The sequence below is a fragment of the Nonomuraea solani genome (genome assembly GCF_900108335.1).
Taxonomy (GTDB): Bacteria; Actinomycetota; Actinomycetes; order Streptosporangiales; family Streptosporangiaceae; genus Nonomuraea; species Nonomuraea solani.
Genome location: NZ_FNVT01000005.1, coordinates 451,716 through 508,088, shown reverse-complemented (window position 1 = coordinate 508,088; position 56,373 = coordinate 451,716). Strand labels below are relative to the sequence as shown.

Annotated in this window: 55 protein-coding genes (2 of these 55 running past the window's edge); 26 read left to right on the top strand and 29 right to left on the bottom strand. The window is 70.9% G+C overall.

Annotated elements, in window-relative coordinates; genetic code table 11:
* The 14 genes from C4V41_RS22045 to C4V41_RS21980 all read right to left on the bottom strand — a co-directional run.
* Window positions 1-231 carry the start of a class I SAM-dependent methyltransferase gene (locus tag C4V41_RS22045; RefSeq protein ID WP_103957773.1) on the bottom strand. The gene continues 534 nt to the left of window position 1, outside the view, so 231 of the gene's 765 nt are visible here — the first part of the coding sequence; its start codon is at window positions 229-231; its stop codon lies off the left edge, out of view.
* A complete protein-coding gene (locus tag C4V41_RS22040) occupies window positions 231-911 on the bottom strand; it encodes a DUF4191 domain-containing protein (RefSeq protein ID WP_103957772.1) in 681 nt (226 codons plus the stop codon). Before C4V41_RS22040 ends, C4V41_RS22045 begins: the two co-directional genes overlap by 1 nt.
* A gap of 66 nt (window positions 912-977) precedes the next feature.
* The gene (locus C4V41_RS22035; RefSeq protein ID WP_103957771.1) at window positions 978-3,296 is read right to left on the bottom strand and encodes a glycoside hydrolase family 3 protein; all 2,319 of its coding nucleotides are present in this window, start codon (window positions 3,294-3,296) and stop codon (window positions 978-980) included.
* Window positions 3,297-3,353: 57 nt separating this feature from the next.
* On the bottom strand, window positions 3,354-4,157 hold the full coding sequence (locus C4V41_RS22030; RefSeq protein ID WP_103957770.1) for an alpha/beta fold hydrolase: 804 nt from the start codon (window positions 4,155-4,157) through the stop codon (window positions 3,354-3,356).
* Window positions 4,133-4,519: a VOC family protein gene (locus tag C4V41_RS22025; protein ID WP_103957769.1), complete on the bottom strand. Its 387-nt coding sequence runs from the start codon at window positions 4,517-4,519 to the stop codon at window positions 4,133-4,135. The genes C4V41_RS22030 and C4V41_RS22025 overlap by 25 nt, the downstream gene beginning before the upstream one ends.
* Window positions 4,520-4,612: 93 nt before the next feature.
* The gene (locus tag C4V41_RS22020; RefSeq protein ID WP_103957768.1) at window positions 4,613-5,569 is read right to left on the bottom strand and encodes an AraC-like ligand-binding domain-containing protein; all 957 of its coding nucleotides are present in this window, start codon (window positions 5,567-5,569) and stop codon (window positions 4,613-4,615) included.
* A gap of 74 nt (window positions 5,570-5,643) precedes the next feature.
* Window positions 5,644-6,573, bottom strand: a complete 930-nt coding sequence (gene lipA, locus C4V41_RS22015; RefSeq protein WP_103957767.1) for a lipoyl synthase — start codon at window positions 6,571-6,573, stop codon at window positions 5,644-5,646.
* An 88-nt stretch (window positions 6,574-6,661) separates the two neighbouring features.
* Entirely contained in the window at window positions 6,662-7,642 is a 981-nt protein-coding gene (locus C4V41_RS22010) for a M48 family metalloprotease (RefSeq protein ID WP_103957766.1), read from the bottom strand.
* Between the two features lie 58 nt (window positions 7,643-7,700).
* On the bottom strand, window positions 7,701-8,393 hold the full coding sequence (lipB, locus tag C4V41_RS22005; protein ID WP_103957765.1) for a lipoyl(octanoyl) transferase LipB: 693 nt from the start codon (window positions 8,391-8,393) through the stop codon (window positions 7,701-7,703).
* A 37-nt stretch (window positions 8,394-8,430) separates the two neighbouring features.
* Entirely contained in the window at window positions 8,431-9,168 is a 738-nt protein-coding gene (locus C4V41_RS22000) for a Type 1 glutamine amidotransferase-like domain-containing protein (RefSeq protein ID WP_103957954.1), read from the bottom strand.
* 36 nt (window positions 9,169-9,204) lie between these two features.
* Window positions 9,205-10,098, bottom strand: coding sequence for a TIGR01777 family oxidoreductase (locus C4V41_RS21995; protein WP_103957764.1), 894 nt, complete (start codon window positions 10,096-10,098; stop codon window positions 9,205-9,207).
* A gap of 233 nt (window positions 10,099-10,331) precedes the next feature.
* Window positions 10,332-11,795, bottom strand: a complete 1,464-nt coding sequence (gene sucB, locus C4V41_RS21990; RefSeq protein ID WP_103957763.1) for a 2-oxoglutarate dehydrogenase, E2 component, dihydrolipoamide succinyltransferase — start codon at window positions 11,793-11,795, stop codon at window positions 10,332-10,334.
* A 38-nt stretch (window positions 11,796-11,833) separates the two neighbouring features.
* The gene (lpdA, locus tag C4V41_RS21985; RefSeq protein WP_103957762.1) at window positions 11,834-13,198 is read right to left on the bottom strand and encodes a dihydrolipoyl dehydrogenase; all 1,365 of its coding nucleotides are present in this window, start codon (window positions 13,196-13,198) and stop codon (window positions 11,834-11,836) included.
* Window positions 13,199-13,249: 51 nt separating this feature from the next.
* Entirely contained in the window at window positions 13,250-14,719 is a 1,470-nt protein-coding gene (locus C4V41_RS21980) for a leucyl aminopeptidase (protein ID WP_103957761.1), read from the bottom strand.
* 105 nt (window positions 14,720-14,824) lie between these two features.
* On the opposite strand from C4V41_RS21980, the gene C4V41_RS21975 reads away from it, so the two are divergent.
* Genes C4V41_RS21975 through C4V41_RS21965 form a run of 3 tightly spaced genes read left to right on the top strand, consistent with a single transcriptional unit; the run spans window position 14,825 to window position 17,288 of the window.
* Entirely contained in the window at window positions 14,825-15,172 is a 348-nt protein-coding gene (locus C4V41_RS21975; RefSeq protein ID WP_103957760.1) for a GntR family transcriptional regulator, read from the top strand.
* The gene (locus C4V41_RS21970; protein WP_103957759.1) at window positions 15,169-16,377 is read left to right on the top strand and encodes an SdpI family protein; all 1,209 of its coding nucleotides are present in this window, start codon (window positions 15,169-15,171) and stop codon (window positions 16,375-16,377) included. The genes C4V41_RS21975 and C4V41_RS21970 overlap by 4 nt, the downstream gene beginning before the upstream one ends.
* Window positions 16,374-17,288, top strand: coding sequence for a CPBP family intramembrane glutamic endopeptidase (locus tag C4V41_RS21965; RefSeq protein WP_103957758.1), 915 nt, complete (start codon window positions 16,374-16,376; stop codon window positions 17,286-17,288). Before C4V41_RS21970 ends, C4V41_RS21965 begins: the two co-directional genes overlap by 4 nt.
* A 211-nt stretch (window positions 17,289-17,499) precedes the next feature.
* On the opposite strand, the gene C4V41_RS65880 is transcribed toward C4V41_RS21965, so the two are convergent.
* Window positions 17,500-18,882, bottom strand: coding sequence for an adenosylcobinamide-GDP ribazoletransferase (locus C4V41_RS65880; RefSeq protein WP_160150355.1), 1,383 nt, complete (start codon window positions 18,880-18,882; stop codon window positions 17,500-17,502).
* A gap of 34 nt (window positions 18,883-18,916) precedes the next feature.
* Here C4V41_RS65880 and C4V41_RS21950 point away from each other — a divergent pair, with 34 nt between their 5' ends.
* Window positions 18,917-19,717 carry an ABC transporter ATP-binding protein gene (locus C4V41_RS21950; protein WP_103957757.1) on the top strand — a complete coding sequence of 267 codons (801 nt, stop codon included), beginning with the start codon at window positions 18,917-18,919 and terminating at the stop codon, window positions 19,715-19,717.
* A 427-nt stretch (window positions 19,718-20,144) separates the two neighbouring features.
* On the opposite strand, the gene C4V41_RS21945 is transcribed toward C4V41_RS21950, so the two are convergent.
* A complete protein-coding gene (locus C4V41_RS21945) occupies window positions 20,145-21,377 on the bottom strand; it encodes a bifunctional adenosylcobinamide kinase/adenosylcobinamide-phosphate guanylyltransferase (protein ID WP_103957756.1) in 1,233 nt (410 codons plus the stop codon).
* 147 nt (window positions 21,378-21,524) lie between these two features.
* Between C4V41_RS21945 and C4V41_RS21940 the strand changes: the two genes are divergently transcribed.
* Window positions 21,525-21,731 carry a hypothetical protein gene (locus tag C4V41_RS21940; protein WP_103957755.1) on the top strand — a complete coding sequence of 69 codons (207 nt, stop codon included), beginning with the start codon at window positions 21,525-21,527 and terminating at the stop codon, window positions 21,729-21,731.
* A 56-nt stretch (window positions 21,732-21,787) separates the two neighbouring features.
* Here the strand turns inward: C4V41_RS21940 and C4V41_RS21935 are convergent, their stop codons facing one another.
* Window positions 21,788-22,786, bottom strand: a complete 999-nt coding sequence (locus tag C4V41_RS21935; protein ID WP_103957754.1) for an aldo/keto reductase family protein — start codon at window positions 22,784-22,786, stop codon at window positions 21,788-21,790.
* A 57-nt stretch (window positions 22,787-22,843) separates the two neighbouring features.
* On the opposite strand from C4V41_RS21935, the gene C4V41_RS21930 reads away from it, so the two are divergent.
* Window positions 22,844-23,737 (top strand): SMI1/KNR4 family protein, encoded by an 894-nt coding sequence (locus C4V41_RS21930; protein WP_146103733.1) that lies wholly within the window; start codon window positions 22,844-22,846, stop codon window positions 23,735-23,737.
* 28 nt (window positions 23,738-23,765) lie between these two features.
* Here C4V41_RS21930 and C4V41_RS21925 read toward each other — a convergent pair whose 3' ends face one another.
* Window positions 23,766-24,350: a DUF3043 domain-containing protein gene (locus C4V41_RS21925; protein ID WP_268808640.1), complete on the bottom strand. Its 585-nt coding sequence runs from the start codon at window positions 24,348-24,350 to the stop codon at window positions 23,766-23,768.
* 151 nt (window positions 24,351-24,501) lie between these two features.
* Between C4V41_RS21925 and C4V41_RS21920 the strand changes: the two genes are divergently transcribed.
* The 7 genes from C4V41_RS21920 (at window position 24,502) to C4V41_RS21890 (ending at window position 31,493) form a co-directional block, all read left to right on the top strand.
* A complete protein-coding gene (locus C4V41_RS21920) occupies window positions 24,502-25,320 on the top strand; it encodes a PspA/IM30 family protein (RefSeq protein WP_103957751.1) in 819 nt (272 codons plus the stop codon).
* The gene (pspAA, locus tag C4V41_RS21915; protein WP_103957750.1) at window positions 25,317-25,595 is read left to right on the top strand and encodes a PspA-associated protein PspAA; all 279 of its coding nucleotides are present in this window, start codon (window positions 25,317-25,319) and stop codon (window positions 25,593-25,595) included. Before C4V41_RS21920 ends, pspAA begins: the two co-directional genes overlap by 4 nt.
* A 4-nt stretch (window positions 25,596-25,599) precedes the next feature.
* The gene (gene htpX, locus C4V41_RS21910) at window positions 25,600-26,502 is read left to right on the top strand and encodes a zinc metalloprotease HtpX (RefSeq protein ID WP_103957749.1); all 903 of its coding nucleotides are present in this window, start codon (window positions 25,600-25,602) and stop codon (window positions 26,500-26,502) included.
* A gap of 6 nt (window positions 26,503-26,508) precedes the next feature.
* Window positions 26,509-27,066 carry a PspA-associated protein PspAB gene (gene pspAB / locus C4V41_RS21905; RefSeq protein ID WP_103957748.1) on the top strand — a complete coding sequence of 186 codons (558 nt, stop codon included), beginning with the start codon at window positions 26,509-26,511 and terminating at the stop codon, window positions 27,064-27,066.
* Window positions 27,067-27,140: 74 nt separating this feature from the next.
* Window positions 27,141-28,556 carry an alpha/beta fold hydrolase gene (locus C4V41_RS21900; protein WP_103957747.1) on the top strand — a complete coding sequence of 472 codons (1,416 nt, stop codon included), beginning with the start codon at window positions 27,141-27,143 and terminating at the stop codon, window positions 28,554-28,556.
* 93 nt (window positions 28,557-28,649) lie between these two features.
* Window positions 28,650-30,809, top strand: coding sequence for a serine/threonine protein kinase (locus tag C4V41_RS21895; RefSeq protein WP_160150354.1), 2,160 nt, complete (start codon window positions 28,650-28,652; stop codon window positions 30,807-30,809).
* Between the two features lie 81 nt (window positions 30,810-30,890).
* On the top strand, window positions 30,891-31,493 hold the full coding sequence (locus C4V41_RS21890) for an SIMPL domain-containing protein (protein ID WP_103957745.1): 603 nt from the start codon (window positions 30,891-30,893) through the stop codon (window positions 31,491-31,493).
* 20 nt (window positions 31,494-31,513) lie between these two features.
* Here C4V41_RS21890 and nadA read toward each other — a convergent pair whose 3' ends face one another.
* A complete protein-coding gene (gene nadA / locus C4V41_RS21885) occupies window positions 31,514-32,665 on the bottom strand; it encodes a quinolinate synthase NadA (protein ID WP_103957744.1) in 1,152 nt (383 codons plus the stop codon).
* A gap of 163 nt (window positions 32,666-32,828) precedes the next feature.
* Between nadA and erpA the strand changes: the two genes are divergently transcribed.
* Window positions 32,829-33,182, top strand: coding sequence for an iron-sulfur cluster insertion protein ErpA (gene erpA / locus C4V41_RS21880; protein WP_103957743.1), 354 nt, complete (start codon window positions 32,829-32,831; stop codon window positions 33,180-33,182).
* 135 nt (window positions 33,183-33,317) lie between these two features.
* Entirely contained in the window at window positions 33,318-34,304 is a 987-nt protein-coding gene (locus tag C4V41_RS21875) for a carbohydrate kinase family protein (RefSeq protein WP_103957742.1), read from the top strand.
* A 49-nt stretch (window positions 34,305-34,353) separates the two neighbouring features.
* Here the strand turns inward: C4V41_RS21875 and C4V41_RS21870 are convergent, their stop codons facing one another.
* The 3 genes from C4V41_RS21870 to C4V41_RS21860 all read right to left on the bottom strand — a co-directional run bounded on the left by C4V41_RS21870 (window position 34,354) and on the right by C4V41_RS21860 (window position 36,264).
* Window positions 34,354-34,791, bottom strand: coding sequence for a CBS domain-containing protein (locus C4V41_RS21870; RefSeq protein WP_103957741.1), 438 nt, complete (start codon window positions 34,789-34,791; stop codon window positions 34,354-34,356).
* 88 nt (window positions 34,792-34,879) lie between these two features.
* Window positions 34,880-35,125, bottom strand: a complete 246-nt coding sequence (locus C4V41_RS21865; protein ID WP_103957740.1) for a sulfurtransferase TusA family protein — start codon at window positions 35,123-35,125, stop codon at window positions 34,880-34,882.
* Entirely contained in the window at window positions 35,122-36,264 is a 1,143-nt protein-coding gene (locus C4V41_RS21860) for a cysteine desulfurase family protein (RefSeq protein ID WP_235030297.1), read from the bottom strand. Before C4V41_RS21860 ends, C4V41_RS21865 begins: the two co-directional genes overlap by 4 nt.
* A 142-nt stretch (window positions 36,265-36,406) precedes the next feature.
* On the opposite strand from C4V41_RS21860, the gene ctaC reads away from it, so the two are divergent.
* The 4 genes from ctaC to C4V41_RS21840 all read left to right on the top strand — a co-directional run bounded on the left by ctaC (window position 36,407) and on the right by C4V41_RS21840 (window position 40,665).
* Window positions 36,407-37,234, top strand: coding sequence for an aa3-type cytochrome oxidase subunit II (gene ctaC / locus C4V41_RS21855; RefSeq protein ID WP_103957738.1), 828 nt, complete (start codon window positions 36,407-36,409; stop codon window positions 37,232-37,234).
* Complete coding sequence (ctaD, locus tag C4V41_RS21850; RefSeq protein ID WP_103957737.1) at window positions 37,231-38,895, top strand: aa3-type cytochrome oxidase subunit I; 1,665 nt, start codon at window positions 37,231-37,233, stop codon at window positions 38,893-38,895. Before ctaC ends, ctaD begins: the two co-directional genes overlap by 4 nt.
* Window positions 38,895-39,308, top strand: a complete 414-nt coding sequence (locus C4V41_RS21845; RefSeq protein WP_103957736.1) for a cytochrome c oxidase subunit 4 — start codon at window positions 38,895-38,897, stop codon at window positions 39,306-39,308. Before ctaD ends, C4V41_RS21845 begins: the two co-directional genes overlap by 1 nt.
* A 145-nt stretch (window positions 39,309-39,453) precedes the next feature.
* On the top strand, window positions 39,454-40,665 hold the full coding sequence (locus tag C4V41_RS21840) for a L,D-transpeptidase (RefSeq protein WP_103957735.1): 1,212 nt from the start codon (window positions 39,454-39,456) through the stop codon (window positions 40,663-40,665).
* Window positions 40,666-40,681: 16 nt separating this feature from the next.
* Here the strand turns inward: C4V41_RS21840 and trpD are convergent, their stop codons facing one another.
* Entirely contained in the window at window positions 40,682-41,728 is a 1,047-nt protein-coding gene (trpD, locus tag C4V41_RS21835; RefSeq protein WP_103957734.1) for an anthranilate phosphoribosyltransferase, read from the bottom strand.
* 6 nt (window positions 41,729-41,734) lie between these two features.
* The gene (locus C4V41_RS21830; protein WP_103957733.1) at window positions 41,735-42,160 is read right to left on the bottom strand and encodes a hypothetical protein; all 426 of its coding nucleotides are present in this window, start codon (window positions 42,158-42,160) and stop codon (window positions 41,735-41,737) included.
* 179 nt (window positions 42,161-42,339) lie between these two features.
* Between C4V41_RS21830 and ctaE the strand changes: the two genes are divergently transcribed.
* The 4 genes from ctaE to qcrB are packed head-to-tail and all read left to right on the top strand — an operon-like array spanning window position 42,340 to window position 46,584.
* Window positions 42,340-42,993, top strand: coding sequence for an aa3-type cytochrome oxidase subunit III (ctaE, locus tag C4V41_RS21825; RefSeq protein WP_103957732.1), 654 nt, complete (start codon window positions 42,340-42,342; stop codon window positions 42,991-42,993).
* A 14-nt stretch (window positions 42,994-43,007) separates the two neighbouring features.
* Window positions 43,008-43,817 (top strand): cytochrome bc1 complex diheme cytochrome c subunit, encoded by an 810-nt coding sequence (gene qcrC / locus C4V41_RS21820; protein ID WP_200824126.1) that lies wholly within the window; start codon window positions 43,008-43,010, stop codon window positions 43,815-43,817.
* Window positions 43,814-44,929, top strand: a complete 1,116-nt coding sequence (qcrA, locus tag C4V41_RS21815) for a cytochrome bc1 complex Rieske iron-sulfur subunit (RefSeq protein ID WP_103957731.1) — start codon at window positions 43,814-43,816, stop codon at window positions 44,927-44,929. Before qcrC ends, qcrA begins: the two co-directional genes overlap by 4 nt.
* Entirely contained in the window at window positions 44,926-46,584 is a 1,659-nt protein-coding gene (qcrB, locus tag C4V41_RS21810; protein ID WP_103957730.1) for a cytochrome bc1 complex cytochrome b subunit, read from the top strand. Before qcrA ends, qcrB begins: the two co-directional genes overlap by 4 nt.
* Window positions 46,585-46,804: 220 nt before the next feature.
* Here qcrB and C4V41_RS21805 read toward each other — a convergent pair whose 3' ends face one another.
* Together C4V41_RS21805 and C4V41_RS21800 are read right to left on the bottom strand one after the other, a co-directional pair.
* Complete coding sequence (locus tag C4V41_RS21805; RefSeq protein ID WP_103957729.1) at window positions 46,805-47,092, bottom strand: Lrp/AsnC family transcriptional regulator; 288 nt, start codon at window positions 47,090-47,092, stop codon at window positions 46,805-46,807.
* Between the two features lie 17 nt (window positions 47,093-47,109).
* Window positions 47,110-48,834, bottom strand: coding sequence for a DEDD exonuclease domain-containing protein (locus C4V41_RS21800; protein ID WP_103957728.1), 1,725 nt, complete (start codon window positions 48,832-48,834; stop codon window positions 47,110-47,112).
* Between the two features lie 75 nt (window positions 48,835-48,909).
* Here C4V41_RS21800 and C4V41_RS21795 point away from each other — a divergent pair, with 75 nt between their 5' ends.
* From C4V41_RS21795 to C4V41_RS21785, 3 genes are all read left to right on the top strand, one after another.
* Window positions 48,910-50,415, top strand: coding sequence for a serine/threonine-protein kinase (locus tag C4V41_RS21795; RefSeq protein ID WP_103957727.1), 1,506 nt, complete (start codon window positions 48,910-48,912; stop codon window positions 50,413-50,415).
* Window positions 50,405-51,874, top strand: coding sequence for a serine/threonine-protein kinase (locus tag C4V41_RS21790; RefSeq protein WP_103957726.1), 1,470 nt, complete (start codon window positions 50,405-50,407; stop codon window positions 51,872-51,874). Before C4V41_RS21795 ends, C4V41_RS21790 begins: the two co-directional genes overlap by 11 nt.
* A gap of 72 nt (window positions 51,875-51,946) precedes the next feature.
* On the top strand, window positions 51,947-53,509 hold the full coding sequence (locus C4V41_RS21785; RefSeq protein ID WP_103957725.1) for a hypothetical protein: 1,563 nt from the start codon (window positions 51,947-51,949) through the stop codon (window positions 53,507-53,509).
* Window positions 53,510-53,721: 212 nt separating this feature from the next.
* On the opposite strand, the gene C4V41_RS61955 is transcribed toward C4V41_RS21785, so the two are convergent.
* The 3 genes from C4V41_RS61955 to C4V41_RS21775 form a co-directional block, all read right to left on the bottom strand.
* Window positions 53,722-53,868 (bottom strand): hypothetical protein, encoded by a 147-nt coding sequence (locus C4V41_RS61955; RefSeq protein WP_160150353.1) that lies wholly within the window; start codon window positions 53,866-53,868, stop codon window positions 53,722-53,724.
* A gap of 485 nt (window positions 53,869-54,353) precedes the next feature.
* A complete protein-coding gene (locus C4V41_RS21780; RefSeq protein WP_103957724.1) occupies window positions 54,354-55,916 on the bottom strand; it encodes a PH domain-containing protein in 1,563 nt (520 codons plus the stop codon).
* A protein-coding gene (locus C4V41_RS21775; RefSeq protein WP_235030294.1) for a PH domain-containing protein crosses the window boundary here: on the bottom strand, window positions 55,913-56,373 show its 3' portion. It continues 31 nt past the right edge of the window; 461 of the gene's 492 nt are visible here — the last part of the coding sequence; the start codon falls outside the window, past its right edge; the stop codon is at window positions 55,913-55,915. Before C4V41_RS21775 ends, C4V41_RS21780 begins: the two co-directional genes overlap by 4 nt.

The following is a 56,373-nucleotide window of genomic DNA, read 5'->3' as shown; positions in this document are numbered from 1 at the left end:
CACCTCGGCCCCCTGCGTCACCAGCCACCGCGCGCACTGGGCGGCCCCGCAGCCGACCTCCAGGACCCGCCGCCCGCGCACCTCACCGAGGAGGTGCGCGGTGGCCTCGTCGACGCCCTCGGGGCACCACACGAACCCGCTGTCGCGCAGGAAGTCGCCGTGCTCGACCTGGTAGTCGTCGGCGTTGCCGTCCCACCAGTCGCGGTTGGCCCGCGACGAGAGCGAGGGCACTAGCGCATCTTGGGGCCGCGCGGCATGCGGGCGCCCTTGGGCATCGGGCCCTTGGGCAGCGGCATGTTGCGCGGCAGCGAGCGCAGCCGGTCTTTCACCTCGTTGACCGAGGGCTTCTTCAGGTTGCGCGGCAGCTTCATCAGGTGACGCTGCAGCTTGCCGAGCGGCACCTGCCCCTCGCCGTCACCACACTGGACGTCGTAGATCTCGATGCCCAGCACCACCCGCGCGACCCGCTTCTTCTCGGCCGCGAGCATCTTCGCCACCCGGTTGCCCGGCCCTTCGGACACCAGCACCACGCCGGGATAACCGACGACGAGGTGCACGAGGTCCTGGTCGCGGTTGACCGCGATGGCCGGGCTGACCTGCCAGTTGCCGCGCATGCCCTCCAGCACGGCGGCCGCGGCGCCGGTCTGGCCGTGCAGGATCGAGTATTGCGCCTTCTGCGCGAGCTGCCCGAACACCACCAGACCGACGGTGAACGCGGCCAGGATGCCGATGAACACCGAATACCACAGGTAGTCCGTGACCAGGCCGATCACCACGACCACCGCCAGCGTGCCCGCCGCCGAGAGGAAGACGATGGGCATGCCCTTGGGGTTGGCCTGCTTGATGATCCGCGCGATCATGCGGAGCTGCTTGATGCGCCCCGGCTTCTCTGGGTCCTCGGACTTTGCCATGCTCAGAAGGATACAAACCAACTGGTGCACTATGGAAAACGCGCCCCGGCTGTTTTGAGCCTGTGACTAGATCTTCACCATGGCGGACAGAGGCAGATCGGCGAAGCTGGAGCCCGCCCGTACCGTGTGCTCGCCCTCGACCGTGCGCCAGCCGTCCTCCCAGACCTGGAAGGCCCGCTCAGGCAGGAACACGGTGATGATGATGGTCTGTCCCGGTTCGGCCTCGACCACGTCGAACCCGGCCAGCCGGCCGCGCGGCCCCGCGTAGACCTGCACGACCTCCCGGCCGGGGCGGGTGCCCGTGTTGGTGACGGCCACGCTCACGGTGGTGCCGTCGACCGCGATCGAGTCGTAGGACCAGGTCGTGTAGCCCAGCCCGTGCCCGAACCAGAACGCGGGCGTCCCCTTCCACGCCGGATAGCCGATGAGGACGTCCTCGTCGTAGACCACCTTGCCGTCCCGCGGCGTCACGGTGGTCACGGGCGCGTCCTGAAGGGCGCGCGGCCAGGTCGTGGGCAGCCGCCCGCCCGGCTCGGCGTCCCCGAACAGCACGTCGGCCAGCGCCGCCCCGGCCTCCTGCCCCGGGAACCAGGTGAGCAGCACGGCGGCGACGTCGTCCGCCCACGGCATCTCGACCGGCGAGCCCGCGTTGACGACGACCACGGTGCGCGGGTTGGCGGCGGCCACCGCGCGGATCAGCTCGTCCTGCCGGCCCGGCAGCCTGAGGTCGGCGCGGTCGAAGCCCTCGCTCTCCACCTCCGGCGTGGTCGCGGCCACGACCACCGCCACGTCGCACTCCGACGCGACGCGCACGGCCTCGGCCATGAGCGCGTCCTCGCCGGGGCTCGGGTCGGCGTGGCCGAGCGTGAACGACACGAACGCCATGCCGGCGAACGTGCCCGCCGGGTGGGTCACGCTCAGCTCGTACGGCCGCCCCGACGTCATCGGCACGCTCACCCGGTGCTCCGGAGGCGACAGGAACGCCGCCGCCGGGTCGCCGCCCGGCAGGTCGATGGTGCCGTCGAAGACGGTCTCGCCGTCCACGGTGAGCGTGAACGGGCCCACGCCGGCCACGGACAACTGGTGCTCGCCCGTCTCTTCAGGCGTGTACGCCGCCACCAGCCGCACCGCCCTGAGCCGCTCGCCGTCCACGTCGGGCGGCAACTGGCCGACCCAGCGGGCCTCACCGGTGGGCACCGGATGCTCGGCCAGGACCGTGCCCTCCTCGTCCAGGAACCGCGCCGTGGCGGGGCAGGGGAGCGGCGACAGGCGGACGCGGGGGTCGGTGCCGAGGGCGTACCGGACCTCGGCGCGCTCACCGAGACCCTGCAGCGGTGAGACGATCCGGTCGGGGAAGACCTGCGCGCTCCCGCCGCCCATGACGCGCGCCTCCCGCGCGGCCGATCCGATCAGGGCGATCGTCCCGGGGGCGCGCAGCGGCAGGATCCCGTCGTTGGTCAGCAGCGTGAAGCCCCGCGTGGCGACCTCCCTGGCCAGCGCCACACCGTCGATATCCGATGACCTGACCGGGGCTTCCCCCAGGGCGCCGACACGTTCGGCCAGCCGCAGAATGCGGTGGACGCGGTCGTCGATGACGGACTCCGGCACCCGCCCCTCGCGCACCGCCGTCTCCAGCAGCTCGCCCCACGGCCCGGACGGCCCCGGCATGGCCACGTCGGTGCCGCCCATGGCGGCGGGCTCGGTCGAGCGCACGGCCGTCCAGTCGGACACGACGAACCCGTCGAACCCCCACTCGTCCTTCAGCACCCCGTGCACCAGCTCGGCGTGCTCGGTCATGGTGGTGCCGTTCACGGAGTTGTAGGCCGTCATGACGCCCCACGCCCCGGCCGCCACCATCCGCTCGAACGGCCGCAGGTACAGCTCCCGCAGCGCCCGCTCGCTCACCTGGACGTCCACGGTGAAGCGGTCGGTCTCGAAGTCGTTGGCCACGAAGTGCTTGGGCGTGGTGCCCACGCCGCCCTCCTGCACGCCCTCCACGTAGGCGGCGCCGATCTCACCCGTCAGGTACGGGTCCTCGGAGAAGCACTCGAAGTGCCGGCCGCCGAGCGGGGAGCGGTGCAGGTTGAGCGTGGGCGCGAGCAGGACGTGCACACCCTTGCGCCGGGCCTCCTGGGCGAGTAGTAGGCCCGCCCGCCTGACCAGGTCCACGTCCCACGTCGCGGCCAGCGCCGTCGGGCTCGGCAGGGCGATGGAGGGGTCGGCGGCGGTCCATTGCTCACCGCGTACGCCGATGGGCCCGTCGCTCATCACGAGCCGGTCGAGCCCGATCTGGGGCAGCGGTGGCAGGGACCACATGTCGGCCCCCGTGAGCAGGCGGATCTTGTCGGTCAGGTCGAGCCGGGAGATGAGTTCGTCGAAGTCCACGGGCTCAGTGTTCCCCAGAAAACCGAGTACTCGATAGGTTTGTTATCTTTGCGCAATCTATCGGGCGACAAAAAACTCCAGCAGCTCCGGCGCCAGCGCCTCGGGCGCCACGTTGTGCGCCTGTCCCTCCAGCACCCGCCGGACCGCGCCCGGCACCGCCGCCGCGACCGCCACGCCCGCGTTCGCCATCCACCCGGGGCTGAGCTCGCCGTTGAGCACCAGCGTCGGCTGAGTGATGGTGGCCAGCCGCGCGGCGGGCAGCGCGTTGCCGGGCCCCAGGACGGCCGCCTCGTAGGCGAGCGTGTGCGCCAGGGCCTCGATCTCCGGCCAGGACGGATCCGCCCGCATCCCGGCCACGGCCGCCGCCGGCACCTCGGCCGCCTCCACCATGAACCGCTCGGCCGCCTCCGCCCGCCGGCCCGCCGCGACGAGGTCGCCGAGCTGCCGCGCGAAGTCTTTCGGCAGCTCGGGGGCGGTGTCGTCCACGTGGTACGGCGGCTCCCACACCGCCAGTTTCGAGATCGCCGGAGTCACGACGGCCGCCTCCAGCGCCAGCGCGGCCCCCGAGGAGCCGCCGAACACCATGGCGGAACCGCCGGCCTCCGCGATGACGGCCGCCAGGTCCTCGATCTCCCGCTCAACCGCGTACGGCGCCGTGTCCCCGCTGCCGCCGCGCCCCCTGCGGTCGTAGCCGTACACCGTGAACCACGGCGCCAGCGAGGTCGCGATGGCGGTCATCATGGGGTGGCGCCGGTCCGCGAACGCGCCCTGCACCAGGACGACCGCGGGGCCCGCGCCGTACCGGTCGAAGGCGATCGCGGTGCCGTCCCGCGACTTCAGCTCGCCGGCTGCAGCAGGCACAGCGCCTCCCAGTGGTGCCCGTCGAGGTCGGCGAAGCCGCGCTGATACCTGATCCCGTCCTCCTGCTTCACCCCCGCCGGCGTCGCGCCGGCCGCCAGCGCGTTGTCCACCAGCTCGTCCACCTGGGCCGGGTTCTCCAGGCCGAGCACCAGGACGGCCTCGGTGCTCTTGCCGGCGTCGGCGATCTCCTTGGTGATGTACGACGAGAAGGCCGGCTCGGTCAGCAGCATGACCTGCGTCTGCTCGCTGATGACCACCGACGCCATGGTGTCGGCCATGCCGAACAGCGTGAAGCCGAGCTCGGTGAAGAACGCCTTCGACCGGTCCAGATCCTTGACCGGGAGGTTGACGAAGAGCTGCATGTCCCTGATCCCTTTCCTCCGTTGCGAACGACCTGAAGTCTGCCGCGCGGAGGGTGCCCCGGTCTTGCGTCACAGCGCCAGGAGGATTGACGTTCAGCGCACCAATCGGGCACGGCGGTATTCGGCGGGCGGGACCCCGTACGCGCGCCGGAACAACCTGCTGAAATGCGCCGAGTCGGGCAGCCCCCACCGGGCCCCGACGGCGCTCACCGGCTCGCTGCCGCCCCCGGACAGCTCCGCGCGGCACCGGTCGAGCCGCCGCTGCCGGATCCACCCGGCCACCGTCGTCTGCTCCGACTCGAACAGCCGGTGCAGGTAACGCACGGAGATGTGGTGGGCGGCGGCGATGGCCGCCGGATCGAGGCCGGCGTCGCCCAGGCGCTGCTCGATGAAGGCGTGGATCCGCGGCAGCAGCGTGCGCCGGCGCGACTCGGCGGCGGCGCGGCCGGCCTGCTCGGCGCGTTCGGCGACGGCGGTGCCGATCAGGTCCATCACCACGGTCGCGAGCCTCGCGGCGCTGCCGGGCGAGTAGGACTCGTAGTCGGTGGCCACCCGCCGCAGCAGCGGCCCGGCCAGCGCCCCCGCCCCGGACTCCGCGGTGATGGGCGTCGCGGTGAGCCCCGCGACGGAGTCGTACGGGACCGCGAGCAGGTCGTGCCGGAAGCTGAACACCGCCAGCTTCACCGCCGAGTCGTAGGCCAGGTCGTAGGGCCGGGTGAAGTCGTAGATCGCGAACTCGCCCGGGCCCAGCCGGGCCTGCCGGTCGTCCTGCTCCAGCCGCGTGCTGCCCGAGACGGTCAGCACCACCCGGTAGAGCTCGGGGCTGTCGCGCCGGATCAGGCGCGGGGTGCGGTGCACGCTGTGAGGCGTGGAGGTGTGGATCCGGCCGACGCCCACCGAGTCGAGCCGCCCGATCTCGATCTCGCCCCACAGCGGCGCGCCGGGGGCGATCTTCGTGTCGAGGGGGCCCAGTGTGTCGCACACGATGTCGCGCCAGGCGTCGTGACGATGCTCGGCGGGCAGGTCACTCGTGCGGATCAGAACGGCCATGCCCGCATGCTAGCGACGCCCCCTGACACGCGAAACGGCCCCGATGACGGGGCCGTCGCACGCTAAATGGCTTTTCAGGCGGTCTGGCGGGCCTCGATGGCCTGCTTGTAGAGCTTGCCCGCGCGGTAGGACGAGCGGACCAGCGGCCCGGACAGCACCCCGGCGAACCCGATGGCCTCCGCCTCGGCCTGCAGCTCGACGAACTCCTCCGGCTTGACCCACCGCTCCACCGGGTGGTGGCGCGGCGTCGGCCGCAGGTATTGGGTGATCGTCAGCAGGTCGGTGCCGGCCGCGTGCAGGTCGCGCATGGCCTCGGCGACCTCTTCGCGCGTCTCGCCCATGCCCAGGATCAGGTTGGACTTGGTGACCAGCCCGGCCTCACGGGCCGTGGTGATCACACCCAGCGAACGCTCGTAGCGGAACGCCGGCCGGATGCGCTTGAAGATGCGCGGCACCGTCTCGACGTTGTGCGCGAACACCTCGGGCTTGCTCGAAAAAACCTCTTCGAGCTGGTCGCGGTCGCCGTTGAAGTCGGGCACCAGCAGCTCGACGCCGCAGCCGGGCAGCAGCGCGTGGATCTGCCGCGCGGTCTCGGCGTAGAGCCAGGCCCCGCCGTCGGGCAGGTCGTCGCGCGCCACCCCGGTCACGGTCGCGTAGCGCAGGCCCATCTGCTGGACCGACTCGGCGACCCGGCGCGGCTCGTCGCGGTCGTATTCCTTCGGCTTGCCGGTGTCGATCTGGCAGAAGTCACAGCGGCGCGTGCACTGGTCGCCGCCGATCAGGAAGGTCGCCTCGCGGTCTTCCCAGCATTCGTAGATATTCGGACAGCCCGCCTCTTCACAGACCGTGTGCAGGCCCTCCCGGCGCACGAGCGATTTCAGCTCGGTGTATTCGGGGCCCGTCTTCAGCTTGGTCTTGATCCACGGGGGCTTGCGCTCGATGGGGGTTTCGGCGTTACGCACCTCCAGGCGGAGGAGCTTTCGGCCTTCAGGGGCAACGGTCACGCTTCTCAGCTTACGTCTCCTGGGGAAGCGGCCTGTTCCAGGGTCAGGAGATGAGGCTTGCGGGGGTCAGGAGATGAGGCTTCCGGGGTCAGGAGATGAGGCCGAAACCGCGGATCGCGCGAGCGTAGTGAGCGGCCAGCTCCTCGTCGATCCGCTCCGACTCGCCCAGGCCGAGCAGGTCGGAGTGCGGGAGCGAGGTGAGCACCCCGTCGTCGGTCAGCCGGAACCTGGCCACCGCGCCCTGCCTGATCGCCCCCACGCTCTCGCCGCGCAGCGCCGCCGCCTGGATCGGCGCCAGGTAGCCGCCGGCCGCCACCTCCTCCAGCTCGGCCAGCTCAGGCTCGGAGGCGACCCGGCGGGCCACGGCCCGCTGCCTGGCCAGCGTACGGCTCTCACCGGCGCGGGCCAGCCGGGTCAGCACGAAGCGGGCCAGCAGCACCGGCCCGCCGAACACCCGGCCGATCAGGCGGCCGAAGAAGCCCGCGACCTCGTACGTGGTCCCCGGGTGATCCAGCGCGCCCAGCGACGACGCCGCGATCTTGGCCTGCGCGTCCTCCCTGGCCCGCAGCGGCCGGGCCCCCAGCAGGGCGTCCTGCCATGCCTCCAGCGTGACGAGGGCCGCGGCCACGATCCGCTCGTCGCCGGTCGGCAGCCGCGCGTACGCGGTCGCCAGCAGCACGGCCCGCTGCTTCGGCGGCAGCGCCAGCCACAGCGGCAGGCCGACCACCAGGACCGGGGTACGCGCCAGTCCCATCCGGTCGTAGCGGGTCTCCGTGGCCAGGTCTCTGACCGCGATCTTCGCGGGCCGCTTGACGCCGATCCTGTCGGCCACACGCTCCGCGGCCCCGTACAGCTCAGGCGCCGACGAGCGTTCCAGCACCTCGGCGTCGGCGGGCAGGCGGTCGAGGCGGGGCCGCAGCATCCAGCCGATCGCCACGACGATGCCGCCGAGCATCCAGGCGAGGACCGAACCGGGGTCCCGCAGGATGATCCACCCGCCCAGCACGACGAAACCGATCGTCAGCAGGTGGACCAGGAGCGCGAGCACGAGAGCGGAAAGGCGCTTCACACGGCAGATCGTAAGCCGGAGATGTCGAGGTTTCCGCCACTGTCAGATGCCGATTCGGTCACCTCCGGAGGAGGTCCTCCTCGTGCAGATCGAACGGCTCCCTGCCGAGCGCCTCCGCCAGCCGCTTCTCCGCGATCGGGATGACCTCCTCGACCACGATGCGCCGGCCCGTCTCCGCCGACAGCGAGGAGACCCCCACGTCGGGCAGCCCGCACGGCGCGATCCGGTTGAACCAGCGCGGGTCGTTGGCGCAGTTGAGCGCGAAACCGTGCATGGTCACGCCGCGCGCCACCCGCAGCCCCACCGCGCCGAGCTGCCGGTCGGGCAGGCCGAGCGCCGCGTCGCCGACCGCCCACACCCCGCCGCGCCCCGGCACCCGCCGCGCCGTGACGCCGAAGTCGGCGCACACCTGGATCATCGTGTCCTCGAGGCGGCACGCGTACGCGGTCACGTCGGTGACGCCGACGATCGGGTAGGCCACCAGTTGCCCCGGCCCGTGCCACGTCAGGCGCCCACCCCGGTCGACGTCGATGACCGGGGTGCCGTCGGACGGCCGCTCGTGCGGGGCGGTGCGCTTGCCCGCGGTGTAGACGGGCGCGTGCTCCAGGATCAGGACGGTGTCGGTGAGCTCTCCGGCGGCGCGCTTGCCGTGCACCCAGCGCTGCAGCGACCAGGCCTGCTCGTAGGGGACGTCGACACCGAGGCGGACGATGGCGAGTGCGTGGGGATCGTCCCCGTGGATGGGGCGCATGAGCCTATTGTGCCGTTCCCTCACCCATGAAGGGTAATCAGGGGGTCAGCAACCGTGGCTCGATCCTGAACTCCTTTACCCTTCCATCGCCGTCGCTCTCCAACCGGTAGGCGTAGCCGGCCGGATCGACCGAGACCGCCTGGATGAACTCCGTGCCGACGTAGTGCAGCCCGACGCCCTCGTCGGCGGCGTAACCGGCGGGCAGCTCACCACTGGCCACCGACGCCTGCAGCAGCGTGCGCCGCTGCGGCTCGGAGTTGTAGTGCACCCCGCACGAGTAGGGCAGCAGCCCCATGCCCTCGGCCCACACCCGCAGCTCCGGCCCGAAGGAGTCGGTGTTGCCGCCGACGTGCCAGCACAGCGCGCCCGCGCTCTGCCCCGACAGCACCACCCCGGACCGCCACGCCTCCTCGAACATCTCGTCATAGCCGTGCAGCCGCCACAGCGCCATCAGGTTGGCCACGCTGCCACCGCTGACGTAGATCATGTCCTGTTCCAGCATCCAGGCGCGCGGATCGGCCACGTTGGGCATCGGGAACACCGTCAGGTGGCTCACCTCGACGTCCCAGCCCGCGAACGCGCCGTACATCTTCAGCACCCAGTCGGCCGCGTCACCGCCCGCCGTGGCGACCAGGCCCAGCTTCGGCCGGTCCTGACCCGTCAGGTCGAGGCCGTAGCGCAGCAGCGGGCTCGCCTCCATGAAGCTGTAGCGCCTGCTCGGGCGGAACGACCCGCCTCCGATGGCGAGGATGTGCGACTGTCCTGACCGGCTCATGTCAAGATTCTCCCACCTGCTGAGGACGAACGGCACCTAGAGTACGGCGGTCAGCGCCTCGTCGAGACGCGTATGAGAGAAGCGGAAACCGCTGTCCAGCAGCTTCCTCGGCTCCAGCCGGTGCGAGGACAGCAGCCCCTCGCGAGCGAACTCGCCGAGCCCCGCGGACAGCGCGAACGCCGGCGCGGGAATGGGCATCGTGCTCCGGTGCAGGGCTTTTCCGAAGGTACGGGTGAATTCGGCGTTCGTGACAGGGGACGGGGACGCGAAATTGACCGGCCCCTCCACCTCCCGATTTTTCAGGACATGTCGGGCGGCTCCCACCCAGTCGTCCACGCTGATCCACGACCAGTACTGCTTGCCCGACCCCAGCGGCGCCCCCATCCCGATCCGGAAGATCGGCAGCATCCGCCCGAGCGCCCCGCCGCGCCCGCTGAGCACCATCGCCGTCCGGGCCTGCACGGTCCTGATCCCCGCGTCCCCGGCCCGCCGGGCCTCGCCCTCCCACACCTCGCACAGGCCCGCCAGGAAGCCCTCGCCCCTGCCGTGGGTCTCGTCTATCACCCGGTCGCCGGTGCTGCCGTAGAAGTCCATCCCGGAGGCCGACAGGAACACCTCTGGCGGCCTGGACAGCTCGCCGAGCGCGCCGGCCAGCAGGCGCGTGCCCTCGACCCGGCTGGTGACGAGCTCGCGCTTGTACGCCTCGGTCCAGCGCCGGTCTCCGATCGACGCCCCGGCCAGGTGCACCACGGCCTCGGCGCCCTCGAGCGCGGCCCGGTCGACGGTCTGCTCGGCCGGCTGCCAGAACGCCTCGTCGTCGGCGCGGGGCGGGCGGCGTACGAGCTTGACGACCTCCTGCCCGTCGGCCCGCAGCGCCTCGACCAGCGCCGACCCGAGCAGCCCCGACGCCCCCGTCACGATGATCGCCATGCCCCCACAGTACGCCCGCCACCCCCGCCACGCGGTGAGCCCCGCGCACGCGAAAGGCCGGGCGACCCCCAAGGAGCCACCCGGCCTTTCCGGACGCGTTCGCCCAGCTTCACCGGACGCGTTCGCCGAGCTTCACCGGACGCGTTCGCCGAGCTTCACCGGGCACGTTCGCCCAGCGAAGCCGGACGCGCCCGCCCGGCTTCACCGGACGCGTTCACCCGGCCTTCGGCTCGTTACGCCAGGCCGAGCTGGGCCTCGAAGCGGCCCTCCTCGAGACGGCGCTTGATCGTCGTCAGGAAGCGAGCCGCGTCGGCGCCGTCGACCAGGCGGTGGTCGTAGGTCAGCGCCAGGTAGACCATCGACCGCACCGCGATGACCTCGCCCTCCGGCGTGTCGATCACCACGGGCCGCTTGACGACGGCGCCCGTGCCGAGCATGCCGACCTGCGGCTGGTTGAGGATCGGCGTGTCGAACAGGGCGCCGCGGCTGCCCGTGTTCGTCAGCGTGAACGTGCCGCCGGTGATCTCGTCGGGCGTCACCTGGTTGTTGCGGGTGCGCTCGGCCAGGTCGGTGACCTTGCGGGCGAGCCCGGCCAGGTTGAGGTCGCCGGCGTTCTTCACGACGGCCGCGAGCAGGCCACGGTCGGTGTCGACCGCCATGCCGAGGTTCTCGACGTCGAAGTAGGTGACCTCGTTGGTCTCGTTGTTGATCGTGGCGTTCAGCTTCGGGTGCTGCTTGAGCGCCTCGACCGTGGCCATCGCGAAGAACGGGGTGAAGGTCAGCTTCACGCCCTCACGGCGCAGGAAGTCGTCCTTCGCCCGCGCCCGCAGTTGCGCGATCTTCGTCACGTCGACCTCGACGACCGACGTGAGCTGCGCCGCCGTCTGCAGCGACTCGACCATGCGCTTGGCGATGGTCTGACGCAGGCGCGTCATCTTCTCCGTACGGCCGCGCAGGGTCGTGTCGACCTCCACGGGCTCGGGCTGCGGGGAGACCGGGGCGGGCGTGGTGGGCGTGGTGGCCTGGGCCGGAGCCGCGGCCGCCGGAGCGGCGGGAGCCGGCGCGGCCTGCGCGGCGGCCTTCTCGCGCTGCTCCTTGGCCGCCTCCAGCACGTCCTGCTTGCGGATCCGGCCACCCACGCCGGTGCCGTTGATGGCGTCGAGGTCGACACCGTGCTCGTTGGCGAGCTTGCGCACCAGCGGCGTCACGTACGGGCTGTCACCCGAGGACGGCTGCGCGGCCTGCTGGGCAGGCTGTGCCGCGGGCTGGGCGGCCGGCTGCGCCGGGGGAGCGGCCTGCGGCGCGGGCGCCGGAGCCGGGGCGGGCGCCTGGGCCTGGGCCGGAGCCGGCTGCGGGATCGAGGAGGCCGGAGCCGCCGGGGCGGGCTCAGGCTCGGGCTCGGGCTCCGGAGCCGGCGCGGGGGCCGCCTCCGCCGCCGGAGCGGACGCGCCCGGCTGACCGTTCTCGTCGATGACGGCGAGCTCGGCCCCGACCTCGACCGTCTCGTCCTCCGCCACGACGATCTTGGTGAGAACACCCGCGGACGGCGACGGGATCTCGGTGTCGACCTTGTCGGTCGACACCTCCAGGAGCGGCTCGTCAGCCTCGACGCGCTCGCCCTCCTTCTTCAGCCAACGGGTTACCGTGCCCTCGGTCACGCTCTCGCCGAGCTGGGGCATCTGTACGGAGACCGGCATCGTTATTCTTCTCTCGCGTTCTGATCTCGAGGGCTGGACTAGTTGTGTACGTGCAACGGCTTGCCGGCCAGAGCCAGCATCGCCTCACCCATGGCCTCGGACTGGGTCGGGTGTGCGTGGATGAGCTGGGCGACCTCTGCGGGCAGCGCCTCCCAGTTGTAGATCAGCTGACCCTCCGTGACGAGCTCGCCGATGCGCCGGCCCACCATGTGGACACCGACGACGGGACCGTCCTTCTGGGCGATGACCTTCACGGCGCCCGCAGTGCCGAGGATCTGGCTCTTGGGGTTGCCCGCGAGGTCGTAGACCTGCTCGACGATCTCGATGCCGCGCTCGGCCGCCTGGGCGGACGTGATGCCGACCGAGGCCACCTCCGGGTCGGAATAGGTGATGCGGGGCACGCCCGCGTAGTCGATGGGCGGCGGGTTGAGGCCGGCGATGTGCTCGGCCACCATGATGCCCTCCGCGAACCCGGCGTGCGCGAGCTGCAGCGTCGGGATCAGGTCGCCGATGGCGTAGATCCCGGGCACCGACGTACGGCAGTGCTCGTCGACCACGACGGCGCCGCGCTCGACCGTGACGCCCTGCTCCTCGAAGCCCATGCCCGCCGACACCGCGCCGCGGCCGACCGCGACCAGCAGCAGCTCGGCGTCGAGCGTCTTGCCGTTGGCCAGGGTGACGACCACGCCCGTCTCGGTCGTCTTGACGCCGTCGAAGAAGACGCCCAGCTCGTATTTGATGCCGCGGCGGCGGAAGGCCCGCTCGAGCAGCTTGGAGCTGGACTCCTCCTCGGTCGGCAGCAGGTGCGGCAGCGCCTCGACGATCGTGACCTCGGCCCCGAACGAACGGTAGACGCTCGCCAGCTCGACGCCGATCACACCGCCGCCCAGCACGATCACCGACGCGGGCACGCGGTCCATCTTCAGCGTGTGCTCGCTGGTGATGACCCGCTCGCCGTCGATCTCCAGCCCGGGCAGCGACTTGGGCGCCGAGCCGGTGGCCAGGACGAGGTTGCGGCCCTCGACGACCTCCGAGCCCACCTGGATCCGGTTGGCGCCGACCAGCCGGCCCTCGCCCTCGACGATGGTCACGCCCGCGCCCTTCAGCAGGCCCTGCACGCCCTTCCAGGCCCGCGTGACGATCTTGTCCTTGAAGGCGTGGACGCCCTGGACGTCGATGCCCTCGAAGCGCGCCTTGACGCCGTAGGACTCGCTCTCGCGGGTCTCGTCCGCGATCTCGGCGGAGTGCAGCAGGGCCTTCGTGGGGATGCATCCCCTGTGGAGGCAGGTGCCGCCGATCTTGTCCCTTTCGATCAGGGCGACCGACTTGCCCAGCTCAGCCGCCCGAAGCGCGCAGGCGTAACCGCCGCTGCCGCCCCCTAGGACGACGATGTCATAGGCCACAGGAAGGCTCCTTGTCGGGGTGTACGTGATGCCGTCATCTTTTCATTTGTTTCAGATGCTCGCGTGCCGCTCGGCGAGTCCGATGAGAGTGCGGGTGATGGCGCCGGTGCCGCCCTTCGGCGTGTAACCGTGCGCCTCGCCCTTGTTGAAGGCGGGTCCGGCCATGTCGATGTGCGCCCAGCGCACCCCGTCGGGCACGAACTCCTTCAGGAAGATGCCCGCCGCCAGCATGCTGCCCCAGCGCTCCGGCTGGAGGTTGGCGATGTCGGCGATCGGGGAGTCGAGGCCCTTGCGCAGTTCCTCGGGCAGCGGCATGCCCCACGCGCCTTCGCCGACGGCGCCCGCGGCCTCGACCACCAGCTCCCTGATGGCATCGTCGTTGGCCATGACGCCGGCGGTGCGCCAGCCGAGCGCGACGATCTGCGCGCCGGTGAGCGTCGCCACGTCGACGATCAGGTCGGGGCCGTCCTCGGCGGCCCTGGCGATGCCGTCCATCAGCACCAGGCGGCCCTCGGCGTCGGTGTCGAGCACCTCGACCGTCTTGCCGCTGTAGCTGTGGATCACGTCGGAGGGCCGCTGGGCGGTGCCGCTCGGCAGGTTCTCCGCCAGGCACAGGTAGCCGACGGCGTTGACCGGCAGGCCGAGCCTGGCGATGCCGATCAGCGCGCCGAGCACGGCGCCCGCGCCGCCCATGTCGGATTTCATCCAGTCCATGGCGGCCGACGGCTTGAGCGACAGGCCGCCCGAGTCGAACGTGATGCCCTTGCCCACGAAGGCGAGGGTCTTGGCGGCATCGGGGTGGTTGTAGGCCAGGCGCACCAGGCGCGGCGGGTTGGCCGAGCCCTGGCCGACGCCCACGAGGCCGCCGTAGCCGCCGTCCTTGAGCTGCTTGTCGTCCAGCACCTCGACGCTCAGCCCGGCCTTGCCGCCCACCTGCTCGGCGATCTCGGCGAACTTGGCCGGCCACAGGTCGGAGGGCGGCGTGTTGACCAGGTCGCGGACCAGGCCGACCGCCTCGGCCAGCACGCTCGCGCGCTCGGCCACCGCCTCGGGCTCACCGGAGATCACGGTCAGCTCGGAGACCGGCGCCTTCTGCCCGTCGCCGGTGCGGTAGCGGGCGAAGGCGTACGCGCCGAGCAGCCCGCCCAGCGCCACGGCCTCGGCCTCCTCCGCGGTGCCCGCGGGCAGCGCGAGGGCGGCGCGGGCGGTGCCGGCCAGGGAGCGTACGGCGGCGCCGGCGGCGCGGCGCAGACCCTCGGGGTCGGGGGAGTCGCCCAGGCCGACGGCGACCAGCAGCGGCGCGGAGATGGCGCCGAACGTCGGCAGCTTGGCCAGCTCACCCGCCTTGCCGGAGAAGGCGACGGCGCCGAGCGAGGCGGCGAGCTTGCCGCCGAAGGCGGCCTCGAGCGACTCGGCCCCCGTCGCGGGGGTGGGGCCGTCCTGGCCTGACCGGAAGCCGACGACCAACGCGTCGGTGTCGATGGAGACTGGATCTGCTGAGTTCAGCCGCACAGTGGTCACGTAAACCGATGCTATCCACGGTTTCTACGTACTCACAAACAGGGGTTCATCCTACCATTCGCCGGTCCCGGAATCCTGCGCGATGGTGCTACCATCATTGGCACCATGTTGCTGACCCTCGACCTCAATGACGCCCGGCCCCTGCACGAGCAGGTCGCGGGCGCCATTCGCCGCGCCATCGGCGAGGGCTCCTACCGGCCGGGCGACCGCCTGCCGCCGGCCCGCGACCTCGCCGGCGCGCTGGGCATCAACGCCAACACCGTCCTGCGCGCCCTGCGCGAGCTGCGGGACGAGGGCCTGCTGGAGTTCCGGCGAGGCCGCGGCGTCAGCGTGGCGGGCCGCGCCGACGGGCGCGCCCTGCTCACGCAGCGGGCGCGCGAGCTGCTCGAGGAGGCCGCGAAATACGGCTACAGCCGTGCGGACCTCATCACGATCCTGGAGGAACTGACGTGAGACCCCGTGTCATCGCCGCCGCGTGGGGCCTGGCCGTGACCGCCGCGCTGCTGCTGACCTCCTTCGCCGTACGCGACCACCTGCCCGATCCCATGGCCACGCACTGGGGGCTCGGCGGGGCGCCCAACGGCTCCAGCACGTTCGCCGCCCACGTGGTCACGATCACGCTCACCTGGGCCGTGCTGTGCGCGGTCCTGCTGGCGGCCGGCCTGCGCGGGCGCGCCCGCCGGGCGATCTCGTGGAGCGCGCTCTTCGGCACGGGCGTGCTCCTGCTCGCCGCCAACACCTCGACACTGGCGGCCAACCTCGACGCCTCCGGCTGGCGGGCGGCCTCACTGCCGGCCTGGAACCTCCCCGTGATCCTCGCGGCCGCCCTCCTCGCCGGCTATGCGAGCAGAGGCACCCTTGGCCCACGCACCTCCGAACGCCACGCGCGGCGCACTCCCGAGGACCACGCGCAGTCCGCCTGGGAGGGCCACGCCCCGCCCGCTTCCGGGGGCCACGCACGGCTCACCTCCGAGGGCCGCACACCACCGGCCTCCGAAGGCCACGCACCACTGGCCTCTGAGGGCCACGCACGGCTCACCTCCGAGGGCCGCACACCACTGGCCTCTGAGGGCCACGCACCACGCGCGCCCGAAGGCCGCACACCACTCGCCCCTGAGGGTCATGTACCGCCCATCCTCGAGGGCCAGGCACCGCCCCGTCTCCGGCTCACGCCCGGCCGGCGGACGGTCTGGGTCGGCCGGGCCACCAACCGCTGGCTCACCCTGGTCGGGCTCGTCTCGCTCGCCGTCATCGCCGTGGTGGGCACGCTGACCCTCCTCGGCACCCTGCCGCGAAGCGCCGTCGGCGCGACCCTGCCGCCCATCGCTCTCGTGTTCCTGCTCACGCTCGTGACCACGTCCGTCACCGTCGGGGCCGGGGGCGACACGGTCAGGATCGGGCTCGGCCCGCTCCGCCTGCCGGCGCGCCGGATCCGGCTGTCCGTGATCGACTCCGCCTGGGCCGAGGAGCGCCTGCCGGGAGATGTGGGCGGCTGGGGCTTTCGCGGAGTGCCGGGAAGCGCCACCATCATGCTGCGTGGTGGCGAATGCCTGGTCCTCCGCTACCGTTCCGGCGGTCGGCTGGCGATCAGCGTCGACGACGCCGAGCGCGGCGCATCCCTCATCAACGCCCTCATCGCGGAGCGTGTTAATACATGAAAAGACCTCTGCTCATCTTCATCGTCCTGGCCTTCGGGCTGTCATGGGCGGCGGCGCTGCCCCTCTGGCTCGACGGCGGGCTCGCCTCGCCGCTCATGACCGGGCTGGCCACGCTGATGATGTTCACGCCGGCGGTGGGCGTGCTGGGCGTGTGGGCCGTCTCGCGCGCGCCGTTCCGCGAGTGGGCCGCGCTGACCGGCCTGACGCTCGGCGAGCGCAAGAAGCGCACGGGGGCGCTCGTGCTGGCCGCGTGGCTCGGCGTGCCACTGCTGGTGTTCCTGGCCGTGGGGCTCAGCGCCGCCGTCGGGCTGGTCTCACTGGATCTCGACCGGTTCAGCCTGCTCAGGGCGGCGCTGGAGGCCCGGGGCATGGCCGTACCAGCCGACCTGGGCACGGTGGCGATCCTGCAGATCGTGGTGGCACTCGTGGCAGGGCCCGTGCTGAACGCGATCCCGGTGCTGGGGGAGGAGTGGGGCTGGCGCGGCTGGCTGCTGCCCCGGCTCCTTTCCACGAACGGTACGGTCGCCGCGCTGCTGATGTCCGGCGCGATCTGGGGCCTCTGGCACGCCCCGCTCACCCTGCTCGGCTACAACTACCCGAGTCTGGGGTCGTGGGCGGCGCTCTACTTCATCGGCTTCTGCATGCTGTTCGGGGTGCTGCTGGGGTGGCTGCGGCTGCGTACCGGCAGCGTGTGGCCCGCGGTGGTGGCGCACGGCTCCCTCAACGCCGTCGCCCCGCCCGCCCTGCTCCTCGGCAACGCCGCCGCACCTCCGAACGAGGTCCTGATCGGGATCACCGGCCTGGTGGGCTGGGTTCTGCTGGCCGTGGCCGGCGCGGCCCTCCTCCGCTTCTCCCCACTACGCCGCCCACAACCGGCCACCCCACCCGTCCCAGAACCAGAACCGTCTTAGAGCCGCCCCGCCTTCGAGTCTGGCCTGACTCGAAGCGTGGTCTGTCTCGGTGGCTGAGGTCTCTCTGGGCCTGAGCCGTCTTTGAGCCTGACCCGGCGCGGAATCCGGCCCTCTTGGAGTCTGAGCCGTTTCGGAACCTGGCCCGTTTCGGAACCTGGTCCGCTCCAGGGCCTGGCCATCTCAGAGCCTGGGCCGTCAGAAGCCTGGGCCGTCAGAAGAGGATGACCGTCGCGACCAGCGTCGTGGCCGTGGCGGTCTCCACGAGGGCGCCCAGGACGTCACCGGTGATCCCGCCGAGGCGGCGCCTGGCGTGCCGGAGCAGCAGCAGGGCGGCGGCGAGCCCGGCGAGCAGCGCGACCGGCGCCGCGACCACCCCTGGGACCCCCAAGCCGGTCGGCCCGGCCTCTGCAGGGAGTCTCAGCCAGTTCGGCTTGGCCTCCGCGGGCAGTCCCAGGCCGCCCGGCGCGGCTTTCGCGGAGAGCCCATGCCCGTTTGGTTCGGCCGCTGCGGGGAGTTTCAGCCTGCCTGGCCTGGCGTTCTCGGGGAGCTCAGGTCCTCCTGGTTCGGCTTCTCCAGGGAGCCCAAACCCGTTTGGTCCGGCCGCTGCGGAGAGTTTCAGCCTGCTTGGCCTGGCATCTGCGGGGAGCTCGGGTCCGCCTGGTTCGGCTTTCCCACGGAGCCCAGGCCCTTCCGGTTCGGCCTCCGTGTGGAGCCCGGGTTCGCCTGGCCCGGCTCTTGAGGGGAGCCCAAGCCCAGCTGGGCCGGTCCCTGAGGCGAGTTCGAGCCCGCTCGGTGCGGCGTTCGTGGGGAGCTCATGGCCGCTCGGCCGGGTCTCAGCGGGAAGTCTCGGCCAGTCTGGCCTGGTCTCGGCGGGGAGTCTCGGCCAGTCCGGTCCGGTCTCTGCGGGGATTCCCAGGCCGCTTGGCACGGCTCTTGCGGGGAGCGCATGTCCGCTCGGGCCGGCCCCTGCGGAGAGTTCCAGCCCGGTCGGCCCGGTGCCCTTGAGGAGGGTCGTTGCCGGGGTGGGGAGTAGGCCGAGGGCGGCGGTGGCCAGGAGGGCGGTCAGGGTGACGAGCCAGGCGGTGGAGCGGCGTACCGTGCCTGCGACCATCGCGCCGAGGCCGTCGGGGCGTGCGGCGGGTACGCCTGACCGGCAGGCCCATGTCAGGGTCAGGCGGCCGGCCACGCAGGCCGTCACCAGGGCGGCGTACCCGGCGGATGCCAGTGCGGTCGTCTGGATGAGCAGCGTGAAGACCAGGGTGATGACGCCGAACGGTCCTATGTCGGACTTTTTCATGATGTCGAGCGCTTGCGGGGCCGGTTTGCCGCTTCCCAGGCCGTCCGCGAGGTCGGCGAGTCCGTCGAGGTGCAGTCCCCGTGTGAGCAGGGCCAGCAGGCCGAGTGCCAGTGCCGCCCCCAGGAGCGGTGGCAGGGGGAGCAGCGACGGGAGTCCGGCGACCAGGCCGAGCGCCAGCCCGACCGCCGGGGCCAGTGCCATCGCCTGGCCCGCGATCTCCCGATCCACCCGTTCCACGCGTACGGGAAAGATGCTGAGCGTGCCCACGGCGAACCGCAGCCCGTGCACCAGACGCATAACGGACGATCCTAGGTCCCACTAGTGTGGCGGGATGCACGTGGTTGAACTGGAAGGCGTTGGTGTCCGAGTTGTCGGGAAATCGCTGCTCGACGGCGTCGATTGGCAGGTGGACTACGGCGACCACTGGGCGATCCTCGGCCCCAACGGCGCGGGCAAGACGACGCTGCTCTCGCTGGCCGGCGCCGTACGGCATCCCACCGAGGGCACGGTCAAGGTGCTCGGCCACCGGCTCGGCCGGGTCGACGTTCGGGAGCTGCGCCGCCACATCGGCCTCGTCGCGGTCAGCCAGGGGCTGATCGACGAGGAACTGCTGGAGGAGGAGGGCGCGACCGCGCAGACAGTGGTCCTCACCGGGCACACCGGCACGAGCGCCCCGCTCTGGGACAGGTACGGCGACATCGAGCGTGACCGCGCCAACCGGCTCCTGGCCGACCTGGGTTGCAAGGACCTGGTGGACCGGCCGTTCCGCGTCTGCTCGCAAGGGGAGCGGGCCAGGATCAGGGTGGCCAGGGCGCTCATGGGGGACCCGGCGGTGCTGCTGCTCGACGAGCCGTTCGCGGGCCTCGACCTGCCCGCCCGCGAAGACCTCATCGCCGCCGTCGAGGGCCTGGCCACGACCAGGCCGGTCCTCACCACGGTGACGGTCACCCACCACCTGGAGGAGGTCCCGGCGACGACCACGCACGCCATGCTCATGCGTGACGCCCGCGTGCTGGCCGCCGGCCCGGTGTCAGAGGTCCTGACTCCGGCCAACCTCTCCGACTGCTTCGGCCGCCCGCTGCACGTGGACCGCCTCGACGGCCGCTGGTACGCCAGAGCCGTCCGCCCCTAGGTTTGGGGGTGGAAGGGGCCGTTCGTCCCTGATTCCGCTGGTACGGCGGGGTCGTCTGTTCCTGGGGGTGGTGGGATCGTCAGGCGCCGAGCTTGCTGGTACGGCGAAGCCGTCCGTTCCTGGGGCCGGCGGGGTCGTCAGGCGCCGAGTTTGCTGGTTCGGCGGGGTCGTCCGTTCCTGTGGCTGGCAGGGCCGTCAGGCGCCGATACCGTTGGTATGGCGGGGCTGTCCGGCCCTGATCCCGCTGGTAGGCCAAGGCTCTCCGTCTTTGAGCCCGGCGGGGCGTCTAGTCCTGATCCGGAGTGTCGGGGCTGTCCGCCCATGATCACGGGACGTGGGCCGTCCGTTTCTGGGCCCCGGGTCATCGCGCGCCTGTTCCCTGGAGGCGTCACGTGCGCCGCCTCCCTGAAGGCGTCAGGTGGGCCGCTCAGAGCTCTAGCGGGCGTCCCGCGACCACCAGGGCCACGTACTCCGACTCGGCGGCCAGGCGCGCGTTGAGACGCCCCAGGGCGTCTCTGAAGGCTCGTCCGCTGGCCGTGGCGGGCACCACGCCCAGGCCCACCTCGTCCGATACCGCCACGATCCGCTCGGGTGCCTGCCGCCAGGCCGCTACCAGCTCGTCGCAGCGGGCCTCGACCGGGGCCCGGTCGCCCTCCCAGGCCCCCTCTTGATCGAACACCGCCGCCAGCCAGGTGCCCAGGCCGTCGATCAGCAGCGGCGCGGTCGCCGAGCGGATCGCCGTGACCAGGTCGGTGGTCTCGGCGGTGGCCCAGTGCGCGGGGCGCCGGTCACGGTGCGCGCGTACCCGGGCCGCCCACTCGCCGTCGCCCGCGCCGTCCGGGCCGGTGGCGACGTACGTGACGTGGGGCTCCGTCGCCAGCCACAGCTCGGCCTCGGCCGACTTCCCCGACCGGGAGCCGCCCAGCAGTAGAGCCCGCCGAGGCGGCACGCCCGCGGCCACTCCGGAGGTGGCCACTCGGGAGGTGGTCTCGCCGGGGGCGGTCTCTCGGGATGCGGCTTCTCCGGAGGTCGTCTCTCTGGGGGTGGCCTTCCTGGAGGCGGTCGCTCCGATGGTGGTCTCCAGTTCGGTGCCGTCAGGGACGGCACGCGCCCCCCACAGCCGCAGCCGCCTGGCCAGCTCCTCCTCCGAGCGGACCCGGTGATCCAGCCCGATGGCCACCACCTGGGTGGAGCTGTCCACAAGCCCCGCCCGCCGCAGCTCTCCGAGGCGTTCCGGCCGGTCGAGCAGGTCGATCAGGACCAGGCCGTATCCGGCGGGCCCGTCTTGGGGTACTGGCTGCCCCGCTGGGAGGCGGAGGGTTCCGTCCTGGGGTACCGGTTGCCCGGGCGGGAGGCGGAGGGTTTCGTCCTGGGGCGGCGGCTGCCCCGTTGGGAGGCAGGGGATTCCGTTCTGGAGTGCCGGCCGTCCCGGTGGGAGGCAGAGGAGGCTGGATCCGTCGGGGCCCGTCAGGCCCAGGCCGTCGGCGTGGGGGCGGTAGCCGGTCGGCAGGGGGCCGGTGAAGGGGAAGCGTACGGCGCCGTCCACGACCAGGTCGAAGGGGCGGCGGTGGCCGGCGGGGAGGGCGGCGCAGGAAGCGCACCGGCAGCCGGGCTCCGGCCAGCCGGTGCCGCCCGCCGTACCGGTGAGAAGGACTTTCACCGCGCCGAGCGTACAGAGACGGTGAGGCGAGCCCGTCCGGGGGCAACACGATATGCGCGTGACATCCATCGACCCGCGAGCTCGGGAGTAAGGTTCCAGTGCCTGCGGAGGGTGCGCCGGCGAACCCGCGGAGAAGGAGCGTATGGCATGACATGGCGGTGGCGTTTTGAAAACGCAAACGGTGGTGAGGTGACGGATCGCCCTTTGCCGCGAGAGGTTTTTCCGAGTCAGGCGGACGCGGAGTCCTGGCTTGGCGAGAACTGGCGTGACCTGGTCGAATCCGGCGTCGAACAAGTGGCGCTGCTCGACGAGGACCGCGTTGAATACACGGGGTTGTCATTGCGTCCGGAGTGAGCCTGGCCGAATGAAAAACCCCTTGAGCCGCGAAAGGGCTCAAGGGGTTTTCGATGTCAGGGACGGCTGGGCGGGCTCTGCGTCTTGGCCGGGTCGCGCTCCACGATCGGGCCGAGCACGTCGTCGATCTTCTTCAGTACCTCGGCGTCGAGCTTGACCCCGGCCGCCTTGACGTTGTCGCGCACCTGCTCGGGCCGGGTGGCGCCGACGATGGCGCTGGAGACGTTCGGGTTCTGCAGCACCCACGCGATCGCCAGCTGGGCCATGCTCAGCCCCAGGTCGGCGGCGATCGGCTTGAGCTCCTGAACGCGGGTCAGCACGTCGTCGTTCATGAACCGCGCGATCATGGCGCTGCCGCTCTTGTCGGTCGCCCGCGAGCCGTCCGGCGGCTGCTGGCCGGGCACGTACTTGCCCGTGAGCACCCCCTGAGCGATCGGGGACCACACGATCTGGCCGATGCCCTCGCGCTCGCTGAGTGGCACGACCTCGGCCTCGATGACGCGCCACAACATCGAGTACTGGGGCTGGCTCGACACGATCCGGTCGAAGCCCATCTCGTCGGCGATCTTCAGGGCCCGCGCGATCTGGTCGGCGGTCCACTCGCTGACGCCGATGTAGAGCACCTTGCCCTGGCGTACGAGGTCGTCGAAGGTCTTGAGCGTCTCTTCGAGCGGCGTCTCCACGTCGAATCGGTGCGCCTGGTACAGGTCCACGTAGTCCGTCTGCAGACGGCGCAGCGAGCCGTTGATCGACTCGGTGATGTGCTTGCGCGAAAGGCCGCGGTCGTTCTGGCCGGGGCCGGTCGGCCAGTAGACCTTCGTGAAGATCTCCAGCGACTCCCTGCGTACGCCCTTCAGCGCCCGGCCGAGCACCTCCTCCGCCTTGGTCCCCGCATAGACGTCCGCGGTGTCGAAGGTGGTGATGCCCTCGTCGAGAGCCGCCTGCACGCACTGCTTGGCGGCGTCCTCCTCGACCTGGGAGCCGTGGGTGATCCAGTTTCCATAGCTGATCTCGCTGACCATGAGACCGCTGCGACCGAGGTGTCGGAATTCCATGCATCCGACTTTAATCCCGGCGCATGGGGTGTTTCGTTTCGGGATAGGGTGCGCGACGTGCTGAAGCTCCTACGGCTGGCGCTGACGGCGGCCATCGCGACCGCGATCGTGGTACGGCTGCGCCGCCGCGCCCGCATGCCAGGGAAGCGGCCCGCGCCCCCGGCGGGGGAGCCGGCCCGCCGCATGCGCACGGGCACGCTCAGGCGATGGGTGTGGGTGGTCGTCGCGGCGGTCGTGCTCACGGCCGCGGCCGCGCTGGTGCCCCTCGGGGCGGAGAAACCGGGCACCGATCGGGCCACCGAGGCGCGCAGGCAGGCGGTCACCGCACAGGACCGGCCCACGCACACGCCCACACCGCGGACAGCCGTGATCAACTGCTCGCCCTCGCCGCGCCCCGTCACCGTGCGGCCGATCGACCCCCAGGTCAGGCGGGCCGTGGACCGGCAGTGGCGGCGGGTCGAGCGGTGGCTGAAGGCGAACGCGCCGCTGACGTACCGGACGCTTCGACCGCCCGGCAAGGCGCGCACGATCGCGATCGCCGAGGCCCAGATGGGCGTGGACTTCCCCGACGACCTGCGCGCCTCGCTGCTGCGCCACAACGGCTCACGCGGCGCGGCGGGCTTCGGGTTCGGCACCGGGCCCGGCACCGGGCTCGGCACCGGGCCCGGCGGCGCGGTCAACCTCGGCATCCGCGAGATCAGGGACGCCTGGCGGCGACTGTGCCGGCCGGACCGTACGCAACCGCCGGCCGAAGACTGGAACGGCCGGAAGATCCCGTTCCTGCGGCACGGCGGCAGCACGGAGTACGCGGCCGTCGACTCGGCCGGACGGGACTCCGGCCTGTCGTCCTACTACGCGCTGATGCGGGCCGTGGCCGACGCCCTGGAACAGGGCGGAGAGTTCCACGGTCAGCGGCCCGCGGTCGAGCGAGGCGTGCTGCGCTGGCAGTGAGCGGACCAGGGCGGACGTAGCGCGGACGCTACTTCTTGGCCGGCACCGGCTTGCCGCCCGGCAGCACCGAGGGCGGCGGGAAGCGCAGCTTGCGGATCTGCAGGGCCCGCATGGCGGCGTAGAAGCCCACACCCTTGACGCTCTCGTCGGGCATCTTCTCCGCCACCAGCCGCTTCACCTTCCACGACACGTAGATGGAGGTGAAGAGCACGCCGATCATCATGATCGGCCAGCCGACCGCGATGACCAGGTTGAGCACCTGGGCGCGGATCGACGGGGGCCACGGGACCCACGTCGCCAGCAGGATCAGTAGCGAGAACGGCAGGAAATACTGGCTCGGCAACCGCCGCGAGTCGACCCAGTCACGCGCGAACTTGCGCGCTGGGCCCTTGTCACGAACGGGAAAATACCGCTCGTCACCTGCGAGCATGCCCCTGCGGGCCTTATCTCGCTCGGCGGCCTGCTTGGCCCGCATCTGCCGGTAGGCCTCTTTCCGGTCCTTCGGAGCGGAGACCAACTGGCGCCGTCTGCCTTCGGCATCCCGGCGCTTGGGTGTGGGACGACCTTTACCCTGGGGCTTAGGATCGTCAACGGGGACGGGGGTGTCGTCCACGGAGGTCTGGGAACGGCGTCGCAACACGCGTCAACCCTACCTGGACTGCAACTTAGTGACGCCCCCGTGCGTTATGCGTAGGGTAATCCCAAGGCGGCTGCGCTGCATTGGGTGAACACCAGCACGACCTAGAAGGGGACGGCCGACGCGCATGAGCGTGATGAAGAGACTTTCGATGATCTTCAAGTCCAAGGCCAACAAGGCTTTGGACAAGATGGAGGATCCGCGCGAGACCCTTGACTACTCCTACCAGCGGCAGCTTGAGCTGCTGCAGAAGGTGCGCAGGGGCGTGGCGGACGTCGCGACCTCGCGTAAGAGGGTAGAGCTGCAGATCACCGGCCTCGAGAAGCAGGCCACGCGCTACGAGGACCAGGGCCGTAAGGCGCTGTCCGTCGGGCGCGAGGACCTGGCCCGCGAGGCGCTGCAGCGGCGGTCCAATCTGCAGACGCAGATGGCCGACCTCAAGGTCCAGCACGACAACCTGCAGGCCGAGGAGGAGAAGCTGACCACGGCTTCCCAGCGGCTGCAGGCCAAGGTCGACTCCTTCCGCACGAAGAAGGAGACGATCAAGGCGACCTACACCGCGGCCGAGGCGCAGACGCGCATCAACGAGGCGTTCAGCGGCATCTCCGAGGAGATGGGCGACGTCGGCCTGGCGATCCAGCGCGCCGAGGACAAGACGGCGCAGATGCAGGCCCGTGCCGGCGCCATCGACGAGTTGCTGGCCAGCGGCGCGCTCGACGACTACAGCGGCACCCGTGGCGACGACATCCAGGCCGAGCTCGACCGCATGGGCGGCGGCATGGACGTCGAGCTGGAGCTGGCCCGGATGAAGTCCGAGCTGGGCCAGGGCCCGGCGCCGAAGAGCGCGATCGAGCAGGGCCAGCCGCAGCAGCAGCCCCAGCCGCAGGCGCAACCGCAGCAGCAGGGCGGCACCCAGCAGCTGCGTCAGCCTGGGGAGGGCGCATGATCGTCAGGATCATGGGCGAGGGCCAGGTGGAGATCTCCGCCGACGACATCTCGGTGCTCAACGAGCTCGACGGCGAGCTCGAGGCGGCCATCGAGGTCGGCGACGAGACGGCCTTCCGCGTGAAGCTGCACGCGCTGCTGGACAAGGTGCGCCACGTGGGCAAGGCGCTCCCCGACGACAGTCTTGAGTCGTCAGAGCTGATCCTTCCCCCCGCGGACGCCTCGATCGAGGAGGTCCGGGAGATGCTGGGCGACCAAGGCCTCATCCCGGGCTGAGCCCGTGAGCACGAGGTTCGCGTCCGACCGCGGCCTGACCGCCCGCATGGTCGTGACGATGTTCCTGCTCGGCCTGCTCTACGTCGCCTTCGTCGGCGTCCTGATCGCCGTGGGCGTACGGGGGCTGACGGTGCTGGTGCTGGCCGGAGGCCTGCTGCTGGTGCAGTATTTCCTGTCCGACCGCATCGCCCTGTTCGCGATGCACGGGCGAGAGGTCTCTCCACAGGAGGCCCCTGAGCTGCACGGCCTGATCGACCGGCTGTGCGCCATGGCCGACATGCCCAAACCGCGGGTGGCGATCGCGGATTCCGACGTCCCCAACGCGTTCGCCACCGGCCGTAACCAGAAGAAGTCCGTCGTCTGCGTGACCACGGGCCTCCTGCGCCGCCTGGAGCCACAGGAGCTCGAAGGCGTGCTCGCGCACGAGCTGTCGCACGTCGCGCACCGCGACGTCGCCGTCATGACGATCGCCTCGTTCCTCGGCATCGTGGCGGGGCTGATGACCAGGTTCGCGCTCTACGCGGGCCTCGGGGGCCGCCGCAACGGCAACGGCCAGGGCGGGCTGCCCATCGGGCTGATCATCCTGCTCGTCTCCGTCGTCGTGTACGCCGTCAGCTTCCTGCTCACCCGCGCCCTGTCGCGCTACCGTGAGCTGGCCGCCGACCGCGCCGGCGCGCTGCTCACCCAGCGCCCGTCCGCCCTGGCCAGCGCGCTGACCAAGGTGAGCGGCGACATGGCCAGGATCCCGACCCGCGACCTGCGCGAGGCGGAGCCGTTCAACGCCTTCTACTTCGCCCCGGCGCTGGCCAGGGGCGAGACGCTGGCGAACCTCTTCTCGACGCACCCGCCGCTGGAGCGGCGGCTGGAAGAACTGGCGAACATCTCCCGGCAACTCGGAAGGGGCTGAACGCTCATGGGCTGGCTCGACGCGCTGCTCGGCCGGTCGAAGCCGGTCAAGCCGAACCTCGACGCGCTGTTCGCGCTGCCGTCGGCGGCCGTGACGCTGCAGGCCGCGACCGGGCTCACGCCCACGGGCCTCGGCTCCGTGTCGTTCCGCGCCGCCGAGGGCGGGGCCTTCGCCACGCTCGAACGCGACGTCAAGGCGCTGCTCGGCGACCGCGTCGAGGAGTCCGATGACGACTACGGCTACACCTGGCTGCTCGTACGCCGCTCGCCCGACGCCCTCAGCGACCTCGTCACCGAGCTGCACGCGGTCAACTCCTCGCTGGAGGGGGCCGGGTTCGGGCCGTCGCTGCTGTGCTCGCTGGTGTCGTTCGCCGGCGAGGACGGGCGGCGGCTGGCGGTGGTCTACCTGTACAAACGGGGCACGTTCTATCCGTTCGCGTCCGTGGCGGAGCAGAAGCGCGACACGGCGCTGGAACTGGAGGCCAGGGGGGTGCTGGAGGGGGAGCTGCCGCTGGAGCCGGAGCTCAGCCGCTGGTTCCCGGTCTGGGGCGCGCCAGGGCTCTGAACCTGGCCGGCGGCTTCGAAGCTGTGGCCGGTGCGCTCCTGGGCGTTGATCGCCCAGAGTGATCTAATGATCACGTGGAGCGAAGATTGTCCGTGCTCGCGGCCGGCGCGTTCATCGTGGCGGCGGTGCTGGGGAGCGCGTGGATCACCGGCCAGTTCACCACGCCGCAGGTCGACAGGACCGACGGGTACGTCGGCGAACTGGCCGCCCTCGACCAGCCGTGGACGCGGCTGTTCCGGATCAGCGACGCGCTGTCGGGGCTGGCGTGCGCGCTGGGGGTGGCGCTGGTGCCGAGGGTGGCGCGCGAGTGGCCGGGCTGGCTGGCGCTGGCCGCGTACGCGCTGCTCACCTTCGCGGCCGGGCTGTTCCCGCTGGACTGCGCCGCGCTCAGCGACCCGATCTGCGGGCAGCGGGCGGCCTCCTTCGGGCACCATGTCCACACCCTGACCGGCGCGCTGGCCACGGCCGCCGTACTGGCCGCCATGGGGCTGCTCAGCACGGCGTGGCGGTCGCGGGCGTCGTGGCTGTTCACCTGGCTCTGCCTGACCGCCACCCTCCTCACCCTGTCCGCCCTGGTGGCCGGGCACGGGGTCGGGCTCGCGCAACGCGCGCAACTGACGATGATCGCGGTGTGGCTGGTCTACGTCTCACTCCGCCTCCTCATCGCCGACGCCCCCCAGCCCACCGCCGGCGGTTCCGCCGTGAGCGGGTACGGGCCTCCGCACGTGACGCCAACCGGGTACGGGCCGCCGCACGTCGTCGAGGAGGGGGCCGGTCCAGCCGTGCTGATCACGGCGGGGCAGGCCGGGGCCTGGTTTCACTGGGACGCGGTCGCCGGGGAACTGGCCGCCCGCCACCGGGTCATCCGGTTCGACCGTCCCGGTCTCGGGCTCAGCCCTCTCTCGCCCGCCCCGCCCACCCTGTTCGCCGAGGCCGCCCGCCTGGCCGCGCTGTCGCCCGCCCACCCCGAGCAGGTCACCGTCGTCGCCCACGGTGTGGCCTGCTGGCACGCCGAGGCGTTCGCCCGCCTGCACCCGCTCTGCCTGGCCGGGCTCGTGCTGGTCGACCCCGCCGGCGCCGACGTGGGCCGGCCGCTCGCGATCGCCGCGGCCGCCGGTCGGTGGCTGCCCGCCCTGGGCGGTACGTGGGGCGCGACCGCCCTGGCCCGGCTGACGGGACCCGCCCTGCACCGGCTGCTCGCCGGGCATCCGGACCCGTCCGGCGTTTACCGCATGGGCAAGGTGCTCACGGCGGTGGCGGGGGAGTGGCTGGCCCGCCGCGACATGGCGGCCGACCTGCACCGGCTCCGCCTTGAGAAGCCGTTCCCGGGCGTTCCCGTCACCGTGATCGCCACGGACGGGCAGGACGGCTTTCACGAGCGGCTCGCACGCGACCTCGGCGCCGAACTCGTACGCCTCCCGCGAGCCGGCCGCCGCATCCCACTCCGCGTCCCGGGAGCCGTCGCCCAAGCGGTCTCAGCCGTCCCCTGAACGGTCTCGTCCGCCCCAACCGGGATGATCGGGTGACGGGAAGGCGCGGCACACACCACAATGGCGGGAAAGACGCCATATATGGGGGTGCCAATGCCGGATCTCGCGGCCCTGAGGCCAGGGGATCCCGCGACGGTGGGCGAATACGGCCTGACCGGTCGGCTGGGCGAGGGAGGACAGGGGATCGTCTACCTCGCCACCGGCCCCGACGGGACCAAGGTGGCGCTCAAGCTGCTGCGCTCCGACCTGGCGGGCGACGCCGAGGCGTCGGAGCGGTTCGTCCGCGAGGTGGCGATGGCGCGGCGGGTGGCGCCGTTCTGTACGGCCCAGGTCATCGAGACCGGCCTGTTCACCGGCCGCCCGTACATCGTGAGCGAGTACATCGACGGCCCCACCCTCACCAACGTCGTACGCCTCCAGGGCCCCCGCGAAGGCGCCTCCCTGCACCGGCTGGCCATCGGCACCATCACCGCGCTGGTCGCCATCCACCAGGCCGGGATCGTGCACCGCGACTTCAAGCCGTCGAACGTGGTGCTGGCCTCCGACGGCCCCCGGGTCATCGACTTCGGCATCGCCAGGGCGCTCGACCTCACCTCGACGCTGACCGGCACCGCGATCGGCACGCCCTCGTTCATGGCCCCCGAGCAGCTCACCGAATCGAGCCCCGGGCCGCAGGCGGACCTGTTCGCGTGGGCGTGCACGCTGCTGTTCGCCGCCTCCGGGCAGCCGCCGTTCGGGCAGGACAGCCTGCCCGCGGTGGTCAATCGCATCATGCACACCGAGGCCGACGTCCGGTCCATCCAGGACCCGGCACTGCGCGCGCTGGTCACGGACTGCCTGGCCAAGGACCCCGCCAGGCGCCCGACGGCCAGCGAGGCCCTCATGCGCCTCCTGGGCCACGCCCCCGCCACCCAGCCCGGCACCCAATCCGGCACCTGGCCTGGAGCCCAGCCCGGCAGCCGGCCTGGAACCCCGTCCGGCGCCTGGCCCGCCGCCCACCCTGGAACCCAGCCGGGGGCGCCCTTCGGCACGCCAGCAGTTCAGCCTGACGCGGCGTCCCAGCCGCTGGGGCTGCTCCAGGAGGGCAGCGCGGCGGCCGCTTCCGGGCCGGTGCGGCCCGCGTACCCGCCGCCTCCGATCCGTCCCGGAGCCTTCCACCCGGGCCCGCCCACCCGGCCGGCCAGGAAGAAGGCCACCGGCTGGATCGTCGCGGCGAGCATCGCGGGCGCGCTCACCCTCGCCGCCACCAGTGCCTTCGTCGCCGTCCGCCTGGCCGCCCTCCCCGACGGCCCCACCGAACCGACCACCGCGACCTCCACCCCGGCGACGAGTCCCAGCCCGACCCCGACCCCGACCCCCAGCCCGACGCTCACCAGCCGTTCGATCGCGCTCCCCGGCACGTCGGTGAAGCTGGAGGAGAAGGACGGCGACCCCATCAGGCTCGCCTCCTACACGCGCGACGGCGGCAAACGCCTCTACGTCAGAAAGCACGCGACCGGCACGTTCACCCCCGACACCCGCTATTTCGAGTACGCCCTCGACCCCGGCACCAACCAGGCCCTCGGCACCGACGTGGACTACAGCACCGACTACTACTCCACAGTGTCGATCATCGACCACGTCACCGGCAGGAAGCGCGTCGTCAAGCTGAGCCCCAAGCCCGTCTACCCCACCACGCCCCGCTGGTCACCGGACGGCAAGCACGGCCTGGTCACCCTCTACCGCGGCACGGAGGGCAACACCTCCGAGTACGGCTACGGCATCATCGACACGACCACCGGCAAGGGCCGCGTGTTCCCGGTCAGGGAGCAGGGCGCGGGGGTGTGGCGCTTCTTCTGGGACGCGGGCGGCCGGGCGGTCGGCACCTGGGTGGGCGGCAAGATGAAGTTCTACGACCTGAACGGCAAGCTCGTACGCACCCTGTCGAACGTCGGGACGCCGGTGTGGGTGGAGGGCGACGACATCTCCCCGTCGGGCACCCGCTTCCTGGCCCACTGCACGTCGGCGGGCACCACGCTGTGCGCCCGTTCCACCGCCGGCGACGACACCGCGCCCATCACGATCCCGTTCCGCAGCGACCGGCTCATCGGCTGGTGGGACGACGACCACCTCGCGGTCTGGCGTACCAAGGGGGCCGGCTACGAGGCCGTCGTGATCGACATGTCGGGCAAGGTCGACAGGGTGTTGGCGACGGCGGCGAGGAAGGCCGAGTTCGGCAAGATGGGCTTCCGCTTCAGCCGCACCGCCCCATAGAACCCGCGCCCCGGGGGCGCTTCGCGGCTCGGGAGGCACGACTTAGGATCACAGGGACGGAACCCACCCGAGGGAGTTGGCGTGGACATTACCGTGGTCGGCGAAGGCGCCGCCCTGGCCGCCCCTGACACGCTGCGGCTGCACGCCGGCGTCGAGGTCCGCAGGGCCTCCGCCGCGGAGTCGTTCGCCGCCGTGCGGGCCGCCGCCGCCCGCCTCGCGCAGGCGCTGGGACAGGCGGGGATCGCGGCGGAGGACGTACGCACGGTGGAGCTGTCCCTGGGCCCGGAGTACGAGGCGTATCCGAAGGTGGCCGCCTACCGGGCGGTGCAGGGGGTGGAGGTCGTGGTCCGCGACGTGGGCCGGGCCGACCACATCATCGACACCGTGGCCGGTGTGGGCGAGGAGGCCAGGCTCAACGGCGTGGCCTTCGAGGTGTCCGACCCGGCCAAGGCGCTGGCCGAGGCGAGGGTCGCGGCCTTCAGGGACGCCGCCGCCAAGGCCGCCCAGTACGCCGACCTGGCCGGCCGGCCGCTGGGCCGGGTCGTGTCGGTGACCGAGGAGGTCAGGGGCCTGCCCCAGCCGATGGGCAGGGCCCAGACCATGGTGGCGGAGACCGACGCCTCCATCAGCCCCGGCCGCCAGACCCTGTCGGTCGCCGTACGACTCGGCTACGACTTCGCCTGACGGCCGGAAACCGGCGGCCGTTACGGGAGGGCCAGCATGCGGTCGAGGGCGACCTTGGCCCAGTGGGTGGTGTCGTCGTCCACCGTGATCTGGTTGACGACCTCGCCCAGCACCAGCGACTCCAGCGCCCACACCAGATGCGGCAGATCGATCCGGTTCATCGTCGAGCAGTAGCACACCGTACGGTCGAGGAAGGAGATGTTCTTGTCGGGGAACGTCTGCGCCAGCCGCTTGACCAGGTTGAGCTCGGTGCCGATCGCCCAGCTCGACCCGGCGGGAGCCGCCTCCAGGGTCTTGATGATGTGCTCGGTCGAGCCCACGTGGTCGGCCTTCAGCACCACCTCGTGACGGCACTCCGGGTGCACGAGCACGTTCACGCCGGGAATGCGCGCCCGTACGTCGTCCACGGACTCGGCCGTGAAGCGGCCGTGCACCGAGCAGTGGCCCTTCCACAGGATCATCCGCGCCCGCTCAAGCTGCTCACGTGTCAGGCCGCCGTTGGGACGGTGCGGGTTCCACACCACGCAGTCCTCCAGCGACATGCCCATCTCCAGCACCGCCGTGTTGCGGCCCAGGTGCTGGTCCGGCAGGAACAGCACCTTCTCGCCCTGCTCGAAGGCCCAGTCGAGGGCGCGGCGGGCGTTGGAGGAGGTGCAGACGGCGCCGCCGTTGCGGCCGCAGAACGCCTTGATGTCGGCGCTGGAGTTCATGTATGTGACCGGAATCACCTGATCGCCGAGCCCGGCGTCCTCCAGGGCCTCCCAGCACTCCTCGACCTGGTCGAACGTGGCCATGTCGGCCATCGAGCAGCCGGCCGCCAGGTCGGGCAGGATCACCTTCTGGGCGCCGGTCGTCAGGATGTCGGCCGACTCGGCCATGAAGTGCACGCCGCAGAAGACGATGTACTCGGCCTCGGGCCGGGCGGCGGCCTGCTGGGCGAGCTTGAAGGAGTCACCGGTCACGTCGGCGAACTGGATGACCTCGTCGCGCTGGTAGTGGTGGCCGAGCACGAACAGGCGCCCGCCGAGCGCCTCCTTGGCCTTGCGGGCCCGTTCGACCAGGCCGGGGTCGGAGGCGGGTGGCAGCTCGCCGGGGCAGTCGACCCCCTTCTCGCTGTGCGGATCGGTCCCTCTGCCGAGGACGAAGAGCGGCAGTCCCGTCTGGGTGGCCATGTCCGTACCCCCTTATCGTCGGTTTGACGATACTCATCATGGCACATGGCCGGATGTGCTCTTTCCGGGGGAGGTGCCCCGGGAATGTGTGGCATCGCGCGGGTGTTGGTAGCGTCATTAGTAGGACGTCGGAAAAAAGACAGCCGGGTTAGGGAGTCAGAAGATGACGGTTGAGAGCAGCGAGACCACGGCACAGGGCCTGATCCTGACCGACGCGGCCGCCGCCAAGGTCAAGAGCCTGCTCGAGCAGCAGGGCGAGGAAGGTCTGCAGCTGCGGGTCGCCGTGCAGCCTGGGGGTTGCTCCGGTCTGCGTTACCAGCTCTTCTTCGACGACCGTTCCATGGACGGTGACGTCGTTACGGACTTCGGTGGCGTCAGTGTGGTCACCGACCGGATGAGCGCCCCTTACCTGATGGGCGCCTCCATCGACTTCGTCGACACGATCGAGAAGTCGGGCTTCACCATCGACAACCCCAACGCCACCGGCTCGTGCGCCTGTGGCGACTCGTTCAACTGAGAAACGAGTCCAGGACGAGTCCGCCCAGGGACGCGTCGCAGCCCGCGAAGGTCCCGCTCGCCTTTGTGCGTGCGGGACCTTCGCGTATTCTCGTGGGGCTTATTTGGCCTGCAGACAACGAGGAAGAAGAACCCCGTGCGCATCGCCGTAACCGGCTCCATCGCGACAGACCACCTGATGACCTTTCCAGGAAGCTTCGGCGACCAGCTCATCGCCGAGCAGCTCGACCGGGTGTCGCTCTCGTTCCTGGTCGATGACCTGCAGATCCGTCGCGGTGGCTGTGCCGCGAACATCGCGTTCGGCATGGGCTGTCTCGGCCTCAAGCCGGTCCTGGTGGGCGCGGTCGGCAACGACTTCGCCGACTACCGGTCCTGGCTGGAGCGTCACGGCGTCGACTGCGCCTCCGTGCACATCTCGGAGACCCAGCACACCGCCAGGTTCCTGTGCACCACCGACGAGCACCACAACCAGATCGCCTCGTTCTACACCGGGGCCATGGCCGAGGCCAGGCTCATCGAGCTGCAGCCCGTCGCCGACCGGCTCAAGGGTCTCGACCTGGTGCTGATCAGCCCCAACGACCCCGACGCGATGCTGCGCCACACCGACGAGTGCCGCCGGCGGGGCATCGCCTTCGCCGCCGACATCTCCCAGCAGCTCGCCCGGATGGCCGACGAGCAGATCCGCCAGCTCGTCGACGGCGCCGCCTACCTCTTCTCCAACGACTACGAGAAGGGGCTCATCGAGCAGAAGACCGGCTGGTCCGACGAGGAGATCCTCGACCGGGTCGGCGTCCGGATCACCACGCTCGGCCCCAAGGGCGCCGTCATCGACCGCAAGGGCGAGCCGTCCATCCACGTCGCCCCCGCCCCCGAGCTGGGCAAGGCCGACCCCACCGGCGTCGGTGACGCCTTCCGCGCCGGCTTCATGTCGGGGCTGGCCTGGGGCCTGCCGCTGGAGCGTTGCGGGCAGCTCGGCAACCTGACCGCCACCCACGTGCTGGAGCGCGTCGGCGGCCAGGAGTACGAGCTGAGCCAGCGGGGCTTCCTCGAGCGGTTCAGCGCCGCGTACGGCCCGGAGGCGGCCGCGGAGATCTCCGGCCACCTCCGCTGCTACCACCCCTGACCGGCCCGCCCCGGAGGCCGTCCCCCGCGGACGGCCTCGGGGCCCGGGATCAGGACCGGCCGGCGTAGACGCGGTGCACGAACTCGGCGAGCTGGTCGTCGGGCAGGTGCCTGGCCAGGTCGGCCTCGCTGATCATGCCGACGATGCGCTGGCCGTCCATCACCGGCAGCCGCTTGATCCGGTGCTCCTCCATCCGCGAGAGGGCCTCTTCCACGGTGGTCTCCGGCGACACCCAGATCAGGCCGGTGGCCAGCTCGCCCGCCGTCGTCCGCGAGGGGTCGTGCCCCGCCGCGACGCACCTGAGGACGATGTCGCGGTCGGTGATGATGCCCGTCACCCGGTCGTCGGGCCCGCACACGGGCAGCGCGCCCACGTCGGCGTCGCGCATCATCTGCGCCGCCCGGTCGAGCGTCTCGTGCGCGGGGATGCAGTCGACCCCCGTGCTCATCACGTCGCGGGCGGTCTCGTGCGGATGTCCGCTGGTCATGGCAGTCTCCCGGATTCTCGATTGACCCATCAGGGGAGCCCTACCCACCGTGCGGGGCCGAATCGGGAAATTCGGTTCTGCCGAAATTTCAGTAGTTGCGCCTGACGTGGATGGCCCAGCCGCCCTCGGGCAGCTCGTACGACCCCACGTGGCGATGCGACTTCAGCCTGCACCACGCCGGCACGTCCGTGAAGGCCGCCGGATCGTCGGCCAGCACCGCCACCACGGCGTTGAGCGGGACGTAGTTGATCTGCTCGGCGAGCATGATGATCGGGATCGGGCACTTCTTCCCGAGCGCGTCGATCGTCAAAGCCGGCTGAGTAACCTCGGTCATGCGACTCCTGCGTCCTGGCGGATGCGGCGCACCAGATCGGGCAGCACGGCGAGGAATCTGTCGACCTCGGCCGCGGAGGCACCCCTGGGCAGCGACACCCTGACATTGCCATGCGTCAGCACGCCCATCGCTTCAAGAACGTGCGATGGACGAAGCGTACTAGCGGTGCACGAACTTCCGGACGATACGGCGAATCCCGCCTTGTCCAGCTCGGTCAGCAGCGCCTCCCCGTCGACGTACAGGCACGAAAAGGTCACGATGTGCGGCGCCCGGCCGACGGGGTCGCCGATGACCTCCACGTCCGGGACGACCTTCGGGACCGTCTCCCTGATCCGTGCGATGAGCGCGGAGAGCCGCGCCTGCTCCTGCGCCGCCTCCGCCGCCATCGCGCGAAGGGCCGCCGCCGCGGCCACGATGCTGGGGACGTTCTCGAAGCCCGGCACCCGCCGCCGCTCCCGCTCGTCCTCCGGCAGGAACGAGCGGAACCGCGTGCCCTTGCGCACCGCGAGCACGCCCACCCCCGCGGGGCCGCCCCACTTGTGCGCGCTGGCGGTCAGGACCGACCAGCCGGGCGGGATCGGGCTGCGCCCCGCCGTCTGCGCCGCGTCCACCAGCAGAGGTACGCCGTGCGCCCGGCACGCCGCGGCCGCCTCCGCCACCGGCTGCAGGGTGCCGACCTCGTGGTTGGCCGTCTGCAGGCAGGCCAGCGCCGTGCCGGGACCCGCCACCGCCTCGGCGAACCGGTCGAGGTCGACACGCCCGGACAGGTCCACGCCCACCGTCTCCACCGTGCCGCCGTCGCGCTCGTGCACGCCACCGGCGTGCAGCACGCTGGAGTGCTCGACCGCGCTCGTCACCAGATGACGCCCGACCCGGCGCCTGCCGTGTAGGGTGCCGAGGACGCCGAGATGCACGGCCTGCGTGCCCGATGAGGTGAACGACACCTCGTCAGGGCGCGCGCCGAGCGCCTCGGCGACCTCCGTGCGGGCCTGTTCCAGCAACAGGTGCGCGCGGCGGGCCTGACCGTAGAGTCTCGCGGGGTCGGCCCAGCCGACGTCGATCGCCGCCATCAGCGCCTCGCGTGCCTGGGGGTGAAGCGGCTCACTCGAAGCCGCGTCGAAATACGCCACGAGACTCATCGTCCCACTTGCGAGGCCTTCGAGGGGTCGCGCGGGAGGGCAAGGCACCTGCACGCTAATGTGTCTGCAATCAGCTGTGACTTTGGAAATACGAGCGCCCAAGGGAGAGACTCTTGGGCTTCATCTGTGGGGTAGGCGATCCGTGAGTCCGACTCGCCGTACGACGCGGCGTTCGTTGGCCCGGCGCAGGGTGCCGCGCGCCGCCGCTTTGGCGTTGCTGCCGGCCACTGCTACGGCGTGTGCTAATGACGTCCCCGAGGCCGACTGGTCTCGCGGCCTTCTTCCCGACCATGTCACCCAGGAGGGTGGCGTGGTCCAGAGCCTGTGGAACGGGGCCTGGATCGCCGCACTCGCCACGGGTGCCGTCGTCATCGTCCTGATCCTGTGGGCGGTCATCTTCCACCGTAAGCGCAAGTCCAGCGCGGAGCTTCCGCCGCAGGTGCGCTACAACCTGCCGATCGAGATCCTCTACACGCTGATCCCGCTCGTCATGGTCTCGGTGTTCTTCTTCTTCACCGCCCGTGACAGCGCGGCCCTCGCCCAGGTCGACGGTGACGCGCGCGTCAAGGTGAAGGTCGAGGCGTTCCAGTGGAGCTGGCGCTTCACGAGCACGGTCGACGGCAAGGCGCTGCAGCCGGTCGCGGGCGTCCCGGTGCACGACTACCACGAGGGCCCTCAGCTCGTTCTGCCGGTGAACACGAAGGTCGAGTTCGACCTGTCCACCGACGACGTCATCCACTCGTTCTGGGTGCCGGAGTTCCTGTTCAAGCGTGACGTCATTCCCGGCATCCGGGAGGACAACCCGGGCCGCAAGTTCCAGATCAACACCCTGAACAAGCCGGGCGTCTACGCGGGACGCTGCGCCGAGCTCTGTGGCGTCGACCACAGCCGGATGCTGTTCTCGGTGAAGCTCGTCTCGCAGGACGAGTACAACAAGTACATCGCGACCCAGGCGGGGAGTGCCCAGTGACCGCCATTCAAGAACCACTGTCGGGGGCGACCGTCAGGCCCGTCACCAAGGGCCAGATCATCGCCAAGTGGATGTCCTCGACCGATCACAAGATCATCGGGCACATGTACCTCATCACGTCGTTCGCCTTCTTCCTCATCGGCGGCGTGATGGCACTGATCATGCGGGCCGAGCTGGCCCAGCCTGCGCTGCAGTTCACCACGAACGAGCAGTTCAACCAGTTGTTCACCATGCACGGCACGATCATGCTGCTGATGTTCGCGACGCCGCTGTTCGCCGGCTTCGCCAACGAGCTGATGCCGCTCCAGATCGGTGCTCCCGACGTGGCGTTCCCGCGTCTCAACATGGTGAGCTACTGGCTCTACCTGTTCGGCAGCCTCATCGCCGTGTCGGGCTTCTTCACCCCGGGCGGCGCGGCCTCGTTCGGCTGGTTCGCCTACACGCCGCTGTCCAACGCGATCAACTCGCCCGGCATCGGCGGCGACCTGTGGATCATGGGTCTGGCCCTCTCGGGCCTGGGCACCATCCTCGGCGCGGTCAACTTCATCACCACGATCATCTGCATGCGCGCACCCGGCATGACCATGTTCCGGATGCCGCTGTTCACCTGGAACATCCTGCTCACCAGCATGCTCGTGCTGATGGCGTTCCCGGTGCTGGCCGCCGCGCTGCTGGCCCTGGAGGCCGACAGAAAGCTGAACACCCAGATCTTCGCCTCCGACAACGGAGGCGCGCTGCTCTGGCAGCACCTGTTCTGGTTCTTCGGCCATCCCGAGGTCTACATCATCGCGCTGCCGTTCTTCGGCATCATCACCGAGATCCTGCCGGTCTTCAGCCGTAAGCCGATCTTCGGTTACATCAGCCTCGTGGCCGCGACGATCTCGATCGCCGGTCTGTCCATCACGGTCTGGGCGCACCACATGTTCCCGACCGGACAGGTGCTGCTGCCGTTCTTCTCGTTCATGACGTTCCTCATCGCGGTGCCGACGGGCGTGAAGTTCTTCAACTGGATCGGCACGATGTGGCGGGGGCACCTGAGCTTCGAGTCGCCGATGCTGTTCTCGATCGGCTTCCTCATCACGTTCCTCCTGGGCGGTCTGACGGGCGTCATCCTGGCCTCGCCGCCGCTCGACTTCCACATCAGCGACACCTACTTCGTCGTCGCCCACTTCCACTACGTGGTCTTCGGCACCGTCGTGTTCGCCATGTTCGCCGGGTTCTACTTCTGGTGGCCCAAGTTCACCGGCAAGATGCTCGACGACAAGCTCGGCAAGGTGCACTTCTGGCTGCTGTTCGTCGGCTTCCACCTGACGTTCCTCATCCAGCACTGGCTGGGCATGATGGGCTTCCCGCGGCGCTACGCCGACTACAGCGCGGCCGACGGCTTCACCGACCTCAACATGATCTCGTCGGTGGGCGCGTTCCTGCTGGGCGCCTCGACGCTGCCGTTCTTCTACAACGTCTGGAAGACCTGGCGCACCGCGCCCAAGGTCACCGTCGACGACCCGTGGGGCTACGGCGGCTCGCTCGAATGGGCGACCTCCTGCCCGCCGCCGCGGCACAACTTCACCTCGCTGCCGCGCATCCGGTCCGAGCGTCCCGCGTTCGACCTGCACTACCCGCACGTGTCCGCCAAGTCCGCCCAGGAGGTGGAGGCCTGATGAAGGTTCAGGGTTGGCTGTTCCTGCTGTGCGGCCTGTTCTTCGCCGGTGTCGACATCGCCTACTGGTTCTGGACCAAGGCGGCGACGGGCCACGGTGAGCCGGTCGGCACCACCGCCATGGCGATCTCGGTCGGGTTCGCGTTCATGGTGGGCTACTACCTGATGTTCACGGCGCGGCGCATCGGGCCGCAGCCTGAGGACAACAAGCAGGCCGACATCAGCGACGGGGCCGGCGAGATCGGGTTCTTCAGCCCGAGCAGCTGGTGGCCGCTGTTCCTGTGCCTGGCGGCGGCCTTCGCCTTCGCCGGGTTCGTGATCGGCTTCTGGATGTTCCTGATCGGCGTCTTCCTGATCCTGATGGCCATGATCGGGTTCGTGTTCCAGTACTACCGGGGCCACTTCTCGCACTGAGGTCCCCCATGGAGCGGGCGGCTTCCCCTTGGGGGAGGACGCCCGCTTTTTGGTGTTCTTTACCAGTGCACGGATGTGGCGAATCGACTACTCAGGGTAATAAAGGAGGCGGAAGCGGTTCGATCTTGGACGAGGGGAGTCGCACGTGGGGCGTGTAGCGTGTGGATCGGCCGGCCTGCTGGCTCTGGCCCTGCTGGCGGCCTGTTCGGGGAGCGGGGCGGGTGGGGCGGGGAGCAAGCCCGTCGCCATGGCCGGCGGCGCCAGGGGCGCCTCTGTGGGCTTCTCTCCGGCGGACAAGGCCGCGGGTGTGCCGACCGACCAGACCGTGCTGGTTTCGGCCCATGGGGGCAAGCTGAAGAGCGTACAGGTGGACGGTGGCAAGGCGGGATCGCTGGACGGCGTCCTGAGCGCCGACGGCACCCGGTGGCGCAGCGTCGGCACCGCCCGTCCCGGCGCGGCGTACACGGTCACCGCGGTCGCGGTGGACGCCGCGGGCAAGGAGAGCGAGAGCAGGAGCACGTTCTCGACGGTCAAGGGCGGCAAGACGTTCGACATCGAGAACCTCACCCCGAACAGGGACGACACCGGGCTGACCGTCGGGGTCGGCATGCCCGTCATGATCACCTTCGACCAGCCCATCGCCGACCGCGTGGCCGTCGAGCGCAACCTGCTCATCCACAGCTCCAAGCCGGTGGAGGGGGCCTGGCACTGGTTCGACAGCACCCACGTGGACTTCCGGCCGCAGACGTACTGGCCGGCGCACACGAAGGTGCGGGTGGAGGCCAACCTGGCCGGGGTGCGCGGCGGGCCGGGCATGCACGGCAAGCGCGACGTCAAACTCGACTTCAAGATCGGCCGCTCGCAGATCACCAAGGGCAGCACGGACGACCATGTGCTCACGGTGCGGCGGGACGGCAAGCGGATCCGTACGATGCTGATGAGCGCCGGCCAGGGCGGGCAGTGGAAGTACTACACGACCTCGGGCGTCCATCTGGCCATGTCGCGGGAGCCGGTCACGGTCATGGTCTCCCCGGGGATCGGGCCGGGCTCGGCCGGCTACTACCGCCTGACCGTCTACAACACCGTGCGGATCTCCAACAGCGGCGAGTACGTGCACAGCGCCCCGTGGTCGGTGGGCTCGCAGGGCAACTCGAACGTCAGCCACGGCTGCGTGAACATCAGCCCCGGCAACGCCGCCTGGTTCATCAAGAACACCCTGATCGGCGATCCGATCATCATCACGGGATCGCCCAGGAAGCTGGAGCCCACGAACGGCTGGGGCCACTGGCAGGAGAACTGGAAGCAGTGGCTCAAGTGGAGCTCGCTGAAGGCGAGCCCCACGATCACACTGCCCTGATCGGCCCTCGGGGGGCTCAGGCGGGGCGGTGGGCCCCGCTGACCTCGATCCAGCGGTCCAGGGTGGCCGACGCGGCACCCGAGTCGACCGCCTGGACCGCGCGCGCGTAGCCGTCGGTCATCGCGTCGTCGAGGCTCTCCCCGGGGCCGTTGAGCGCCACCAGGGCCGCCGCCGCGTTGAGCAGCACCGCGTCGCGGATCGGGCCCGTCTTGCCGCCGACGAGGTCGTGGACCGCCTGGGCGTTGAACGCCACGTCGCCGCCGCGCAGCGCGCCCACGTCGGCGCGCGGGATGCCGAGGACCGCCGGGTCGAACGTCGTCTGCGTCGCGGTGCCGTCCTTGACCACCCAGACCGTCGAGGTGGCGGCGATGGTCAGCTCGTCGAGGCCGTCGTCGCCGCGGAACACCAGGGCCGACACGCCGCGCTCGGCGAACACGCCCGCGAGCACGGGCAGCATGCCGGCGTCGTAGACGCCGATGGCCTGGGCCGACGGGCGGGCCGGGTTGGTGAGCGGGCCCAGGAAGTTGAAGACCGTCGGCACGCCGATCTCCTTGCGGGTGGGCCCGGCGAAGCGCAGCGCGGGGTGGTAGACCGGGGCGAAGCAGAACGCGATGCCCGCCTCGCGCGCCACCTGCGCCGTCTGGTCAGGCGTGAGGTCGAGCCGGATGCCCAGGTGCTCCAGGACGTCGGCGGCCCCGCACGAGGACGAGGCGGCCCGGTTGCCGTGCTTGACCACGCGGGCGCCCGCGGCGGCGGCCACGATGGCGGCCATCGTGGAGACGTTGACGGTGTGCGCGCGGTCGCCGCCGGTGCCGACGATGTCGACCACGGGGCCCTCCACGCTCAGCGGCGTGGCCAGGTCGAGCATGGTGCGCGCCAGGCCCACCACCTCGGCGACGGTCTCGCCCTTGGCCCGCAGCGCGATCACGAACCCGGCTATCTGGGACGGCGTCGCGGCGCCGGACATGATCTCCCGCATCGCCCAGGCCGACTCGTCGGCGGTGAGGTGCTCTCCGGACAGGAGAGCGGACAGCAGCGTGGGCCAGGTCGTCCGGGAGTCCATGGGCACCTACTTAGCGTTGAGTCGGGTGGAGGAGCGGCGGCGCATCAGGTCGGCCACCGTGTCGGCCAGCACCATGGGCTCCAGGGGCTGCGGCACCACGGCGTCGGCCTTGGACCAGTCGGCCAGCCAGCGGTCGTCGCGCCTGGCGATGATGAGGCAGACGGGCGGGCAGTCGTAGACCTCGTCCTTGGCCTGGCGGGACACGCCCATGCCACCCGCGGGCTGCGTCTCGCCGTCGAGGACGGCCACGTCGATCTCGCCGGAGCCCAGCCACTGGTGCACCTTGGGCTCGGTGGCGCACTCCACGATCTCGACCAGGGGGACGTCGGCCGCGGGGCGCCTGCCGATGGCCTGGATCACCTCGGCCCTGGTGGCGGCGTCATCGCTGTAGACGAGGATCCTCATCTTGTCGTCGGTGCTCCCAGTGGACATCGGTCGCGCTCACTATCAGTCGAAGAGGTAGGGTCACCTGGGATCGTACCGGTGTGCGGGGACGCATACCCAGGGCACCATGCCTGGTGGGTGTTATGCGGTAATTATCCCAGGTTGACCGCCGGTTCGGACCTGCTAACGGGGGGTCGTGCGCCGGACCGACCACCGGAGCCGCAATAATGCTGCCCGTGGCGACAGCATCCGCAACAACTTCGACGACGACAGCACAGTCGTACCGCAGACCGAATCTGGTCAGTGTCGGGACGATCGTCTGGCTGTCCTCTGAGCTCATGTTCTTCGCGGCGCTGTTCGCGATGTACTTCACCATCCGGTCGGTGAGCGAGGGCCAGGGCATCCACTGGGGGCCCGCGTTCCTTCCCGAAGGCGCAGAAGCCGGGGAAGCCGCTCACCTGAACATCCCGTTCGCGACGGCCAACACGATCATTCTGGTTCTGTCGAGTGTGACGTGCCAGCTCGGCGTGTGGGCCGCAGAGAAGGGCCAGGTCGGCAAGCTCCGGTTCTGGTACATCGTCAGCTTCCTCATGGGCGCGGTCTTCGTCGCCGGGCAGCTGTACGAGTACATGGAGCTGGCGTCAGAGGGCGCGACCTTGTCCGCTAACGCCTACACCTCGGTGTTCTACCTGACGACGGGCTTCCACGGCCTGCACGTGACCGGTGGCCTGATCGCGTTCCTGTTCATGCTGGGACGCACGTACGCCGCGAAGCGCTTCACGCATGAGCAGGCCACCAGCGCGATCGTCGTGTCCTACTACTGGCACTTCGTAGACGTCGTCTGGATCGGCCTTTTCGCGACCATCTACATCATTCAGTAAGGAACGGGATCTCAGTGATTAGGATCACCGCTTGGCGGCGGCATCCCCTCGCGAGATACGCCGTCCTGATTTTGGCGTTGGCGCTGGTCGGGATGGTATACGCCGCCTTTGTCCAGGCGGGTAAGCCTGCCGACGCGGCATTGGCGGCGGGCAAGGTCGACGATGTGGCCGAGGGCAAGAGCCTGTTCGTCAAGCACTGCTCGAGCTGCCACGGCATGAACGCGCAGGGCACCGACACGGCCCCCACCCTCATCGGCGTCGGCGCCGCGGCCGTCGACTTCCAGATGAGCACGGGCCGGATGCCGGCCGCCGCGCCCGGCCCCCAGGCCCCGCGCAAGCCGATGCCGGAGTGGGTCGACGAGACGAAGATCCGCCAGATCTCGGCCTACGTGCAGTCGCTCGGCGGCGGCCCGCAGGTTCCGGGCGCCGAGCAGGTCGACGCGAAGCTGGGCGACGCCGGCAAGGGCGGTGAGCTCTTCCGCGCCAACTGCATCCAGTGCCACAACTGGGCCGGTGCGGGCGGAGCCTTGACGCAGGGCAAATACGCGCCCAATCTCAACGAGGCGACGCCGACGCAGATCTACGAGGCGATGGTCACGGGGCCGCAGGCGATGCCGGTCTTCAACGACACGACGATCACGCCCGAAGAGAAGCGCAGCATGATCGCCTACATCACGCAGGTCCGCGCGCAGAAGGACCCGGGCGGGTTCGGCCTCGGCCGCATCGGCCCGGTCACCGAAGGTCTCGCAGCGTTTGTGGTGGGCATCGCCGCCCTCGCACTCGCAGCCATCTGGATCACCGCGAAGAAGCGACAGAAGTCATGACAGACAACGAGCACGAGATCGAGCAGCCGGACGAGCGCGTACCCAAGCGCGTCATCGGCACCCCCGCACCGGGCACCTCGATGCTCGGCGACGCGGACGAGTCCGCCGACGCCGACGCCGAGGTCCCCGGCGTCACGCTCCAGGACGAGACCAAGGCCCGCAAGGCCGAGAAGATCGTGGCGCTCTGCTTCGCGATCACCTTCCTGGCGGGCATCGCGTTCATCATCAGCTACGTCTACTTCCAGGTCGGCAGCCCGGAGGCGACGGGCACGTCCAACCTCGCGCTGGGCGGCACGCTGACGCTGGCGATCCTGGGCCTGGCGGTCGGCATCGTGGTCTGGGTCCGCCAGATCATGCCGAAGTTCTCCCTGGTCCAGGAGCGCCACGAGATGGCCTCCGACGAGCCCGACCGCGAGGTCGTGGCCGACACGTTCATCCAGGGCGCCAACGAGAGCGGCTTCGTCAAGCGCAAGCTGCTGCGCCGCACGCTGCTGCTGGCGGCCGCGCCGCTCGGGCTGGTCCCGATCGTGCTGCTGCGCGACCTCGACAACAGCAAGATGCCCGGCGCGAAGTTCAACAAGACGCTGCGCCACACCGTCTGGGGCGAGAAGAACAAAGAGGGCAAGCCGCTCAGGCTCGTCGTCGAGGGCACCGGCCAGCCGATCAGGGCGGCCGACTTCAACTCGCCCGGCGGCATCCTGTCGGTCGTCCCCGAGGGCTACCAGCACGACCTGACCGCGCTGGCCAAGGCCACGCTCATCCTGATCAAGTTCCGCCCCGACGACATCAAGGACGGCGTGCGGCGGAACTGGACGCACGACGGGATCGTGGCCTACTCCAAGATCTGCACCCACGTGGGCTGCCCCGCGGCCCTCTACGAGCAGAACACCCATCACATCCTCTGCCCGTGTCACCAGTCCACGTTCGACGCCGCCGACGGCGCGAAGGTCATCTTCGGCCCGGCCGCGCGGCCGCTGCCGCAGCTGCCGATCACCGTCGACGCGGAGGGCTACCTCATCGCCCAGGGCGACTTCGAGGTGCCGGTCGGGCCCAGCTACTGGGAACGCGGTGACGCCGAGGCCGAGGCCAGGGCGAAGGGAGGCCAGGCATGAGCGACGAGCTGAACAAGGTACCGAAGGGCATCGCCGGCCCGGCGAACTTTCTCGACGAGCGCCTCGGCGGGGCCAACTTCCTCAAGCGCAACCTGCGCAAGGTGTTCCCCGACCACTGGTCGTTCCTGCTGGGTGAGATCGCGCTCTACTCGTTCATCATTCTGCTGCTCACCGGTACGTTCCTGACGTTCTGGTACAAGCCGAGCATGATGGAGATCCCCTACGACGGCTCGTACGCGCCGCTCAAGGGCGTCATGATGTCGGAGGCCTACGCGTCGTCGCTGGAGCTCAGCTTCGACGTCCGGGGTGGTCTGCTGATCAGGCAGATGCACCACTGGGCGGCCCTCCTCTTCGTGGCCGGCATGATGGTGCACGCGCTGCGCGTGTTCTTCACCGGCGCCTACCGCAAGCCGCGCGAGATCAACTGGCTCATCGGCGTGCTGCTGCTGACGCTGGCGCTGGCCGAGGGCCTGACCGGCTACTCCCTCCCCGACGACCTGCTCTCCGGCGCCGGTCTGCGGATCACCGAGGGCGTGGCGATCTCGCTGCCGCTGGTGGGCACGTACATCACGTTCTTCCTGTTCGGCGGGGAATATCCGGGCGAGGATGTCATCGCGCGGTTCTACTCGCTGCACATCCTGCTCATCCCGGGCATCCTGCTGGCGCTGATCTCGGCCCACATGGTGCTCATGTGGGTGCAGAAGCACACGCAGATGCCGGGCAAGAGCCGGACCAACAAGAACGTGGTCGGCGCGCCGTTCTACCCGGCCTTCATGGCCAAGGCGGGCGCTTACTTCCTGTTCACGCTGGCCGTGGTCAGCGGGCTGGCGACGTTCGCCCAGATCAACCCGATCTGGCTGTTCGGCCCGTACACACCGGCCGACGTGTCGGCGGGTTCGCAGCCCGACTTCTACATGGGCTTCCTCGAAGGCGCGCTGCGCATCATGCCGGCCTGGGAGATCAACCTCTTCGGCACCTCCCACGCGGGCACGCTGCCGCTGAGCGTCATCATCCCGGCGCTCGTGCCGATGGGCATCATCATGACGGGCCTGGCGCTCTATCCGTTCCTGGAACGCTGGGTGACGGGCGACAACCGCGAGCACCACGTCGCGGAGCGTCCCCGCAACAACCCGCACCGCACCTCGATCGGCATGACGGCCATCACGTTCTACGGCCTGCTTTGGCTGCTCGGCGCCAACGACGAGATCTCGGCGTTCTTCCACGTCAGCCTCAACTGGACGACCTACGCCGGGCGCGTGCTGATCTTCGTGGGGCCGGCCCTGGCCTACCTGATCACCTACCGCATGTGCCTCGGCCTGCAGCGCTCCGACCAGGCGGTCATCTCGCACGGCGTCGAGTCCGGCGTGATCAAGCGGCTGCCGCACGGTGAGTTCATCGAGGTCCACACGCCGCCGGCGGACGACATCGAGGCCCACGTGCGCGGCAAGGAGGCCGTGCCGATGCTGCCGGTGGAGGAGGACAGCGCGGGCATCCCGCCGAAGGGCATGCGCGGCCCGCTCGGCAAGCTGCGCGCCCGCATGTCGAAGGCGTACGGCGGGGAGAAGATCCCGCTGGACGACGGGCATGGGCACGATCATGACGACGACGAGCACGCCGCCATCGGCAGCGGCGAGGATCGCAGTCTGACGCATTGATCCATGGGAAAGCCCGGTCCGGCATTTCGCCGGGCCGGGCTTTCGTCTTCACGGGGTCAAGAACGCGCTCCGTCACGGCGAGAGACCCGTGAGCCTTCACGACCGGCCATGATGGACGGCAACGGTCTATGGCGCGTGCGGGTGTCCTGGGCGGAGCCGTAAAAGATGAAGACAGAACCCGGGTGTCGGTCGGTCTCGGGAAAAAGACAGAACCCGGGTGTCAGTCGGTCTCGGGGAAGCCGATGGAGAAGGCCGCGTCGAGATCGTGGCGGGAGTAGGCGCGGAAGGCGATGTGCGTCTCGGTGTGCAGGACGCCCGCGACCTTGTTGATGCGCCCCGGGACGACCTCGGCGATCTCCTCGTAGGCGGCGACCCTGACCATGGCCATCAGGTCGAATTCGCCGGTGATGGAGTAGACCTCGCTGACCCCGTCGATCTCGGCGATCGTCTGGGCGACCTCCGGGATCCGGTCTACCTCTGCGTTGATGTGGACGATAGCCGTGACCATGCATCAACTCTATCGTTTCACCTCAAAGGTCGCCCCTCTCGTCCGCGACGCTGATCGAGCTGCCGGTAGGCCAGGTCGATGCGGGCCTTGTGGCGGGCGGCGCCCCGGGCGGGCAGGCTCCACTCGCCGTCCACCTCCACCAGGCGCACCCCTGGCGACTCCAGCCAGCGCAGGATGCACTCCGTCTCCTCCGCGCTGGCCGCGTGGACCGGGCCGGGCCCGGGCAGGACGACCTCGGCGGTGGCCGTGAGGGAGGCCACGAAAGGGGTCGGGTGGGCGCCCTTCGGCATGACGCCGGCCGCGGCCAGCCGCCCGTAGCGAACGACGTGGATGTCCCAGCCGCCGCCGAAGGCCGGGCTGGCGGCCACGAGCTGCGGGATGCGCGTGATGGCGCTCAGGCGCTGCATGCGGGCCGCGGTGCGGACGAACGAGGCCAGCCGGTCGCGGTCGACCGACGCCTCCTCGTAGCGCTGCTCCACCGACAGACGCTCCATGCGGGCGGAAACGGCGGTGAAGACGGGCGAGGCGTCGAGCGTCATGGCGCGGCGGGCGTTCTCGGCGTGGGCCGCGTAGCGCTCCGGGCTCTCCTTGCCCGCGCAGGGGGCGCCGCAGCGGCCCATCTCGTGCAGCACGCAGGGCGCCCGCGTGGTGCGCAGCGAGATCGGCTGGGTGCACTGGCGCAGCGGGACGGCCTCGTGCAGGGCGATGCGGGCGTCGTCGGCCAGCCGGGCGCTGGTGAAGGGGCCGAGATAGGTGGCGCCGTCGTCCTTGAGCTCGCGCACGATCGACAGGCGCGGGAAGTGGTCGGTGGTGAGCTTGAGCCAGAGCATCTTCTCGGGGAAGCGTGAGCGCCGGTTGTAGCGCGGTTTGGCGCCGCCGATCAGGCGCAGCTCCCTGACCTCGGCCTCCAGCCCGGTCGAGCAGACGATGTGGCGCACCCGCTCGGCGATGCCGATCATCTCGCGGATGCGCGGCCTGGTCTCGCCGGCGGTGAAGTAGGAGCGCACCCGGTTGCGCAGGTTGGTGCTCTTGCCGATGTAGAGGACCTCGCCGCGCTCGTCCTCGAACATGTAGACGCCGGGGGAGTGGGGCACCGACTCGGCCAGGTGCCGCTTGGCCTGCTGCACGGGCGTGGGGGCCCGGACGAACGACTTGAGCTCTTCGAGCGTGTGCACCTGGAAGGACCCGGCCCGCTCGATCAGCCCGTGGAGCACGTCGACGGTGGCCCTGGCGTCCTGGAGGGCGCGGTGGCACGGCTCGACGGGGCTGCGGAAGAACCTGGCCAGCGTGCCCAGCTTGGCGTTGGGCGTCTCGTCGCGGGTCAGCACGCGCCGGGCCAGGTCGACGGTGTCGACGACCGGGTTGGCCGGCGGGGGATAGCCGTGCTCGGCGCAGGCGGCCTTGACGAAGCGGGTGTCGAAGCCGGCGTTGTGCGCCACCAGCGTGGCGCCGCGGATGAACTCCAGGAAGCTCGGCAGCACCGCCCCGATCTTCGGCGCGGCCACGACCATGGCGTCGGTGATGCCGGTCAGCACCGAGATGAACGGCGGGATCGGCCCGCCGGGATCGACCAGGGTGGAGAACTCGCCGAGCACCTCGCCCGCCCGCACCTTGACCGCGCCGATCTCGGTGATCGAATCTTCGGCCGGCGAGCCGCCGGTCGTCTCGAGGTCGAACACGACGAACGTGACGTCGCTCAGCGGGGTGCCGAGCTCGTCGAGAGTGCCTTGAACCGGATCCACGAACCAAGACCATAGAGAGGGGGACCGACAGGAACGAGTCTCCACCCCACTTGGAGTTTGGTTACCCTTCCCTTTATGTCCGCGGGAAGACTTGCCGGCCGCTACTCCCTGCTGCGCCCCCTGGGCGCCGGTGGCATGGGAAAGGTATGGCTGGCCAGGGATGAGATGCTTGATCGCGATGTCGCGGTCAAGGAGCTCACGCTGCCCGAGGGCATGTCGCCCAAGGAGCGGGCCGACTCGGTGAAACGGGCGGTGCGCGAGGCGCAGGCCACCGCGCGCCTGCGCCACCCCGGCATCGTGGCCCTGCACGACGTGGTCGTCGAGCAGGAGCGGCCGTGGCTGGTCATGGAGCTGCTGCGGGGCCGCACGCTGGCCGACACGGTGCGCGAGTTCGGTCCCATGCCGGCCGATTATGCCGCGCGGGTCGGCGCCGACGTGCTGGAGGCGCTGAGCGTCGCCCACGCCCAGGGGCTGCAGCACCGCGACGTCAAGCCGGGCAACGTCTTCCTGACCGAGAGCGGCCGGGTGGTGCTCACCGACTTCGGCATCGCCAGGCAGGAGGGCCAGGCCACGCTCACCGAGCAGGGGCTGATGATCGGCTCGCCCGGGTTCATCGCGCCCGAGCGGCTCGAAGGCCAGCCCGGCGGCCCGGCCAGCGACCTGTGGTCCCTCGGCGCCACGCTCTACGTCGCGCTGACCGGCGCGCCGGCCTACGAGGGGTCGGCGGCGCAGCGGGTGCGCGCCACGCTGCTGGAGCCGGTGCCGGTCGCCCCGGGGCCGCTCGGGCCGCTGCTGGGCGCGATGATGGCGCACCACCCGGGCGCCCGGCTCGACGCGCGCGCGGTCCTCCAGGCGCTGCGGCAGGTGGCCGCCGGCGGGCCGCTGCCACGGCTGCCCGCCACCCAGGACGTGACCGCGCCGGGCAGGACCGGCCGTCGCGGCCGGGCCGCGATCTGGATCGCCGCCGGCACGGTGCTCGCCCTCGCGGCCGGCACGGCCGGTTTCCTGTTCCTGCGGAACCAGGGCGGCGGCACTCCGGAGGCGTTCACCGTGCCCCTGGACGTGTGCAAGCTGATCAGCGCCGAGGAGGCGGGCCTGCTGCTGCGCGTCGCGCAGCCGCCGAAGCCGCAGCCGGGCTCCGACGACGAGGGCCCCAAGTGCGGCTGGCCGCTGATCTCCGGCACCGGCGTGGGCCTGCAGGTGCAGAAGGACTCCGACACCGTCGACCCGTGGTCGATGACCACGGCCTCGGCAGGCAAGCTGTTCCAGAACCAGAAGCGCTACTGGGCCAAATACGATGACATCGACTGGACGTGGCCCGAGATCGGCGTCAAGGACACGAGGAAGGCCAAGCGCACCGCCGTCCGGCCGATCACCGGCGTCGGCGAGGAGGCGTTCGCCTTCGAGCTGACCGGCGACACCGGCCGCGTCCACTCGGCCCACATCTTCTACCGGCTGGCCAACCTGGTGGTGAAGGTCGAATACACCACGCTGGCCGTCAAGCCGACCGACGAGGACGTCAGGCGGTCGGCGCTGAAGGCCGCGCAGACGAGCGAGCAGGCGTTGCGCAATGCCGGATGACCTCTATCTGCTCGCGGGCCGCTACCGGCTGATCGAGCGCCTCGGACAGGGCGGCGCGGGCACCGTGTGGCGGGCGATCGACGAGATCCTCGACCGGCAGGTCGCGGTCAAGCAGGTACGCGTCCCCGACGCCCTGAGCCCGCACCAGCGCGCGGAGTTCGTCGACCGGGCCATCCACGAGGCCAGGTCCGCGGGCCGGCTGCGCGACCAGGCCATCGTGCTCGTGCACGACGTCGTCCTCGAAGGCCACCAGCCGTGGATCATCATGGACCTGGTCACCGGCCGCTCCCTGGACAAGGTCATCAAGGAGGGCGGGCCGCTGCCCCCCGGCTACGTGGCCGGGATCGGGCTGCGGGTGCTGTCGGCGCTGGAGGTCGCGCACGCGCACGGCATGCTGCACCAGGACGTCAAACCGGCCAACATCCTGCTCGACGCCGACGGCTCGGCGATGCTCACCGACTTCGGCATCGCCGTGCCGATGAACGCGCACGGCCACAGCTACGGCGGTGCCGGCTCACCCGGCTACATGGCCCCGGAACGGCTCAACGAGGAGCCCTCGGGGCCCTCCTCCGACCTGTGGTCGCTCGGCGCCAGCCTCTACACCGCGGTGGAGGGCCGTGGGCCGTTCGAGCGGGCGCTGCCCGCCGCGGTGGCGGCCGCCGTGCTGCTGCACGAGCCGCCCTACCCGGCCAGGGCCGGGCGCGTCTTCGGCGCGCTGCTGATGGCCATGCTCGCCAAGGACCCCGCGGCCCGCCCCACGGCGGCGCAGGTCCGGCAATCCCTGATCAACCTGACCGGCCCGGAGACGGATCCAGGGCGGCGCCACCGGCTGCCGGGCAAGCGCCGTGGCTGGCTGCTGCCGGCCGCCCTCGCCGCCGTGGTGGCGCTGGGCGCGGGCGGCTGGTACGCCATCGGCGCCCTCGCCGGCCAGGGACCGCCGATGGGCAGGTTCGCCCAGGCGCCCGACCCGTGCAAGCTCCTCAGCGACACCCAGGCCGCCGAGTTCATGGACGGCCCCATCGAACGCACCCGCACCAGGACCGACGAGTGCCAGCTGGTCGTCAAGCTGGACGCGGGCGCGGGCGCCGTACGCCGTCTCGTCGTGCGCGCCTGGGCCGAGCGTCCCAACGGCGACTTCGGCGGTGTCGAGGTGGCCAAGCGCCGCTTCGCCAGCGAGAAGACCAGCCGCGCCGCCGCCCAGGGCACCAACATGCGCGAGGCGCACGGGTCGGTCAGCGACGTGGCGCAGGTCGGGGAGTCGGCGATCGTGCAGAGCTCCTTCAAGCTCGCGATGACTTCGAGCAAAAGCGGCACATCCACCAGCACGCTGCTTTTCCGTACGAGTAATCTGCTGGGCGAAGTGGTCTGGCAGCGCACCGACATGCCCGCCACCGCCAAGGCGGACAAGGAGACGGCCATCGCCGCCGCCCGCCTGGTCTCCGGGGCACTGTCGAAATGAGCGATGCAAGCGCTTTGCAAGGGGCATGACTAGCATGTTTCCCCGCAAGTCAGGGCAACCCCAGGAGTCTCCGTGAATCCCGGTAGCGAGTACGAACCGCCCACGAACCCCTACCAGAGGCCGGGCGGGCAGTTCGAGCGGCCGGGCATGCCGCCCTCCTTCCCCCCGACCCTGCCGCCCACGCTGCCCCCGATGCCGCCGCCCCCGCGCCCGAAGGGGCGGCCGTCCTGGCTCCTGCCCACGCTGGCCGCGGCCCTCGTCGTGCTCGTCGCGGCCGGCGGGGTGGGCGCCTACCTCGTCTACGGGAAGATCTCCGGCACCACCGGCGCGCCCCCCGTGGCGTCCGGTTCGGCGTCCGGCCGTCCCGGGGCCGTCGCGAAGGCCCCCGACGTGTGCTCCATGCTGCCCGAGGAGGAGGCCGACCGGCTGGTGCCCGACGCCAAGGTCGGCCCGTCCTCCCGAGACTCCGAATACGCGGTCATCTTCGGCTGCAACTGGACCAACCAGCGCATCTCGTTCGGCGAGTTCTGGCGTACCAGGGAGATCGACGTCAAGATCGACCAATACCGGGGCGAAGGCGCCAAGACCGGCCGGGCGATGGCCCAGACCTCGTTCGAGGCCGAGCACCGCAGCGGCCAGTACGGCGCCACCGCCAAGCCGTCGCTCGACCCCGGCGACAGGCAGCACATCTCCAAGGTCACGGACATCCCGGGCGCCGGCGACAGCGCCTTCGCCCAATACACCTTCCGCCGCGGCGGCAAGCTCCTCTGGTACGCCTACGGCCAGGCCTACGCCCGGGTCGGCGACATGACGATCAAGGTCAAGTTCCAGGCGGGCCAGCAGCGCAAGGACGCTCAGATCATGAGCAACGACACCATGCAGGCGATCAACGAGACCAACGCCATCCGCGAGGTCAGCGGCCTGATCAAGCACTTCACCAAGGGCGCGGCCGACTGGCAGGCGCGCAATCCCGGCGTGCTGGCCCAGCCGGCACCGTCGGCGTCCGCGTCGCCCACCGTGGCGCCCAGCGCCCAGCCGACGCCCTCCCCGACCGTGCTGGCCGCCTTCCCCGGCGAGTGCAGCGCCCTGACCGAGACGGCCACGCGGCTGGTCCCCGAGCCGACCACGCGCGCGCGGGGCACCGCGGTCGGCGGCGACGACCAGACGGAGTGCCGCTGGCTCAACCTCAAGCTGCCGGGCGGCGAGGGCATCACCAAGATCCGCAGCGCGATGATCACCGTGCACCGGTTCACGAACCGGGCGGGCACCGCCGACGCGCCCGCGGCCAAGTCCTACTACGTGACCGAGCGCGGCAGCGACAAGAACATGGCCGACTCCGAGCTCGGCGGCATCGACTGGGGCCCGGTGACCGACCTCAAGGGGATGGGCGAGGCGGCGTACCGGCAGCTCGTGAAGACCACGCGCGGCGACGTGCACGCCTCCAACGGCACCGTGCTCATGCAGAAGGGCTCGCTGGTCGTCCGGATCGACTACTCCGGCCACCAGCGGCCCGACGGCGAGGCGACGAACTCGTCCAAGGTGAAGCTCATGGCCGAGAAGGAGGCGACGGACGGCGCTCTCGACCTGGCGAGGGCCTACCTCGAAGTGCTCGCCAAGCAGCCGGTCGGCAGCTAGGACGGGGCGTCCCGCAGGCGTCCCACCCGGGCCCGCGCAGCGGCGGCTCCGGCACCAGCGCCGCGGCCGGCAGGCTGACCAGCGGGGCGGTGCCGATGACGGCCGCGACGGGCGCCACCGCGCTGTCGTGCGGCATTCGGCGGCGTGACCGGCGGCTCGGTGAACCGCGGGATCCGCCCCAGCGAGGCCCGGGCTGCTCGCTGGCGGGCCTGCTAGCCCGCCAGCGTGCCGGCGGCCATCGTGATCAGCTGTTCGAGCAGGAGCGCGAGCACGGCACGCCCGAACGCCGGCGCCGACGCCAGCAGCAGCGCCACACGACTGCGGACGGAGGAGGCAAAGCCGTTGTCCAGGTTCGGCACGACCTTCCCGCCGATGGGCCCGGCGGAGATGGCCGCCTGTTCGGGCTCGTAGGTGTGGGGGCGTCTGGTCGCCGACCGCGGTGATCGAGAACGTCCCGTCGGTCGTGCCCGCGTTCTCGTCGGCCCGCCGGCGCGGCAGGTCGTGTTCGACCGTGACGGGGAGGCGATCGCCGCGCGGCCACACCCGCGGCCCCGAGGAGCCGGGCAGCGCGGCCAGGGACGTGCCCCCGGCCACGGCGGCCCGCCGGGCCGGAACGGAGGCCACGGGCTGCGGTGGGCCCCGCCGGTGCGGCGCCACAGGGCTCGGAAGGCGAGTGCCGGTCCAAGGCCCACGGCGTGGATCATCTCCCTGACTGATGATCCAGGCCAACGGTTAAAGGGGCTGCAAGCCGCTTGCAAGTGTGACAAATACGGTTATTACAGCAAGCAGTTGAGCCGCGTGATCACGTTTGTCCAGTACAGGGGCATGGGCAAACCGTGGGGGATCACGCGGCTCCTTGCTTTTCCCGCATCAGGAACGGCTCCAGAAGCCCTGGTACGGCCGCCGCGGCCAGCTCAAGACCGTCACCACGGCCCACGTCCACCACGTCGTAGTGCCCCTTGCCGGCGGCGGTCGTCGCGGAGACCGTGAGCAGCCCGGCGCGGCGCTGGAAGTACGACTCGGTGATCGTCCAGCCCGAGACGCCCCTGCGGTCGAGCGCGACGGTCCGCCGCACCACGGCGCCCTTCCTACCGACCAGGTGCCGCCCGCCCAGCGCGTGCCCCAGGCTCGCGGCGCCCGCCACGGCCGCCCACAGCCCGGCGAACAGCGCCACGACCGGCACCACCCACGCCCACGCCCGGACCCAGCCCCACGGCGCCAGAGCCGTCGCGATCGCGGCACCGGCGGCCAGGATCGCGGCGGTCACCAGCGCCCGTATCAGGCGTCGGCGCCTGGCCGCGGCCGGGTGCGCCGTCAGCGCGGGCACGCCCGCTCCCGCGATCGCGGCGGCGAGCCGGGTGGCCAGCGCGCGGGGGACCGGCGGGGTGAGCGCGGCCACGTCCTCGGTCTCGTTGCCGGACGCCTTGCCCAGCCCCGTGGCGATGGCCTTGAGCCGGGCGCCACCGGCCAGCCGCAGCAGCAGTGGCTCGCTGATCTCCACCCCGCGCAACCGGCGCTCCTCCATCGTCAGCGACCGGGTCGTCAGCAGGCCGCGGCGCAGCCGGAGCCGGCCGGGCTCGCGTTCGAGCCGGTAGCGGCCCCACGACTCGGCGAACAGCAGGGCCGAGCCGAGCACGCCCACCAGCAGGTTGGCGGCGAGCAGCAGCGGGATCGCGAGCATCGGCTGCGCCACCACCCACTCCCACACGCCGGTCGCCAGCCGGGTGGCGAACCGCTTGAGCCCCAGCGGTTCGAGCGCCTTGTAGAGCACGCCGAGCACGACCGCGGCCCCGGTGAACGTCCACACCGACAGCGGCGCGTACCTGATCCACGACCACCGCAGCTCCGCCAGCGGCCCGTCCTCCCCGGCGGCCGGGCCCTCCTCGCGCAGCAGCGTACGGCGCAGGCCCTCGGCCTCGTGCCTGGTCATCGGGTCGAGGACGACCTCGGTCCCGTCGCCCGCGTGCTCGCCCGTGCCCACCTTGACCACGGTCAGGCCGAACGCGCGGCAGATCGGATCGGCCCGCAGGTCCACGCTGCGCACCCGGTCGCGCGGGATCGAGCGGTGCTGGCGGGTGGTGATGCCCGAGACCAGTTCGAGGCGGTCGGGCGTCAGCCGCCAGCGGGTCGCGCGCAGCCTGAGCAGGTCGTAGACCAGCACGGCGGCCACGATCAGCACGGCCGCCGCCGCGCAGACCGCCACGATGCCGCCGACCGGCCAGTCGCGGCCGCTCAGGAAGCGCACCAGCCCGGCCGCGGCCCCCGCCACGAGCGCCAGCGACTTCACCCCGGAGGCCCACAGACTCCGCCGCGTCAGCCCCCGCCAGCCATCGCCGGCCGCCTGGCCGGCCCCGCCGTGGTCCTGGATCATGTCGCGTCCCCGGTTCTGTACGAACTGGTCGCTCATGTCGCGTCCCCGGGGGTGGCCTGGGTGATCGCGGTCAGGCGTTCGGCCAGCTCGGCGGCCACCTCGTGATCCAGGGCCTCGATCTTGACGGCCCCGGCCGACGAGGCGGTGGTCACCGTGACGTCGGACAGCCCGAAGAGTCGCTGCACCGGCCCCCGCGCGGTGTCGACCCGTTGGATCCGCGACATCGGCGCCACCCGCCAGGTGTGCGTCAGCCACCCCTTGCGCGTGTAGACCGCCTCGCCGGTGACCTCCCACCGCTCCACCCGGTACGAGGCCCGCGGCGCCACCACCGCCAGCACCAGGCACCCCGCCGCGAACACCGCCACCAAGGCCCCCAGCCAGAGCGGCCGCTCCGTGAGGAACCAGTACGCCGCCACGGAGCCCCCGGCCACCGGCACCATGAGGATCAGCCACTGCACCGTCCACCACGGGACCGCCCGGGGATCCGCCTGAT

Bases quoted from the DNA above. Each gene is read 5' to 3' on its own strand.
- pspAA (WP_103957750.1), top strand. From the start codon at position 25,317: ATGATCGTCAGGATCATGGGCGAGGGCCAGGTGGAGATCTCCGCCGAC.
- lipB (WP_103957765.1), bottom strand. From the start codon at position 8,393: ATGCGCCCCATCCACGGGGACGATCCCCACGCACTCGCCATCGTCCGC.
- qcrB (WP_103957730.1), top strand. From the start codon at position 44,926: ATGAGCGACGAGCTGAACAAGGTACCGAAGGGCATCGCCGGCCCGGCG.
- ctaE (WP_103957732.1), top strand. From the start codon at position 42,340: ATGCTGCCCGTGGCGACAGCATCCGCAACAACTTCGACGACGACAGCA.
- C4V41_RS21950 (WP_103957757.1), top strand. From the start codon at position 18,917: ATGCACGTGGTTGAACTGGAAGGCGTTGGTGTCCGAGTTGTCGGGAAA.
- C4V41_RS21935 (WP_103957754.1), bottom strand. From the start codon at position 22,786: ATGGAATTCCGACACCTCGGTCGCAGCGGTCTCATGGTCAGCGAGATC.
- C4V41_RS21995 (WP_103957764.1), bottom strand. From the start codon at position 10,098: ATGGCGATCATCGTGACGGGGGCGTCGGGGCTGCTCGGGTCGGCGCTG.
- qcrA (WP_103957731.1), top strand. From the start codon at position 43,814: ATGACAGACAACGAGCACGAGATCGAGCAGCCGGACGAGCGCGTACCC.
- C4V41_RS22020 (WP_103957768.1), bottom strand. From the start codon at position 5,569: ATGGCCGTTCTGATCCGCACGAGTGACCTGCCCGCCGAGCATCGTCAC.
- C4V41_RS21790 (WP_103957726.1), top strand. From the start codon at position 50,405: ATGCCGGATGACCTCTATCTGCTCGCGGGCCGCTACCGGCTGATCGAG.
- C4V41_RS21845 (WP_103957736.1), top strand. From the start codon at position 38,895: ATGAAGGTTCAGGGTTGGCTGTTCCTGCTGTGCGGCCTGTTCTTCGCC.
- C4V41_RS21830 (WP_103957733.1), bottom strand. From the start codon at position 42,160: ATGTCCACTGGGAGCACCGACGACAAGATGAGGATCCTCGTCTACAGC.
- C4V41_RS22025 (WP_103957769.1), bottom strand. From the start codon at position 4,519: ATGCAGCTCTTCGTCAACCTCCCGGTCAAGGATCTGGACCGGTCGAAG.
- C4V41_RS21870 (WP_103957741.1), bottom strand. From the start codon at position 34,791: ATGACCAGCGGACATCCGCACGAGACCGCCCGCGACGTGATGAGCACG.
- C4V41_RS21975 (WP_103957760.1), top strand. From the start codon at position 14,825: ATGTTGCTGACCCTCGACCTCAATGACGCCCGGCCCCTGCACGAGCAG.
- C4V41_RS21895 (WP_160150354.1), top strand. From the start codon at position 28,650: ATGCCGGATCTCGCGGCCCTGAGGCCAGGGGATCCCGCGACGGTGGGC.
- C4V41_RS21860 (WP_235030297.1), bottom strand. From the start codon at position 36,264: ATGAGTCTCGTGGCGTATTTCGACGCGGCTTCGAGTGAGCCGCTTCAC.
- C4V41_RS21965 (WP_103957758.1), top strand. From the start codon at position 16,374: ATGAAAAGACCTCTGCTCATCTTCATCGTCCTGGCCTTCGGGCTGTCA.
- nadA (WP_103957744.1), bottom strand. From the start codon at position 32,665: ATGGCCACCCAGACGGGACTGCCGCTCTTCGTCCTCGGCAGAGGGACC.
- C4V41_RS21805 (WP_103957729.1), bottom strand. From the start codon at position 47,092: ATGGTCACGGCTATCGTCCACATCAACGCAGAGGTAGACCGGATCCCG.
- C4V41_RS21940 (WP_103957755.1), top strand. From the start codon at position 21,525: ATGACATGGCGGTGGCGTTTTGAAAACGCAAACGGTGGTGAGGTGACG.
- sucB (WP_103957763.1), bottom strand. From the start codon at position 11,795: ATGCCGGTCTCCGTACAGATGCCCCAGCTCGGCGAGAGCGTGACCGAG.
- pspAB (WP_103957748.1), top strand. From the start codon at position 26,509: ATGGGCTGGCTCGACGCGCTGCTCGGCCGGTCGAAGCCGGTCAAGCCG.
- C4V41_RS21920 (WP_103957751.1), top strand. From the start codon at position 24,502: ATGAGCGTGATGAAGAGACTTTCGATGATCTTCAAGTCCAAGGCCAAC.
- erpA (WP_103957743.1), top strand. From the start codon at position 32,829: ATGACGGTTGAGAGCAGCGAGACCACGGCACAGGGCCTGATCCTGACC.
- C4V41_RS22000 (WP_103957954.1), bottom strand. From the start codon at position 9,168: ATGAGCCGGTCAGGACAGTCGCACATCCTCGCCATCGGAGGCGGGTCG.
- C4V41_RS21795 (WP_103957727.1), top strand. From the start codon at position 48,910: ATGTCCGCGGGAAGACTTGCCGGCCGCTACTCCCTGCTGCGCCCCCTG.
- trpD (WP_103957734.1), bottom strand. From the start codon at position 41,728: ATGGACTCCCGGACGACCTGGCCCACGCTGCTGTCCGCTCTCCTGTCC.
- C4V41_RS22040 (WP_103957772.1), bottom strand. From the start codon at position 911: ATGGCAAAGTCCGAGGACCCAGAGAAGCCGGGGCGCATCAAGCAGCTC.
- C4V41_RS21780 (WP_103957724.1), bottom strand. From the start codon at position 55,916: ATGAGCGACCAGTTCGTACAGAACCGGGGACGCGACATGATCCAGGAC.
- C4V41_RS65880 (WP_160150355.1), bottom strand. From the start codon at position 18,882: ATGCGTCTGGTGCACGGGCTGCGGTTCGCCGTGGGCACGCTCAGCATC.
- C4V41_RS21865 (WP_103957740.1), bottom strand. From the start codon at position 35,125: ATGACCGAGGTTACTCAGCCGGCTTTGACGATCGACGCGCTCGGGAAG.